This window comes from Halomonas sp. MES3-P3E (assembly GCF_002836035.1).
In the GTDB taxonomy this organism is placed as follows: domain Bacteria; phylum Pseudomonadota; class Gammaproteobacteria; order Pseudomonadales; family Halomonadaceae; genus Vreelandella; species Vreelandella arctica.
On the sequence record NZ_PJBT01000016.1, the window covers coordinates 1 to 57,671 of the forward strand.

A 57,671-nucleotide genomic window follows, 5' to 3' on the forward strand; every position below is an offset into this window, starting at 1 on the left:
GCCGTTGAACTGGCTTGCCGCAGCGAGGAAGGCGTATTCTACGCACTTCCTGGTGGTTGTCAACCGCTGTGTTTAGCGACTGAAGCGAGCGATAAAAAATGCGCTAACTTCCTGACAAACCAAGGCTTTTACACCTCATTCACCGCTGGCAACGCTAGGCGTCCCCGGCAGCGGATGCGTACTATACGATCTCACTGACGGGTTGGCAATGGGGTTGTTGAAAAATAAGCACAGAAAGTTCAAATAAGTGTCACACGTGCGTAACGTTTCTTACCCGCCTGAATCACATAGCTCTTACCTGTTGCCAGCATGGTGTCTTTGGCAACGACGTCGCCGTCGACTTTAACCCGGCCATTACCCAGCATATCTTTGGCTTGGGCGCTGTTGTTCGCAAGCTCTGCTCTATTAAGCACTGCCGCAATGGGCGCTTGCTCACTGCCTTCGAAATCGACCGTGACTTCCGGCAGATCTTCTGGGAGTTCGCCATCAGCCAGCTGATTACCCGCAGACTTGTGCGCATTGGCTGCTGCTTCATCGCCGTGGTAACGGACAATCAGCTCTCGCGCCAGCTCCATTTTGATATCCCGCGGGTTCGCGCCCTGCTCAACGCTCTGCTTAAGCGCGTCGATCTCTTCGTTCGATTTCAAAGAGAGCAACTCAAAGTAGCGCCACATTAAGCTATCCGGCATGGAGACCAGTTTGTTGAACATCGAACCCGGCGCTTCATCGACACCAATGTAGTTGCCCAAGGACTTCGACATCTTCTGTACGCCGTCTAACCCTTCCAGCAGCGGCATGGTAATGACCACCTGGGGTTCCTGGCCGAAGTGCTTTTGAATTTCGCGCCCCATTAGCAGGTTGAACTTCTGGTCGGTGCCGCCCAGCTCCACGTCCGCCTCAAGTGCTACCGAGTCGTAGCCTTGTACCAGCGGGTAGAGAAATTCGTGAATAGCAATGGACTGATTGGCTTTATAGCGCTTTTCAAAGTCGTCCCGTTCCAGCATACGGGCAACGGTGCTTTGGGCGGCTAACTCGATCATTTTGGCGGCGGTGAGCTCGCTAAACCACTCGGCGTTAAAACGTACCTCGGTCTTTTCAGGATCGAGGATTTTAAACACCTGCTCTTTGTAAGTTTCGGCGTTGGCTTTCACGTCCTCTTCGGTGAGCGGTTTGCGCGTCACGTTCTTACCGGTGGGGTCACCAATACGACCGGTGAAATCGCCGATCAAAAAGATAACCGTGTGGCCTAAGTCTTGAAACTGGCGCATTTTGGTTAATAACACGCTGTGTCCCAGGTGCAGGTCAGGGGCCGTGGGATCAAAACCCGCTTTAATACGCAGTTTGCGGCCGGAGGCCAGCTTCTTTTTTAACTCATCCTCTACCAGGATTTCATGCGTACCGCGCGATAACAGCGCTAAAGCCTGATCCACCTCACTCATTGCCTCTCTCCACTATAACGAACCGCCCATACCGGGCTCAGGTGATAAATAACCGACGATGTTACCATGCTCGCTCGCCTTGGTTGAGCCTTGGTTTAGCGCTGACCCTGGTTTAGCCTCAGCCCCGCTTTGTACGAGTTTGCTTATGAAAACGCCTAACGCTTCGCCGCTTTACTATATTGGCCTGATGTCCGGCACTAGTCTGGACGGTATTGATGCGGCACTTATCGCTATTGAAAATGAATCGCCGCCGCGCCTATTGGCCACCCATGCCGAACCCATGCCAGATGAGCTACATCGCCGGCTGCTCACGCTGTGCCATGCAGAACAGGTGAGCTTTGCCCAGCTCGCAGCAGCGGAGCACGCGTTTTGCCAATGCCAAGCCCGCGCCGTACAACGCCTATTAGCCCCCCTTTCAGTGAGCGTAGAACAAATCAGCGCCATCGGTAGCCACGGCCAAACCATTGAACACGCCCCCACAGGCCACGACGGCGGCCCGAGCTATACCTTACAGCTGGACAACCCCAGCCTGTTGGCGGAACTCACAAGCTGCACGGTAGTAGCCGACTTCCGACGCCGCGACCTTGCTGCAGGGGGCCAGGCCGCCCCACTGGCACCGGCCTTTCATCAGGCGCTGTTTGGACGAGCAGATGCGCATCAATTAGTGCTTAACCTGGGCGGCTTTGCCAACCTCACCTGGCTTTCTAGCCAGCCGACCGATCCAGTGATCGGTTTTGATACCGGGCCCGCAAATGTGTTGCTGGATGGCTGGTTTGCCCTGCACCAGGGGGGCCGCTTTGATCAGAACGGAGATTGGGCCGCGAGCGGAGAAGTAGATCAGGCGCTGTTAGCTCGATTGTTATCCGAGCCGTTTTTCCAGCAGCCGCCGCCCAGAAGTACGGGACGAGAGCTATTTCATATGGATTGGCTACAAAAATATCTTAGCGGTCAGGAAGCCGCCGCCGACGTGCAGGCGACGTTAGCTGAACTTACGGCGGTCAGTGTCGCCCAGGGGATTGAACAACTGCGGACCGACGACGGCCCGCTCACGCTGATCACCGCTGGCGGCGGTGCTCACAACGGCTACTTAATGCAGCGCCTTGCCCATCACCTGCCTCGCGCCACGCTGACTTCGCCATCAGCGTATGGCTGGCCTGAAGACTGGATAGAAGCCGGCGCCTTTGCCTGGCTGGCTCATCAGCGATTGAATCATCTGCCTGGCAACTTGCCTTCGGTCACCGGTGCGCAGGGCCTGCGGGTGCTGGGTGGTATTTATGCTGCATAGTTTTTGCTGCGTTGCTAACACTTAGTAATCATCGCCATCGCGTAGGCTTAAATGACTCGGCACCTGCTCATCCAGCGAGAGGTTACGCGCTCTGGCGTCACTGACGTTGAGCAGCATGCGCAGGTCGTTAGCCGAGTCGGCATGGGCCATGGCCACCTCTCTGCTGATATGCCCCGCCTGATGCAGGTCATGCAGCGCCTGATCAAAGGTTTGCATGCCAGCATCGCGGGACTTGGCCATCGCTGCTTTAATCTCGGCGACTTCCCCTTTACGGATCAAGTCGGCAATGCGCGGCGACTGCAGCATGATCTCAATGGCTGCACGGCGCCCACCCGCAAGCGTGGGCAGCAGTTGCTGAGCAACGACCGCACGCAGATTCAACGAAAGATCCATCCATATCTGCTCATGGCGTTCATGAGGGAAGAAGTGAATGATGCGCTCTAGCGCCTGATTGGCGTTATTGGCATGTAGGGTGGCTAAACAGAGGTGGCCGGTTTCGGCGAAGGTGAGCGCGTGCTCCATGGTTTCCAGGGTGCGGATTTCACCAATCAGAATCACATCCGGCGCCTGACGCAGGGTATTTTTAAGCGCCACCTCAAACGACTCGGTATCAATCCCCACTTCCCGCTGATTCACAATCGCACGCTTGTGCGGGTGCAGGTACTCAATGGGGTCTTCGATGCTGATGATATGACCGCCGACGGTTTCGTTGCGCTGCTGAATCATCGCCGCCAGAGTCGTTGATTTGCCGGTTCCCGTACCGCCTACCACCAGTACCAGCCCGCGTTTGGCCTGAGCTAATTCAGCCAACTGCTCCGGCACGCCTAGCGCCTCCAGGCGAGGAATTTCAATCGCGATGCTGCGTACCACCATCGCCATCTGGTTGCGCTGCTGAAACGCGCTGACCCGAAAACGCCCTTTGCCCTCGCGACTCAGCGCGAAGTTCGCTTCATGCTCACTGGCAAACCGTTCGCGCAACCCTTCCGGCAGCGTGTGGGTGACCAGTTCGTTGACCTGATGGGCAGTTAAACGCTGCTGACCCAACGGCACCAGCCCATCAGGCATTTTCAGGCTTGGCGGCGCACCCACGGAGATGAGTAAATCGGAAGCGTTCTGCTCGACCATAATATCGAGTAGTTGATGCAGCCACTGGGTGGGCGAAAGTTGGGCATCTGGCACTCTATGCTCCTTATTCATCCTTCATCGACAGCGTTCCCTTCGCACTCAGCTGCGCCTCTTCCAAACTTACCACGCCCTCTTTCACTAACCGAGAAAGCGCGGCATCCAGGGTTTGCATGCCCAGGCTGCCGCCGGTTTGAATGGACGAATACATCTGCGCCACTTTGTCTTCGCGAATCAAGTTGCGTACTGCCGAAGTGGCGATGAGGATTTCATGCGCCGCCACACGTCCGCCTCCCTGGCGTTTAAGCAGTGATTGCGACACCACCGCCTGGAGCGATTCGGACAGCATCGAACGCACCATGGCTTTCTCTTCGCCGGGAAAGACATCAATGATGCGGTCAACGGTTTTAGCTGCCGACGTGGTGTGTAGCGTGCCCAGTACCAAGTGCCCCGTCTCGGCAGCGGTCAGTGCCAGGCGGATAGTTTCAAGATCACGCAGCTCACCGACTAGAATGACATCCGGGTCTTCACGCAGCGCGCTACGCAGCGCATCGGCAAAGCTATGGGTATCGCGGTGCACTTCGCGTTGATTAATCAAACAGCGCTTGCTGGCGTGAACAAACTCAACGGGATCTTCAATGGTGAGAATGTGCTCGTAACGATGATCGTTAATGTAATCGATCATCGCGGCCAGGGTGGTGCTTTTGCCCGAGCCCGTTGGCCCCGTCACCAGCACCAAGCCCCGCGGCAACATCGCCAAACGCTCAAATACTTCACCTAGCCCCAGGGTTTGCATGGAGAGTACTTGGTTGGGAATGGTGCGAAACACCGCTCCCGCCCCGCGCGCTTGAGTGAAAGCATTCACGCGAAAGCGCGCAACCCCCGGCACTTCAAAGGAAAAATCAATTTCCAGATGCTCTTCGTAGTCGCGCCGCTGTCGATCATTCATGATGTCGTAGATCAATTTGCGCACATCGTTATTATCGATAGCGGGCACATTGAGCCGACGAATGTCGCCATCAACACGTATCATGGGCGGCAAACCGGCCGAAAGGTGCAAGTCAGAGGCATTCTGCTTTGCCGAGAATGCTAGCAGTTCGGTAATATCCATCTCTCTTCCCAGCTGCGGTAAGGTGCTTGAGTATGACAGACATCGCGCTTAACGAGTCACTCGGCTCTTCATACGATCAGGCGCGTGAACGCCTGCGTAACGCATTAGTAGCCGCGGGACGCGCTCAAGATGCGGCCAGGTTGCTAGCGGTCAGCAAGACCAAGCCTGCGGCAATGATTCGCCAAGTTTGGCAGTTAGGCCAGCGTGAATTTGGTGAAAACTATTTGCAAGAAGCGCTAGAGAAGCAGGCTGAGCTTGCTGATCTTGACGACATTGTATGGCATTTCATTGGGCCGCTGCAGTCCAACAAGTCCCGCGCGGTCGCCGAGCACTTTGATTGGGTGCACAGCGTTGATCGTCTAAAAATTGCTAAGCGCCTCAGCGAACAGCGACCCACGCACCTAGCGCCACTGAATATCTGCCTGCAGGTTAATATCAGCCGCGAAGAGAGCAAAGCCGGTGTGCTGCCGGAAGAGCTAGAGGAGTTGGCCAAAGAAGTCGCCACACTGCCCAACCTGCACTTGCGCGGCTTAATGGCGATTCCCGCCCCGGCGCAAGGCGTAGATGCTCAGCGCCAGCCATTGGCAGCGCTGCGCGAGGCGTTAGCCTCCCTACAGAGCAGCTTGCCGAATGCCCCTCTTGATACACTTTCAATGGGCATGAGCGACGATTTAGAAGCGGCGGTACTGGAAGGTGCCACGCTGGTAAGGTTAGGCACCGCGATTTTCGGCGCTCGCCAATCGGCCTAGGCGTTCAGTCGCCTACCTTTACACTGAACATATTTTTACTTAAGGACACCTGGTATGGCGAATAAAATTACCTTCATTGGGGCTGGCAATATGGCCAGCGCCATTATCGGCGGCCTCATCGACAGCGGCGTCGCGCCTTCTACTATTACCGCCACCGCGCCGAATGACAGTGAACTGGCATCGATTAAACAACGCTTGGGCATCAATACCGACACCGACAACAATGCGGCGGTGGCTGAGGCCGATGTGGTGGTACTGGCGGTGAAGCCGCAAATCATGCGCACCGTATGCGAAGCGCTGCGCGACAGCGTTCAGCGCCAGCGGCCATTGGTTATCTCGATTGCTGCTGGCCTGGATGCCAGCACTATCGACCAGTGGCTAGGCGGCCAAAATGCCATGGTACGCTGCATGCCCAATACGCCTTCGCTGGTTGGCTACGGCGCCAGCGGCCTCTACGCCAATCCGAAAGTAAGCGATGAGCAGCGCGATGTGGCCACCCAGCTAATGGAAGCGGTCGGCATTGTCGAATGGGTGGAAGAGGAAGCCCTGTTAGATGCGGTGACCGCCGTTTCCGGCAGTGCCCCGGCCTATTTCTTTCTGATGTTTGAAGCCATGGAAGAAGCCGCGGTTAAACTCGGCCTGCCTGCCGCCACCGCGCGTCGCCTCGCTATTCAAACCGCACTGGGTGCCGCTACGATGGCGCAACAGAGTGATAAAGACCCGGCCACGCTGAAACAGAATGTAATGTCGCCGGGCGGCACCACTGAACGTGCCATTCAACACATGGAAGAGGCACAATTGCGCACCACGATTGCCGACGCCATGCAGGCATGTGCTGATCGCGCCCAGGCAATGGCCAAAGAATTGAGCGGCAAATAATACAGCCATTCGGCTAGCGCAGCCGTTAAGCTACGAATCATCAAGGAGACACACTAATGGGCAATGCAGGGTTAATGCTGATCAATACGCTGATAAATATTTATCTATTTTTACTCATGCTGCGCTTCCTGCTGCAGGCCTCGCGGGCGGATTACTACAACCCGTTAAGTCAGTCGGTGGTCAAAATCACCCAGCCGGTAGTAGGGCTATTTCAAGGCTTTTTAGGCCCCGTTGCGGGACGTTTTGATCTTGCTACCTTAGCGGCAGGCTTTGTATTGAAAGTGGCAAGCATCATCGCTATCAGTATGGTGGCTTATTCTGTCATGCCGCCCATTGCCGGGCTGCTGATTGCCGGTGTAGCGGCGTTGGCGAATGCTATTTTAAAAATCTACTTCTTCGCCCTAATTGTGATGATTATTTTGAGCTGGGTGGCGCCGAATGCCAGCCACCCTGGTGCGCTGCTCGTTATGCAGTTGGTGGAGCCGATTATGGCCCCGGTGCGCAAAGTGATCCCGTCGCTGGGCATGATCGACCTCTCGCCAATCGTGGTGTTTATCGCCATTAACCTGATTGATGGCTTGGTGGTCGGAGCTTTGATTCGCGCGTCAGGCTTTCCCAAGGCATTAATCGGATTTTAATGGCGATTGCCAACCCCGTATTCCAAGATCTAATTCAGTCGCACTCTTTCAGCAGGACTAGCGCCTTCAATGCCTGATTCAGACACTCTTGCCTTTGCAGACCGGCCGACGACATCCGTCGGCCTCGTCACTCCGCACGTAGCACGCTTCGACACGCCCCTCGCACTTGCGTGTGGCAAAGTACTGCCTGCCTATGAGCTGATTTACGAAACTTACGGCACGCTGAACGCTGAGCGTAGCAACGCCGTGCTGATTTGCCACGCACTTTCCGGCCACCACCACGCGGCGGGCTACCATAGCGAGGACGATCGCAAGCCCGGCTGGTGGGATGCCCATATTGGCCCCGGCAAAGCGATCGATACCAATCGCTTTTTTGTGGTCTCGCTGAATAACCTGGGCGGCTGCCACGGCAGCACCGGGCCGGTCAGTCACAACCCCGAGACCGGTCGCCAGTGGGGGCCGGAATTCCCCATGGTGACAGTGAGCGATTGGGTAGCCAGCCAAGCGCGGCTTGCCGACCAACTGGGCATTGAGCGCTGGGCTGCAGCCGTCGGTGGCAGCCTTGGTGGCATGCAAGTCATGCAGTGGACCATGACTTATCCAGAGCGGGTCGCCAATGCAGTGGTGATTGCCGCAACGCCACGGCTCTCGGCACAGAATATTGCCTTTAACGAAGTGGCTCGCCAAGCGATTCGCTCAGATCCAGAGTTTTTTGATGGCTGGTACGCTGAGCACGACACCGTCCCCAAACGAGGGCTTAAGCTGGCGCGCATGGTAGGCCATATCACCTATCTGTCAGAAGACGCCATGGGTAGCAAGTTTGGCCGCGACCTGCGCAGCGACGACCTTAATTTTGGCTTCGATGTGGAGTTTCAAGTGGAGTCCTATCTGCGTTATCAGGGCGACACATTTTCCACCGCTTTTGATGCCAACACCTACCTGCTGATGACCAAAGCACTGGACTACTTTGACCCAGCGGCCACTCAGGGCGGCGACCTTGCCCAGGCGCTGGCGCCAGCCCAGTGTCCATTTTTGATTGTTAGCTTTACCACCGACTGGCGCTTTCCACCCTCACGCTCGCGAGAGCTGGTCGATGCCCTCACCCGTGCAGGCAAGTCGGTGAGCTACGCCAACATTGAGTCGCCCCACGGGCACGATGCTTTCTTACTCTCAGAGCCACGCTACGACGCTATCGTCAGCGCCTTTATGAACCGCGCAGCCCGCGAGCTCAATCTACCTGAAACGGGCCCAGAGGAGACGCCATGATGCGCGCCGATCTTGAACTGATTTATGACTGGGTGCCTAAAGGGGCGCACGTGCTCGATCTTGCCTGCGGCGATGGGGAACTGTTGGAGTCCCTGGCACGCAATAAAGGCGTGACAGGCTATGGCCTGGAGATCGACCATGACGGTATTAATGCCTGCGTGGAACGTGGTGTGAGTGTGATTGAGCATAACCTGGACGACGGCTTAAGCAGCTTTTGCGACAACAGCTATGATCAAGTGATCATGACTCAGGCACTACAGGCGCTGCGCCGCCCCGATAAGATGCTGGATGAAATGCTACGGGTCGCCGAAGAGGGCATTATCACCTTCCCCAACTTCGCCTACTGGCGCCACCGTGTTCATTTAGGTCTGCGCGGCTATATGCCGGTCTCCAAGTCGCTGCCTCACGCCTGGTACGACACGCCCAACATCCACCTGTCGACATTCAATGACTTTGAGCATCTATGCCGTGAGAAGGGTCTGATGATTGTTGATCGCGCGGTGGGCGTCGGGGATCATCAAGGCCACTGGAAATCACGCTTATGGCCCAATCTGTTTGGTGAAATTGCCATTTTCCGCGTTCGCCGACGTTAGATTCTCATGGCGTTTAAACGTAACCCAAGGAGCCACGACATGTTCCGCAGATTAATGATCAGTGCCGCGCTTGTCGGCACGCTCTTCGCCACTCTTTTTGCCACGACGGCTGCCTACGCGGAACAGTTCGCCCGGGTGGGCGACTACGAGATTCACTACAGCGCGGTGAACAGCAGCTTTTTGACGCCTGAAGTAGCGCAAGCGAACAACCTCCAGCGCAGCGTCAACCGCGGTTTGGTCAATGTTAGCGTGCGTGAGCGCCAGGAGGATGGCAGTACTCGCGCCGTCAATGCCAGCGTTCAGGGTCACGTGAGCGGCTTAACCGGGGTTCAGGAATCCCTCAGCTTTCGCACCGTTCATGACGGCGATGCCACCTACCATCTGGCGCCTTTCACAATGCGTGAAGATGAAAGCATGCGCTTCGAGTTAAGCGTGCGCTACGACCGCAACGCCGCCCCCGAACCGGTGAACTTTATTCAGCGTTTTTATATTGATCGCTAAACCGCACCAGTAGTTGGCGGGTTAACCCTACGCCAGTGGGGCGCCCCTGCTCTCGCTCCACGACAATTCCATAGGCCAGCACTTCCACACCGCTGGCCGCGGCCTCCGACAGAGCCGCTGCGTACGTCGCATCAATATGCGCAGCGGCGGCGACGTCAGCAATGCCTTCGTGGGCAACACAAAACAGTAGCACTGCCCGTTCACCCTGCTCCGCCAGTAACCGCAGCGAATGCAGATGCTTGGTGCCGCGCACGCTTACCGAGTCCGGAAAGTAGCCGTGGCCATCCTCCTCTTTCAGGGTGACCTGCTTCACCTCAATATACGCCCGCCCCCGTTCTGGATCATCCAGTCTAAAATCGAGGCGGGCACCGGCTACTTTCACTTCCCGGCGCAAGGTGGCATAGCCTGCTAACGGCGCCAAAGCCCCCGCCTCCAGCGCCGCTTCAACAATGCGATTGGCCCGGCCGGTATGCACCGAGGCGAACGCCACCTGCCCATCAGCTTGCGGGAGTTCGATAAACTCCCAGGTCCAGGCCAACTTGCGCTTAGGGTTATCGCTAGGTGACAGCCACACTCGGCATCCTGGCACGTTCACTGCTTTCATCGAACCGGTATTGGGGCAGTGCGCAACCACCTCGCGGCCATCATCTAACAAAACATCGGCAAGAAATCGTTTATAGCGCTTGAGCAGTATGCCCGATACAAGCGCTGGATAGCCCAGCATCACAACCTGCCCACAAAGCGGGCAATCCGCGCCACTGCCTCTTCCAGGCGGGCCACATCATTGGTGAAGGCAATGCGCACATGGTGTTCGCCACCACGCACGGCAAAATCAATACCGGGGGTAATCGCCACGTTCTCTTCCAGCAGCAGGCGCTCACAGAAGGATTGGCTATCGCGGCTGTAGCGGGAGATATCCAGCCATAAATAGAACGCCCCTTGGGGCGGTAGATCCGGCGCCAGCCCTAAGCTCGCCAAGCCTCTCAATAGCACCTGACGGCGCTCTTTCAGAGTTTCACGGCGCTGTTCGAGAATCCCACGGCATTCCGGCGTAAAGGCTGCCAGCGCGGCATGCTGCGACGGCGTTGGCGCGGCAAGGAACATATTCTGCGCCAGTCGAGTTAATGGCTCTACCGCATGCTTGGGCGCCACCAGCCAGCCCAGGCGCCAGCCGGTCATGCCGAAATACTTTGAGAAGCTATTCACCACAAAAGCACTGTCTGAGAGCGACGTCGCCGAGAGCGGCGCATCGTCGTAGTTAAGGCCCTGATAAATCTCATCGACGATCACCTCGCCTTCGCGCTCGGCGACGGCCGCCAGAACTGCCGAAAGCTGTGGCGCGCTCAACGTATGGCCGGTGGGATTAGAGGGCGATGCCAGCATCGCCAGGCTCGTCTTCTCACGCCAATGCTGCGCCACCAAGGCTGCATCCAATTGCCAGCCACTATCACGCCCCACGGATACCGCATCGATTTCAGCGCCAGCTAACGCCATAAAGTGACGGTTGCAGGGGTAGTTAGGGTCGGCCATCAGCACCCGCGAGCCCGTTTCAACCAATAGCTGGCTCGCCAGCAGCAGTGCGCCTGATGCACCTGGCGTTACCAAAATACGCGCTGGATCTACCGTGGCGTTAAAGTGCTCAGCATAGTGCCCAGCAATTGCTTCACGCAGTGCGGGTAACCCTGCCGCGGGGGTATAACGAGTATGACCACTGGCCAGCGCCTGCTGCCCGGCGGCTATAATCGGCTCTGGGGTAGCAAAATCCGGCTCACCGACTTCTAAATGAATCACATCGTGGCCGACGGCTTCCCGCGCCTGGGCCATTTCCAGCAAATGCATGACCCGAAAAGGGGCAACGTGATCGACACGTGAATTCCAGGCCATAACGGCTCCTTCATCTAATCATTTTTGAAACTGAACAAATATTGAAAAGCTAACTAAAACATGGCGCTAGTCATATTCAAGATCAAACAATCGTAGAAAGCTCACCATTATGCTTGCAAACCAGCAATTTTTCAGCTAAACAAGCATCCCTTTGGCGTGAGATCGTGACATACGCTCATGGTCGATCAGTAGTCACATATGTAAGGGGCAGTCCCATGCCAGTAGCAGAAAAGAAAACGGAAGCGTCCAAGTCCTTCACCCCGTATGAGCCAGCGCCGGGTGAAGAGTATATGAACGAGCAGCAGCTAGCGCACTTCCGTCAGCTGCTGCTGGATTGGAAACAGGATCTCATGGAAGAGGTGGATCGTACCGTACGCCACCTGCAGGAAGATGCGAATAACTACGCCGACCCCGCCGACCGCGCTACCCAGGAAGAGGGCTTTAGCCTGGAACTGCGCACCCGGGATCGCGAGCGTAAGCTGCTCAAGAAAATTAACGAGACGTTGGATAACATCGATGATGACGATTACGGTTTCTGCGAAGCCTGCGGCGTTGAAATCGGCATCCGTCGTTTAGAAGCTCGCCCCACCGCTACGCTCTGTGTGGATTGCAAAACCTTGGCAGAACTGAAAGAAAAACAGCTTGGCGGCTGAGCACTAAAAGAACGTTCTATTCGAACGCGGGCACCTTAGGGTGCCCGTTTTTGTTAATGACTTTTTTGCATGACGAAAGCTTCCTACAACGACGCTACTATGAAAAATTCTGCTCGCTATCGTGGTCGCTTTGCGCCTACGCCCTCTGGCCCGCTGCACTTTGGCTCACTGGTCGCCGCCCTAGGCAGCTATCTAGATGCCCGCGCGTCCGATGGGCAGTGGCTGGTGCGTATTGAAGATATTGACCCACCCCGATGCCCTGAAGGTGCGGCGAGCACCATTTTGCGCCAGCTGGAAACCTTTGGTCTGGAGTGGGACGAGGAGGTCATGTGGCAGCACACCCGTGGCGATGCTTATCAACACGCTTTAGATCGACTGATACAGCTAGATCTTGCCTACCCTTGCAGTTGTTCGCGTAAGCAGTGGCAGGCGTTTGATATCTACCCTGGCTGGTGCCGCAATGGCGTTTGCGATGCGAAGAAACCGGTGGCCTGGCGGCTGCGCAGCGACCTTGGCGAGCGCCCTATCCTTTGGCAAGACCGGCTGTTCGGCGAACAGCAGTTTGACCCCGCTGAACTGGGCGATGTGGTATTAAAGCGTAAAGATGGCCTATGGGCATATCAGCTCGCCGTCGTAGTGGATGACGCCGAGCAGCAGATTACCGATGTGGTACGCGGGCTCGATTTGCTCGACAACACCCCTTGGCAGCGCCAACTACAGAACGCGCTTCAACTGCCGCAGCCGCGCTACCTACACTTACCGCTCATCGTCACTGCTGAAGGACAAAAGCTCTCAAAGCAAAACCTGGCCCCGGCCCTGGCAGAAGACGAGCAGGAAGTGCGCCAGCAGCTCTTTCAAGCGTTGGAAGCGCTTGATCAAACACCACCCCAGGAACTTGCCTCCGAGCCCCCGGCGACTCAGTTACACTGGGCGGTAGCAAACTGGTCATTGGCACGGCTACGGCCTACGGCACACCGCCTAACTCCCTCTTTACGTTCAGCAGGAGATTGATATGTATGTCTATCGCATCATGCTGTTTTTGGTGTTTGGCGGCTACCTGCTCTCGCCACTGCTGATGAATGGCTGGAGTGACCCTGACTCTGCCTGGTACCGGCCATTTGCGATATGGGGCGGCTTGATTGCGTTAACGCTCTGGCTGGAGCAGAAGAGGAAGCTTGATGAACGTTGAGATGCACGTTGAGATAGTCGGCGTCTTATTGCTTGGGCTGGGCTATCTGGCGCTGCTGTTTGGCTGCGGTTTTGCGGTAGAGCGTGGCTGGGTGCCAGTGCATATTACTCGCCACCCCATTGTTTACACCCTTGCCCTGGGCGTTTATGCCAGTGCCTGGGCAATCTACGGCAGCGTGGAGATGGCTGCCAACGCGGGTTTTGGCTACCTTGCCTACTACCTGGGCGCGGCGGGTGCTTTTTTGCTGGCGCCCGTACTGCTGGTGCCGATCCAGCGCATCACCCGTACCTATCAATTAACGTCGCTGGCAGACCTGTTTGCCTTTCGCTTTCGCTCGCGGTGGGCGGGCACGCTGGTCACTCTTGTTAGTCTACTGGCGGTGCTGCCGCTACTGGGTATTCAAGTAAAAACCCTGAGCGAAGCCGTCAATATCATTACCGCTAGCCAAGCGGGCAGCAGCGTGGCCCTGCTTTTTTGCGCGGTTATTGCTGCCTTTGCGGTCATTTTCGGTGCCCGCCGTAGCCAGTCTCATGGGCGCCACGACACGCTGCTTAGCGCCATTGCGTTTGAATCTATCGTCAAGCTGCTGACCATGCTAGGACTCGGAGCGGTGGCACTATGGGTGGTGTTTGACGGCCCGGGTGATCTTCAGCTGTGGTTGGAAGGCCCCGGCGCAGCACTGCAACAGCAGACCCCTAAGTTTGACCCCGCCCAATGGCGTACCCTGCTGCTGCTGTTCTTCGCCGCTGCGTTTATGATGCCGCACCTGTTTCATATCAGCTTTGCGGAAAGCCTGTCGCGGCATACTTTGCTCCAAGCAAGTTGGGCGCTGCCGCTTTTTTTACTGCTAATGGCGCTGCCTGTGCCAGTGATCTGGTGGGCCGCTCAGTCAGTTAATCCTGACATACCCATCGCTGCCTATGCCGCTTACCTGATGACCGAACACTGGTGGGTGGGCGCGCTGGCATTTATCGGCGGACTAGCCGCTGCCAGTGGCACCATGATTATGATTGCGCTGGCGCTCTCCGGCATGGTGTTGAATCACATTGTGCTGGTGGCAAGACCGCCTGAAGCACGTAGTGACCTCTATGGTTGGCTACTATGGCTGCGACGTGGCTTAGTCGTTGCGGTGATTATCGGTGGCTGGCTGTTTTATCAGTGGGTAGGCCGCTACCACGGCTTAATTGGCCTGGGACTGGCGGCCTTTGTAGGCATGGCCCAGTGTCTGCCCGGCATGCTAGCGCTACTTTATTGGCCTGGCGCTAACCGTAAAGGCATGATTGTTGGCTTGGTCGCAGGCGTCAGTATCTGGCTGTGGGGGTTATGGCTGCCGCTTATACTTTCACTGCCTCCGCCAGTGCTGCTCTTCACGCCGTTCACGGCTGCCGATGCGCCACTGTGGTACAACGTCACGCTGGTATCGCTCGCCGTCAATATTTTGCTGCTGATTGTGATCTCGCTATTTACGCGTATCTCCGAAGGAGAACAATCCGCCGCGGAGGCGTGCTCGGTTGACGCGGTGATCCGCTCCAAACGCTTCCCATTAGAAGCCGCCACCGCTAGCGACTTTTCCACCCACTTAGCCCAAGCACTTGGCGATGAAGCCGCCAGCCGTGAAGTCGCCCGCGCCTTGAAAGCGCTCAACTTAACCCCTCAAGAGCGCCGCCCCTACGCGCTGCGTCGTTTACGCGACCGCATTCAGGCCAACCTCTCGGGCCTAATGGGGCCCTCGGTAGCGCGAGACATCGTCGACCGTTATCTGCCCTACCGTCACGACGACACTCCGGAAACCGATGACATTCACTTTGTCGAAAGCCGCCTGGAAGCCTACCGCTCGCGGCTGACAGGGTTAGCCCGCGAACTCGACGGCTTGCGCCGCCATCACCGCCAAACCCTGGCCTATTTACCGGTGGGGCTGTGCGTATTGGGCGATGATGATGAGCTGTTGATGTGGAACCAGGCGCTCTCGCAACTTTCAGGTATTAGCGGTGAAAGCGTGATCGGCTCACGCCGCGACAGCCTACCCGCACCGTGGCCAAGTTTGCTGGGCAGCGTGCTTGAGACAACATCAACGCCACTCTACAAACAGGCTGTCACGCTACACGGCAAGGACTACTTTCTGACCCTGCACAAAGCCATTCTCAGCGGCCACGACAGCCGTGGCGGTAGTGTGATTCTGATTGAAGACCATACCGAGATGAAGTGGCTGGAAGATGAGCTGGTGCATGCGGCGCGGCTCGCCTCAATCGGCCAATTGGCCGCCGGGGTCGCCCATGAAATCGGTAACCCCATTACCGGCATCTCGTCCTTGGCTCAGAACCTACGCTACGACACCGATGACCCCGCCCTGCTGGAAACAGCCGATCAGATCCAACAACTGACCCAACGTGTGACCAAAATCGTCAACTCACTGGTCGGCTTTGCACACGGCGGGCGCCAGGCGGTCCCGCTTCCTGCCTCGCCTGTGGCGCTTTCATCGATTAGTGAAGATGCGTTGCACTTGATCCACCTCGCCCGCTCGGGAGAGGATGTTACTTTAACCAATGATACGCCCGACGACTTGGTGGTTCGCGGCGATGCTCAGCGATTAACCCAGGTCATGGTCAATCTACTCAGCAACGCCCGGGATGCCTGTGGCCAAGGCGGGCAAGTGCACATTGACGCCGGGTGCGATGACCAGCTCGCCTGGTGGCGGATTACGGACAACGGCCAGGGGATTGATCCTCGGGTGCGCGATCACTTATTTGAGCCCTTTACTACCACTAAGCCAGCTGGCGAAGGCACCGGCCTGGGTCTTTCGTTGGCTTATCAAATTATCAATGAGCATCAGGGTAAAATAGACGTGGCCTCGCCACCGCCCGGACAGCCTCGCGGCACTGCCATTACGTTATGGCTGCCGCTTTACCAACAGGATAATCAGCCAGCTCATGCCAAGGATTCTGATTGTTGAAGATGAAGCGATTATTCGCAGCGCGCTAAAGCGACTACTGGAACGCCACGACTATACGGTCAGCGAAGCAGGCAGTGCTGAGGAGGCCTGCCAGCTTGAACTCACAGGGTTTGATCTCATCATCAGCGACTTGCGCTTACCGGGCGAGCCAGGCACTTCCTTGATTGCTGCTGCGGCGCCCGTGCCAGTACTGATCATGACCAGCTACGCCAGCATGCGCTCTGCAGTGGAGGCGCTCAAACTGGGCGCCGTGGACTACGTTGCTAAGCCGTTTGACCACGCCGAGCTACTGGAAACCGTTGAGCGGATCCTGCACAAGCAGTCAAACCAGCAGAGTCCGCCGCCGGATATCACTGACGCAGGTGGTGGACGACAAACCATGATCGGCAACTGCGTTGCCATGCAGCAGGTTTACACCCGCATTCGTAAAACCGCACCAGCGGATGTCACCGTCTTGATCCTAGGCGAGTCGGGCACCGGCAAAGAGCTCGTGGCACGTGCTATTCACCAACAAAGCAAGCGGGCCAAAGCGCCGCTCATCAGCGTGAACTGTGCGGCGATTCCCGAAACGCTGATTGAATCCGAACTGTTTGGGCACGAAAAAGGCGCCTTTACCGGCGCCAGCGCGGCGCGCACCGGCTTGGTGGAAGCCGCCGATGGCGGCACACTGTTCCTTGATGAGATTGGCGAGCTACCGCTGGATGCTCAGGCGCGTCTGTTACGCGTGCTGCAAGAGGGTGAAATCCGTAAAATTGGCTCGGTAGAAACCCGCCACGTTAACGTCCGCTTGATTGCCGCTACCCACCGGGACCTGCGCGCACTGTCAAAAACCGGCGAGTTCCGCCTCGACCTTTACTACCGCTTGAACGTGATGCAAATCGAGCTGCCGCCGCTACGTGAGCGTGAAGATGACGTGCTGGAGATCGCCGATATTCTGCTCGATAAGGCGTGTAAGCGTCACGAACGCACAGGGCTGCGCCTATCCCGTGCAGCCCGCCAAGACCTGCGTGATTACCCATGGCCGGGCAATGTACGAGAGCTGGAGAACGCCCTGGAACGTGGGGTGATTCTTGCGGAAGGACACTTGATACACCCGGATGACTTGGGCCTGGCGCCCATTACGGCTCGCCCTCATGCGCCATCCACTAACGCCTCGGCTACCGGTGGCAGCCCAGACAAAATTACTGAAGAGAATGAAGATGACCTCTCCTTAGAGGATTATTTTCAGCATTTTGTGCTCGAACATCAGGATCAAATGAGTGAAACCGAGCTGGCCCAAAAACTTGGTATCAGCCGGAAAAACCTTTGGGAACGGCGCCAGCGGCTTGGTATACCGCGTAAAAAAACCGCTCGTCGCCCAGGCTAAAGGCTTAGGTAACGGCTTCAATCATCCACCTAAGACTATCGTCTAATACACTGATTTAAATAAGAAATTATCCATTCGCGGCGACGCCGGTACTGTTACCTTCCCACACAACAACATGCACAAACGACCGCAAAAGGGGTAACACTTCTCGAGCTGCAAAGTTCCTCTTTATTATAAAAAACGCCAACCTTTTGAAATTTATAATTTATCCATTAGATGGCACACCGCCTGCAGTATTACTGGGTAAGAAAAACAAACTGGGCATAGCGGTAGGTCACCAACAAAAACAACACGACCTCGCCCTAACCTGAGCCAAAACAAAAACAACAGGGCCAGGTAGAGATAAAGGTACTAACAAGAACAATAGGCTTGAATCTCATTACTTGCTGGCGCAAGCAACACAGGCGCTGACAACAACAATAATGTAGTAAGTATCCCGAAAGGACGCGACGTACACAACAATTTGCATCCTAACAACAACAAAAGCAGTCAGTGTGTACACCCCGGCGCCAATAATAATTCCCCGGGGGGAGAATAGTTCGCGGTTGGATTATTGTTTTGAATACGAGGCGGTCGGAACTATCGTGATCCTTACGCCTACCGACTGCGGTGCGTATTCAGGGCGATGTGCCATCATGAAGAAAAACAGCAGCATGGACGCTGATTAATTGCTTAATAGGGGAGGCTCTCTTAGCCTCCCTTTTCCGTGTCTGAGTCTTGAGTTTACACACGTTAGCGTCAAGTGCTTTGCAAGCCACTCTTTGCAAGCCATCAAGGGTCGGCTACACTCAGCCACTAATTATTTATGTTCAGTACTCGCTTGAAGTACTTACTAATGGCTATCTTTTCGTACCCTGCGAGTTGAAATTATCGCATGTTTAAAGGATTTACCCGTTTACTACACAGCCCGGGGGAGCAATTGAAAACCTTGCTCGATCCCCAAGAGAGTGCCACCACCGTCCTCTCTCCACGTAATATCCCACGCTCCGAGCACCCTGTTTCTCGCCAGCATATTAGTGATGCCGCGTTAAAAGTGCTCTACCGCCTTAGCGGCGCAGGGTTCGATGCCTATTTGGTGGGCGGCTGCATTCGTGACGCGCTGCTGGGCAAGATGCCCAAGGATTTCGACGTTGCGACAAATGCCACTCCCGAGCAGGTTCGCGATTTATTTCGCAACTCGCGTCTGATCGGCCGCCGTTTTCGGATTGTCCACGTGCGCTTTGGCCGTGAGGTTATTGAGGTCACCACCTTTCGTGGCAAACCCCAAGACGAGCATGGCGATCATATTGCCCACCAGTCCGATGAAGGGTTACTGCTGCGCGACAACGTATGGGGCAACATCGAAGAGGACGCACTGCGGCGCGACTTCACCGTTAACGCGCTCTACTACAATATCGCTGACTTCAGCATTACCGATTTTGCCAATGGTGCCCGGGATATCGAAACCCGCACCCTGCGCTTGATTGGCGACCCGGCGACGCGTTACCGCGAAGACCCGGTACGGATGCTACGCGCGGTGCGCTTTGCGGCTAAGCTCGATTTCACGCTAGACCCCGCCACCGAAGCGCCAATGTACGATCAGGCGCCGCTGCTGCTGCAAATTCCCCCGGCGCGGTTATTCGATGAAGTGCTCAAGCTGTTTATGTCGGGTCATGGCTTAGTCACGTTTCGTCTACTCAGCCACTACGGCCTGTTTGGCATGCTGTTCCCCGAAGCCGAAGAAGCCATGGCTGATGCCGCCTGGGCTGAAGAATTGATTGAGCAAGCGCTGACCAACACCGATAAGCGCATTGCCGAAGAGCGCCCCGTCACCCCGGCCTTCCTGCTGGCAGCATTCTTGTGGGCACCGGTCAAACAGCGCCAGGAAGTGCTGGAGCAAGAGGGCATGCCGCCGATACCCGCGCTTCAAGCAGCCTCTCAACAGGTGGTGTCCCGCCAGTTAGAGTTCACGTCGATACCTAAGCGCTTTGGTATTCCCATGCGGGAAATCTGGGAGTTACAGCAGCGACTGCCCCAGCGACGCGGTAAAAAAGCCTTTCAAACCCGTGAGCACCCACGCTTCCGAGCGGGCTACGACCTGCTCCTGTTGCGCGAACAGGCGGGTGAAATTCCGCGCGGTTTAGGCGACTGGTGGACCGCGTTTCAGCGTGGTGATGAACACGAACAGCGTCGCTTGCTGCAAAAAGTCGGCGGCGATCCGGCGAGTCAAGGTGATGGCCGGCGCAAACGGCGGCGTAAACCGCGGGCATCTGAGTAGCGAGATTGCGCGTGGGCACCTCTCCTCAACTCGCCTATATTGGCCTCGGCAGCAATCTTGAGTCGCCTGTAGAGCAGCTTCGCGCAGCGCTTAAAGAGCTTGACACGCTGCCGCTGAGCCGTCTGGTGGCGGCGTCATCACTGTATGCCAGCCGCCCCGTGGGGCCACAAGACCAGCCGGACTTTGTCAATGCCGTGACAGCGCTGGAAACACACCTTTCGCCACTGGCCTTGCTTGACCAGCTGCAGGCGCTGGAACAACAGCATCGCCGCCGCCGCCAGCGGCATTGGGGGCCCCGCACGCTTGACCTTGACCTGCTGCTCTACGCCAACAACGCTATCAACATGCCACGCCTACAAGTACCCCACCCGCAAATGACCGCCCGCGCCTTTGTACTGCTACCGCTCGCAGAGATCGCGCCCTCACTCAACCTTCTCCAACAGCCGTTATCAGCATGGCTTAAAGGCGTTGAAGACCAAAGCTTGGAACGACTCTCCGACGCCTAGCGTGCACTCAATGCTACCATCTGACACATATCTCGACACCGACACCCCATTCAGGTAACAATTGCCGGTTACGCCACTTCGCGCATGCAGGGATGCAGCGTCAATAATGGCCGCTGCCTATGTCGCAGTGGCCTTGTATAAAGAGAGCACGCCATGAAAACCGTCACTCTAAGCACGCTGCAGGCCTACAAGCAGGCTGGCGAGACGTTCAGTTGCCTGACCGCTTACGATGCTTCCTTTGCCCACGCGGCAAGCCAGGCAGGCATTGATGTACTGCTGGTCGGTGATTCGCTAGGCATGGTATTACAAGGCCATAACAGCACCTTACCTGTCACTATTGAGGACATCGTTTACCACACTCGCTGTGCAGCGCGCGGTAAAGGCCACAGCCTGTTGATGGTTGATTTGCCGTTTATGAGCAACGCCACTACTGAGCGTCTGCTGGAAGATGCAGCCGCCGTCATGCGTGCGGGTGCGGAATTGGTCAAACTGGAAGGCGAAGCCTGGATGGCCGATGGCATTCGTAAACTGACTCGCCGCGGCGTACCGGTCTGCGCCCATCTTGGCTTAACCCCACAAACCGTGCACCAGCTAGGTGGCTATAAAGTGCAGGGCCGCGATGCCGCTCATGCCGAGCGGATCATTAATGATGCCAAAGTCCTCGTTGAGGCGGGTGCCTCCGTTATTCTGCTTGAGTGCGTTCCCGCCAGCCTGGGCAAAGCGGTCACCGAAGCGCTGGATGTTCCTGTCATCGGTATTGGTGCAGGGCCCGATACCGACGGTCAGATCCTGGTGATGCACGATGTACTCGGTGTTACCCATGGCCGCACACCGCGCTTCGTGAAAAACTTTATGGTTGACGCTGACAGTATTCAAACAGCCTTCCAGCATTACCACGAAGCGGTCAAATCGCGCACGTTCCCGGCCCCAGAGCACTGTTTTTAAATACTGTTTTTAAATACCGTTCTTGAAGATCGCTTTTAGAAGAAGACATCTTGACTATGCGCACTTTGCGAGACATTGATCAGCTACGCAGTACGTTGCAGGAATACCGTCAGCGCGGCCAGCGCATTGCCCTGGTGCCTACGATGGGCAACCTGCATGCGGGGCATTTAGCGCTGGTGGCCTGCGCGCGCCAGCACGCCGATATCGTGGTCTCAAGCCTGTTTGTCAACCCGATGCAGTTCGGCCCAGGGGAAGATTTAGACGGCTATCCGCGGACCTTTAACGCCGACCAGGCGCAGTTGGTTGAGGCTGGCTGTGACGTGCTGTTTGCACCTGCGGTGAGCTCACTTTATCCAAACGGCTTGGATGCTCAAACCCGTGTTCATGTACCCGTCGTCGGCGAGGGGTTGTGCGGTGGCTCGCGTCCCGGCCACTTCGACGGGGTTTCTACCGTCGTCAGCATGCTGTTCAACCTCGTCCAGCCAGACATTGCCTGCTTCGGCGAAAAGGATTACCAACAGCTTGCCGTCATTCGCAAGCTGGTGCGGGATCTGCACATGCCCATCGAGATTATCGGTGTGCCGATCGTGCGTGCCGAGGATGGCTTGGCGCTGTCATCGCGAAATGGTTATTTAAGCAGCGAGGAGCGTGCGAAAGCGCCCGCGCTATATCGCACGCTGTGTACGCTACGCGATAGCCTTGAACACGGCGCGGCTATCGAAACAGCCCTTAAGCAAGGCAAAACCGCGCTCTATGAAGCGGGCTTTACGCCGGACTATCTGGAACTACGTGAGACCACGCTCGCGCCAGTGAGTCCCACCACTCGCCAAGCGATACTGCTGGCCGCCGCCAAGCTAGGCCCAGCGCGATTGATCGACAACGTGACGGTACAACTCCCAGGCAGCACTACCAGCTCTGCCAGCCAATAAACTAACAACCGGTCATAGAGGAACTCCCATGCATACCATTATGCTCAAAGCCAAACTGCACATGGCACGCGTTACTCATGCAGTGCTCAATTACGAAGGCTCCTGTGCCATCGATGGCGATCTGCTGGATATGGCGGGTATTCGCGAAAACGAGCAGATTCAGATTTATAACGTCGAAAACGGCGAGCGTTTTACCACATATGCTATCCGCGGTGAGGAAGGCTCTCGGCTGATCTCGATCAATGGCGCCGCTGCTCACCTCGCCGCCCCTGGCCATCGCATTATTATCTGCAGCTACGCCCACTACACTGAAGCCGAATTGGAAAAGCATCAGCCCGCGCTGGTGTATCTCCAGGAAGGCAACCACGTCAGCCACACCAGTAATATTATTCCGGTGCAGTTAGCGTAGAGGTAGAACACTTCACACTTTTCTAAAACGGGCCATTTTGTGGCCCGTTTTAATTTGCTTATAAAAGCGTATTGCCGCAATGCACACCCTTCCCCTATGCTGAAGAGACGGCTGACAGAGCACGTCTAAAAGAGTACGGCTGACAGAGTACGCCAACTGGGCATCTGGAATCAGACTGCCTGCTTTTAACTCCAGGAGTCATCTTATGAAAGAAGTAGTCATTGTTGCGGCACGCCGCACCGCTGTTGGTGCCTTTGGTGGTTCACTGGCTGGCATCCCGGCAAGTGACCTTGGCGCTTTAGTCATTAAAGATATCCTCTCATCAACCGGTGTAGCCCCCGACCAAGTTGATGAAGTACTGCTAGGCCAGGTGTTGACCGCAGGCGTCGGCCAAAACCCAGCTCGCCAAGCATCGATCAAAGGCGGCCTACCGGCCTCGGTACCCGCCATGACCATCAACAAAGTATGTGGCTCGGGTCTGAAAGCGATTCACCTCGCCACGCAGGCAATTCGCTGCGGCGATGCCGACCTGATTCTGGCTGGCGGCCAGGAAAATATGTCAGCGTCTCCCCACGTCCTACCCAATTCCCGCAATGGTCAGCGTATGGGCGATTGGAAAGCCATCGATACCATGGTGCATGACGGCCTGTGGGACGCGTTCAACGACTACCACATGGGCATTACCGCTGAGAACTTAGCCGAGAAGTACGGTATTACCCGCGAAGAGATGGATAAATTTGCTGCTCAATCTCAGCAGAACGCTGCGAACGCTATTAAAGAGGGCAAATTCAAAAGCCAAATCGTGCCGGTAGAAATTCCTCAGCGTAAAGGCGACCCAATCGTCTTTGATACCGACGAAAACCCGCGCGAAGTCACCGTCGAAAAACTGGCGGGCATGAAGCCAGCGTTTAAAAAAGATGGCACCGTTACGGCAGGTAACGCCTCTTCATTAAACGATGGTGCGGCCGTGGTGATGATTTGCTCCGCTGAAAAAGCTAAAGAACTTGGCCTGGAGCCGCTAGCGCGTATTGCCGCTTACGCCAACGCCGCTGTTGACCCGGCTATTATGGGGATCGGTCCTGCGCCTGCTACTCGCCGCTGTCTAGAGAAAGCTGGCTGGAGCTTGGATGATCTAGATTTAGCAGAAGCCAACGAAGCGTTTGCAGCACAAGCGTTATCCGTCAATAAAGAGCTTGGCTGGGATGTCAGCAAGGTGAACGTTAATGGCGGCGCCATCGCCCTTGGCCACCCGATTGGCGCTTCCGGTTGCCGCGTACTGGTATCACTGCTGCACGAAATGATTGCTCGTGATGCTAAAAAAGGCCTCGCGACGCTGTGTATCGGCGGCGGCCAGGGTGTCGCACTGGCCATTGAGCGTTCTTAATAAACGTCTTCGGTTAACCAATCACCTATGCCCCCGTTACGGCGGGGGCATTTTTTTGGCTTGTAGTTGATCAGCGTGACTTTTCACCGACCACTCTGGCAGGTGTGCTCAGCACCAATAGTGCCCCCAGCAGGAATAGCCCCGAAGCCGCCCACATGGCAATGGGTAAGCTAGTACCATCGACAATACGCCCACCCAGCATGGCCCCGAGACCAATAGACATATTGAAAGTGAAGGCCATCAAAGCCGTGGCGGCCTCGGTATTCGGCGCGGTGCGTAAAATCCAGGTCTGGATGCTGACCGAGACGCTGCCAAATACCGCCCCCCACGCCATCAACAACATAACGCCGCTGCTCGGCTGCACACCCAGCACGGGGAACACAGCCACAACAAGCAGCAACAGGCTGGGAATCGCCAGCACGGCGCGGTAAGGGTGACGACCGGCAAACATGCCTGCCGCAATATTGCCCACAATGCCTGCCGCCCCATAAAGCAATAGCAAGCTCCCCACATGCCGTTGGGAAATACCGCTGATCTCTTGCAGAATGGGGCTAATAAAGGTGTAGGCGGCAAAGTGGCCAACCACCACAAAGCCCGTGGTTAACACCGCTATCCGCACACCGCGATTGCTGAATTGCTGCGCCAATACCCGCAGGCGCACCGGTTCCCTTGGTGGTAATGGCGGCAGCCAGCACCACAGCGCAATCGCCGTTAGTAGGCTAAAAACGCCCAACGTGCCAAAGGCGACGCGCCAGTTACTAAGGTCCCCCAGCAGCGTGCCTAGTGGCACCCCCAGCACGGAGGCTGCCGCCACGCCACCAAAGATCATCGTCATTGCTTTTGGCACCTGCGCTTCAGGCACTAGGCGCGGGGCAATACTGCCGGCAACGGCCCAAAACCCACCAATACTAAGCCCCACCAACACCCGAGCGGCAAGCAGCAGTATGAAACTGCTCGCCAGGGCCGACAACACACTCCCGGCGACCATGACGATCATCAATACCGTGAGCATGATGCGCCTATCCAAGCGCCCCACCGCGACCGGTAACAGCGGGGCTGAAAAGGCAGCGACGACGCCAGGTACGGTGACCATCAAGCCCGCCATACCTGGCGTAACACCCATTGAAGCGGCCACTTGAGAGAGCAGCCCAATCGGCAACTGTTCAGCGGTCACCAATAAAAAAATGCCGATCATTACGGCCACCACCGCCCACCAGTGTGGCGCTTGTTCCTGCTCCATTTACTGCTCCCTAACGCTCTCTAAGTACCCGCTTAAAAACCTTTACCGAACAATTCTTTATCGAACAAAACAAATCCTAATAAAACAAACTCTAATAAAACTAATCCTAACCAAAAAATAACGCCCCCGCAGCCAGAGGCTACGAGGGCGATAACAAAAACCTAACTAGCGATTTAAATCGAACTGATTAAATCGTGGCTTCGGCTTCCGTTGCTTCTGCGGCAAAAGCAGCTTTCTCTTCTTCGGTGATCTCTTTCATCGACAGCTTCACGCGGTTGCGGTTGTCGATATCGAGCACCTTAACGATCACGTCGTCGCCTTCGTTCAAGAAGTCGCGCACGTTATTAACGCGCTCAGCAACGATCTGCGAGATGTGTACCAGGCCATCGGTTCCCGGCATGATGTTAACAAACGCACCGAAGTCGGCAATACGTACGACCTTGCCGTTATACAGCTTGCCAATTTCCGCTTCGGCGGTAATCGCCAGTACGGTATCGATGGCACGTTTCGCAGCGGCTTTATCTTCCGCATAGATACGGACGGTGCCATCGTCGTCGAGATCGATGGAGGCGCCGGTGTCTTCGCAAATTTTGCGAATCGTCGCGCCGCCTTTACCGATAACGTCACGAATCTTATCAGGATCGATTTTAATGGTTGCCATGGACGGCGCGTTGTCGGAGACATCGCTACGGCTCTGGCTGATCACGACATTCATCTGCTCGAGAATACTCAAACGCGCGGTCAGTGCTTGTTGCAGCGCGAGCTCCATAATCTCTTCGTTGATGCCTTCGATCTTGATGTCCATCTGCAGGGCGGTGATGCCCTCTTCCGAACCGGCCACTTTAAAGTCCATATCACCAAGGTGATCTTCGTCACCCAGGATATCGGTCAAGACGGCAAAGCCATCGGCGTCTTTCACCAAGCCCATGGCAATACCAGCGACCGGTGCTTTCAACGGCACACCCGCGTCCATCAAGGCTAGCGAAGAGCCACATACAGAAGCCATCGAGCTTGAACCGTTAGACTCGGTGATTTCGGACACTACACGAATGGTATACGGGAAAGCATCTTCGGCGGGCAGCATGGCCTGCACGCCACGACGCGCCAAGCGGCCGTGACCGATTTCACGACGTTTCGGGCCACCCATAAAGCCAGCTTCGCCCACTGAGTAGGGAGGGAAGTTGTAGTGCAGCATAAAGCGGTCTTTACGCTCACCTTCCAACGATTCGATGAGCTGAGAATCACGCAGCGTGCCCAACGTTGCCACGGCAATCGCCTGGGTCTCACCGCGAGTGAACACAGCAGAACCGTGCGCTTTGGGCAGCACACCGACTTCGATGGCCAAGGGGCGCACGGTTTGGTTATCACGACCGTCAATGCGCGGCTCGCCTTTTACCACGCGTGAACGGACAACGCGTTTTTCCAATCCAGCAAAGGCACCTTTCACGTCATCTTTACTGAACTTGTCATTAACCGGTTCGCCTTCATCGGCTGCCAGCTGCTCAATGGCTTGAGCTTTCAGCTCAGCTAGCGCATCTTGGCGCTGCATCTTGTCAGTGATGCGATAGGCATCGCCCACTTTCGCTTCAAAGGCATCGGCCATGGCGGCTTTAAGCGCCACGTTTTCTTCAGCTGCCTGCCATTCCCAGCGCGGCTTGCCCGCCTCAGCGACCAGCTCGTTGATCGCACTGATGGCGACCTGCATCTCCTGATGACCGAACAGTACGGCACCCAGCATCTCGTCTTCAAGCAGCTCTTTGGCTTCGGACTCAACCATCAGCACGGCCTTTTCAGTACCGGCAACGACCATGTCGAGCTCAGAGGTGGCCAGTTCTTCAACCGTCGGGTTGAGGAAGTAGCCTTTCTCTTCGTTAAAGCCAACGCGAGCCGCGCCAATCGGGCCACTAAACGGTACGCCAGAGATACTCAGCGCCGCGGAGGTGCCAAGCAAAGCGGCAATATCCGGATCGTGGTTACGATCGGTAGAGAGAACGGTACAGACAACCTGCACTTCGTTCATAAAGCCTTTGGGGAACAGCGGGCGGATAGGGCGATCAATCAGGCGCGAGGTTAGCGTCTCTTTTTCAGTGGGGCGCCCTTCGCGCTTGAAGAAGCCGCCAGGAATTTTGCCCACCGCGTAGGTTTTCTCTTGGTAGTGTACCGAGAGGGGGAAAAAGGGCTGGCTCGGGTTAGCTTCTTTTCGAGCAACCACGGTACACAGTACGACGGTGTCATCCATTGTTACCATGACAGCGCCGGTAGCTTGGCGAGCAATACGCCCGGTTTCGAGCGTGACGGTGCTACGACCGTACTGGAACGTTTTCTTTACCGGATTCACAGCGACTTCCTTCAGCATTATCAATATCTACTTGTCTATTCGTTTAGGTCGTTTTGACTCGTTACCATTCTAGGCGCTGGAGCGCGTTAGGGCTACCTGTTCCCTCTCGTCGTCAACTCGAAACATAAAAAAACGGGCAGCTCCTTGGGAGCTGCCCGTTTCGAATCGTAGCCGTAAAAACTTAGCGGCGCAGACTCAAGCGCTGAATCAGAGACTGATAGCGTTCGAAATCTTTACGCTTTAGGTAGTCCAGCAGCTTACGACGCTGGTTAACCATGCGGATCAGACCACGACGAGAGTGGTGATCCTGCTTGTTGGTCTTGAAGTGGTCCTGCAGGCCATTGATGTTGGCGCTCAGCAGTGCAACCTGCACTTCAGGGGAACCGGTATCGTTATCGCCGCGGCCGTATTCAGTGACGATCTCGGCCTTCTTCTCAGCGGTTAAAGCCATCTGTATCTCCAGTAAGCAATATGCCTAAAAATGAATGGGTGAGACCACGCATATTTGCAGTCTCAAGCTACTATGTGCGTCTTGCATCTTACTATTTTCACGTAGTCTGCGGCGTCCTTGCAACAGGCCTTACGAGATAGCGACGGTACTTAACAGCCGCTTAGGCGACACTTCCTGGGCACCTTTCACTACACCAAGGCCGATAAACGTCTCGGCATAATAAAGTCGGGCTACGTCGTCCGCGGCTAATGCGCCGGTTTCGAGAGTAGCGGGCTGGCCATGGGCCAAACGGGCGTGTGCGGTGTCATCGACTGTTAGTAACGGTAAATGATTCACCAGCACATCCACAGGCATTAGCTCAGCTTCCAAGGCGGCTTGGTCGGCCAATGCTTCCAGTGCCTCTAGCGTCCACATCGCGTCGGCTAAAAAAGGCCCCGTTTTGAGCCTTCTTAGCTGACTGATGTGCGCTCCACAGCCAAGCGCTTGACCTATATCTTCGGCTAACGTGCGGATGTAAGTGCCTTTACTGCAGCTTACTTCCAGCTCGAAAGCAGTGCCTTCAAACGATAGCAGGCGCGCATCATACACGCTTATCCGCCGTGCTGCACGCTCTACGTGTTTGCCTTCACGGGCCAGCTCGTAGAGTTTTTTGCCCTGATGCTTTAGCGCCGAATACATGGGCGGCACTTGGTCAATCTCACCGCGAAAACGGGTGAGCACAGCTTCCACATCATCGACGCTTAGGCTGGGAACTTCATGCTGCTCCATCACCGAGCCTTCCGCATCGCCGGTATCGGTGATTACCCCCAGTTCTACCCGGGTGCGATACACCTTGTCGGCTTCAAGCAAGTGCGACGAGAACTTAGTGGCTTCCCCAAGGCAAATCGGCAATAAGCCGGTTGCCATCGGGTCTAGCGTGCCGGTATGCCCAGCTTTTTGAGCCTGGAACAGCCGACGAACACGCTGCAGCGCATGGTTGCTGGAAACGCCCTTAGGCTTATCCAGCAGCAGCACGCCATTAACCGGTAAACCTCGACGTTGACGCGCCACTAGCGAGTTTCCTCACTTTGCTCGGCGTCATCCTCGTCATTTTGATAGCGTGCACGATCCGTGGTCACCGCTTCATCAATCAATGAAGAGAGCTGCTGACCACGCACGACGCTCTCATCGAAATGAAAGCGTAGTTCTGGCACGTGACGAAGCTTGATACGCTTAGCAATCTGACTTCTTAGAAAACCAGCCGCGCGCTTCAGCACCTGCAGGTTTTCCTTAATACGCTCGGGCTCTTGCTCACCCAGCAGAGTGACATAGACATCGGAATAGCCAAGGTCACGGCTAACGGTGACACCGCTGACCGTGACCATGCCTAGACGCGGATCTTTCACTTCACGCTGGATCAGTACCGCCAGCTCCTTCTGGAGCTGGTCGGCTACCCGGTCGGTACGCTTAAATTCGCGCATGGTTAGCTCCTCGCAGCCTTACAGGCTACGCTCGACCTTCACTTGGTCGAAGACTTCGATCTTATCGCCGACTTGGACATCGTTGTAGTTCTTCACGCCGATGCCACACTCCATGCCGTTGCGCACTTCCTGCACATCGTCTTTGAAGCGGCGCAGCGATTCGAGCTCGCCTTCGTAGATCACCACGTCATCACGCAATACGCGGATCTTCTTATTACGATGCACGTTGCCTTCAATCACCATACAACCGGCGATCGCACCAATCTTCGGCGCACGGAATACATCGCGCACTTCAGCAATACCAACGATCTCTTCTTTCCACTCAGGTGCGAGCATACCGCTCATCGCCTGCTTGACCTCGTCGATCAATTGGTAAATAACGCTGTAGTAACGCAGATCCAGGCCTTCGCGCTCAACGATCTCACGGGCAGCGGCATCGGCACGAACGTTAAAGCCGACCACGATGGCTTCTGACGCGAGCGCCAAGTTGGCATCGGTACCGGTGATACCACCCACACCCGAGGAGACCACAGCCACTTCGACTTCATCAGTGGAGAGCTCTTCCAAGGCGCCTTTGATCGCTTCCAGCGAGCCTTGTACGTCGGCTTTGAGGACGATGTTGACCTTGGCCACTTCGTCTTGGCCCATCTGGCTGAACATGTTCTCCAGCTTGGCCTTCTGCTGACGCGCCAGGCGCACTTCGCGGTATTTTCCTTGACGGAAGTTAGCCACTTCGCGGGCTTTCTTCTCGTCGGCCACGACCATGAAGTCGTCACCGGCATCCGGCGTGCCGCCCAAGCCTTGAATCTCGACCGGCATGGCCGGGCCAACTTCATCGACTTGCTGGGCAAGTTCGTTGGTCAGCGCACGTACGCGGCCGTAGTGCAGGCCAGCGAGGACGATATCGCCCTTTCTCAGCGTGCCGTTCTGAACCAGTACGGTAGCGACCGGACCACGACCTTTATCAAGGCGCGATTCAACCACAACCCCTTTACCTGGTGCGGAAGGCACAGCTTTCAGCTCAAGCACTTCGGAGGCCAGCTGGATCGCTTCCAGCAGCTCTTCCATACCTTCACCGGTCTTAGCAGACACGTGAACGAACTGAGTATCACCGCCCCACTCTTCCGAAATAACGCCGTGCTGCGAAAGCTCGTTTTTGATGCGATCCAGATCGATGCCCTGCTTATCGATCTTGTTCACCGCCACCACCATGGGTACTTCGGCGGCTTTGGAGTGCTCAATTGCCTCGATCGTCTGCGGCATCACGCCGTCATCCGCTGCGACAACGAGAATGACCACGTCCGTTGCCTTGGCACCACGGGCACGCATGGCGGTAAACGCCGCGTGACCTGGCGTATCCAGGAAGGTCACGCCACCGTGGTTATCTTCCACGTGGTACGCGCCAATGTGCTGGGTGATACCACCCGCTTCACCGGTGGCCACTTTCGCTTTACGGATATAATCCAGCAGCGATGTTTTACCGTGGTCGACGTGACCCATCACGGTCACGACCGGTGAACGAGTGATCTCTTCGCCTTCGTAGGAGATGCCTTCGAGCATTTCCGTTTCCAGCGCGTCATCTTTCACCAGCTTCGGCGTGTGGCCCATCTCTTCCACCACGATCGCAGCCGTATCCTGATCGATGGTTTGGTTGATGGTGACCGCTGCGCCCATGTTAAACATGGCCTTGATCACTTCGTTGGCTTTGATCGACATTTTGTCGGCCAATTCCGCCACGCTGATAGACTCAGGGATCGACACTTCACGCACGATCGGCTGGGTCGGTTTCTGGAAAGCATGCTTGCCATTGCCGGTCTGGTTGCCACCACGGCGACCGCCGCGACGTTGCTCGGCACGTTTTACCTTCTTGCCACCGCCGCCACGCTTACGCTCTTCACGCTCACCACGATCTTCATCGTCACGACGACCTTTGGCTTTCGCTGCGGTCTTCTTAGGCGGGGCCGTACGGCGGTCAGAACGGCCTTCTTTCGGCGGCGCTGGCGGCATGTCGTCGCCAGATGGGGTATCGTCGATTTGCAGATTAGGCACGTCGAGAGCAGGCGTTACAGGCGCCTTTTCAGCTTTCGGCTTGGCGTCAGCTGGCTTCTTAGCAGCGGCTTCTTTCTTGCTCGCAGCTTCTTCAGCCGCTTTAGCTGCCTGGGCCTTCTGCGCAGCTGCTTTTTCTTCAGCGACACGCGCATCGTTTACTTTGCGCTCAGCTTCCGCTTCCGCCATATCACCCACTAACTGGCGTGGGCCGGTGTAGCTAGGCTCTGGCGCTTTCGGCTTCTCATCTTCAGCGCTTTTGACGTAAGTCTTTTTCTTACGTACCTGCACTTCGATAGTTTTGCCGCGCTCGCCGGTATTAATACGGCTACGGGTTTTGCGCGTCAGCGTGATGCGGTTTTTGCCCGCTTCAGCGGTGTCGCTACCACCGTGGCTTTTCTTCAAGAAACTCAGCAGTTTTTGCTTATCTTCTTCAGACACAGCATCGCTTTCTCGAGCGTGCTTTAAACCTGCTTCTTTCATTTGCTCTAGTAGGCGGGGCACATCACGGCCCACCTTTCCTGCGAAATCTTTAACTGTCATATCTGACATATTGACCCTCCTCAGCCCGTGACCTGTTTACTGTGTGTTCGAATCCGATGCGTCATCGACTTCAAACCAGGGCGCACGGGCAGTCATGATCAGTGCCGCTGCGCGCGCTTCGTCCAACTCCTCGATATCGACCAGATCGTCGACAGACTGCTCGGCGAGATCTTCCATAGTGACAATGCCGCGACTGGCCAAAATGAAGGCCAGGTGGCGTTCCATGCCATCCATCTCCAGCAGATCAGCTGCTGGCTGGGCACCGTCTAGCGCTTCTTCCGAGGCAATTGCCATCGTCAGCAGCTCGTCTTTCGCACGTGCGCGTAGCTGCTCTACTAATTCTTCATCGAACTCTTCGATTTCGAGCATCTCTTCCATCGGCACGTAGGCGACTTCTTCCAGGGTAGTGAACCCCTCTTCCACCAACAGGCGAGCGACATCTTCATCCACTTCAAGGTGCTGGATGAAAGAGTCCACCAGGCTATCAATCTCTTGGTCGCGCTTAGACTCTGCTTCTTCTTCGGTCATGACGTTAATCCGCCAGCCGGTAAGCTCAGAGGCTAAACGCACGTTCTGGCCGCTACGGCCAATGGCCTGAGCCAGATTATCTTGCGCCACGGCCACGTCCATCGCGTGGGCATCTTCGTCAACAAGGATAGACCCAACATCGGCGGGCGCCATGGCATTAATTACCAACTGGGCGGGATTGTCGTCCCACAACACAATATCGACACGCTCGTTTTGCAGCTCGGACGAAACTGCTTGAACTCGCGAACCGCGCATACCCACACAGGCACCCACGGGGTCGATACGGCGATCATTGGTTTTAACCGCAATTTTGGCGCGCGAACCGGGATCCCGCGCAGCCCCTTTAATCTCAATCAGCTGCTCAGCGATTTCAGGCACTTCAATTTTGAACAGCTCAATAATCAGCTCGGGACATGTCCGCGACAGCTGGAGCTGGGCGCCACGAGCGTCCGGGTCTACTTTGACCAACAGGGCACGCACCCGCTCATTCATGCGGTAACGCTCACCGTGGATCATTTCATTGCGGGGTAAAAACGCTTCAGCGTTTTCGCCCAAATCAATGATCAGGCCGTCGCGGGTGGTTTTCTTAACAATGCCAGCAACCAGTTCGCCTTCACGATCTGCGTATTGGCGTACGACTTCAGCCCGCTCAGCTTCACGTACTTTCTGTACGATAACCTGCTTAGCGGTTTGCGCTGCAATACGACCAAACGATGCGTTTTCGATGGTTTTTTCGACCACATCGCCCAATTTTAGCGGCGGATCACGCTGCTCGGCGATGGTCTCTTTAATTTCGTAATCTGGCGTTTCAAACTCGTCGTCTTCTACGACAGTCCAAAAGCGGAAGGTTTCGTATTCACCGGTGCGACGGTCAATATGGACGCGCACATTGGCTTCTTCTTTGTCAAAACGCTTACGTGACGCGCTCGCAAGAGCGGCTTCTACCGCTTCGAAGATGACGTCACGTGGGACGCCCTTCTCATTGGAGATCGCGTCAACGACCATTAAAATTTCTTTACTCATGCGTATGCCTCGCCAGAAAACCTATCCTTATGTGCATCACCCCGGCAGCCTGCCGGCAGCGCCGCCACTCGGTTAATCGTCGAACTGCGGTACAATGTGAGCAGAATCAATACTCTCAATAGGAAAGCAATACTCTTCGCCATCCAGTTGAATGAGTACTTCATCTCCCTCAACACCGACCAGAAGCCCTTGATACTTGCGCCGCCCGTCAAAGGCAGTGCGCAGCTTGAGCGCGACGTGATGACCTTGAAAGCGGGTAAACTGATCCAGGGAATACAAGGGACGTGCCATGCCTGGCGAGGAGACTTCCAACCGATACTCACCGGCAATGGGGTCTTCCACATCCATAACAGCACTGACTTGGCGGCTAATATCTGCGCAGTCTTCCACGCTAACGCCACTCTCGCGCTCGATGTAGATCACCAGCCGCGAATTTTTGCCCTGGGAAAGATGGTCGATGCCCCATAGTTCAAAGCCCATGGCAGCAACAACAGGTTCGATCAGCGCGTGAAGCGCAGCGTGTTTAGTGGCCACAGACAAAGCTCCTATAGCCGTTGCATCAGGCACCTGGCCAGGAGTTATTAGAAAAGCTAGGTGGCTGATTGGCGTTACTCGGGAATGTGTCTCCGAAAATCCGGACGACATCCGTTCTTAAGGCGCTCCTGTTTACAAAAGCGCTCGCTATCCAAAAGCTGCTAACAAAAAGCCCCTTCACTGGAAGGGGCTTTTTGAAAGAAACCTTAAGTACCATCTTAGAAACATGTAACAGGGCTAGCCTGGTAAGATTGATTGTTTTCCAAAAAAGTACAAAGGAAACAAACTATCTACATGTTACTAGGATATGGTAGCGGGGACCGGATTTGAACCGATGACCTTCGGGTTATGAGCCCGACGAGCTACCAGACTGCTCCACCCCGCATCAATCTAGGTCGACGATAATAGACACTAAAGCCACCTACGTCAAGAACTACTTGCTTCAAGAACATCTTACTTAAAGCTGCTTTTCATTTAGCTGCTAAATGCAACAGTGCCATTTTGACAGTAAAGAAAAACATTCTGGGAAGCTGGCGAACCAGCAAAACAGATGGTGCCGAAGGCGGGACTTGAACCCGCACGACCATACGGTCACTACCCCCTCAAGATAGCGTGTCTACCAATTCCACCACTTCGGCATCAGGGGAGGCTAAAGAAACGTTATCTAACTAAACAACGAGGATTAATTACTCGCTGCTTTCCTCTAGCACTGGCGCGGTATTATCCACGTCTGCAGGCCTGTCGTCAAGCGTCGGGACGCTTTGCTGCTGCTCGATCAAACGCGAATCTGGAATACCTGCTTCCGGTGCCTGACCAGCCTGGGTGGCGAAGTAAGCCAGCGCCATCGAGGTAACGAAGAAACCCGCTGCCAAAATAGCTGTCGTGCGCGATAAAAAGTTACCGCTGCCCCGCGAACCAAACACAGTTTGTGAAGCACCGCCCCCGAAAGCCGCACCGGCTTCGGCACCTTTACCCTGCTGAAGCAGAATGAGTACCACCAGGGCGACCGCAATCACCACATGGATCATAAGAATTGCAACTTGCATGGCGTTATCCTGCTGACTGACAAATGGCATAAAAATCATCGGTCTTGAGTGAGGCTCCGCCCACTAGACCGCCGTCGATATCTGGCTGAGCAAGCAGCTCAGCCGCATTACTTGCGTTCATACTGCCGCCGTATAGCAAACGCAGCTGTTCAGCTAACCCCTTATCAAAGCCCGCCTGGTAAGCACGAATGCCTGCCATGACTTCCTGGGCTTGTTCAGGAGATGCCGTACGCCCCGTGCCAATTGCCCAAACGGGCTCGTAGGCAATAACCACTTGCTTGCGCTGGTCTGGCTCCAGGCGAGACATTACATGCCCTACTTGGCGCAGCACCACGTCCATCGTACGGCCTGCGTCGCGCTCCTCTAAAGACTCTCCCACACAGAGAATCGGCGTGATATCCACGCTCAATGCCGCTAGCAAACGCGCAAATATCTGTTCGTCGCTCTCTTTATAAAGCTGACGCCGCTCTGAGTGCCCTACCAAGACGTAAGAGACCGCAAACTCTTTGAGCATACGACCACTCACTTCACCGGTATGGGCACCAGAGTGAATGGGATTCAACGTTTGCGCACCCAATGACAGCCCCGTGCCCTCAAACGCAAGGCGCGCCGCATCCAAATAAGGGAACGGCGGAATGATAACGACATCCACGCCCTTTGGCGATACGGCGGCAGAGAAGGCCTGTCCGAATTCGTTGATCAACGCCACGGAACCGTTCATTTTCCAGTTACCGGCAATTAAAGGCGTACGCATCGACTCTCCTCACTCAAGGTGGAGCGAAATGGTATAGGAGCGGCCTTGTCAAGACAACCGCTGTTGCAAGCACAGGTTTGCTTTCCTGGGCCAGCTAGCTATATCGACCGCTAGTTAAATCGACCAGCTAGTTATATCAAATAGTGGGGCACATTTATTTAAGCAATGCCTGAACTTGTTCAGCCAAGCTGTGCGCCAATTGTTCGACATCCAAATGGGCACGCCCCTCCACCATCACACGAATTAGCGGTTCAGTGCCTGACGGGCGCAACAATACGCGTCCTTCATCACCCAACTCATGCTCTAATGCAGCAACCGCCTGCTGGAGCGGCGCCGACTCCATCACTTCTTTAGCACTTGTATGGGCGGGTAAACGCACATTAACCAGCGCCTGCGGCACTTTTTCCAGCTCTTTTAGCAGCGTCGGCAGGCTCTTCTGCTCGCGCATCATCAGCGCCAATACCTGCAGCGCCGAGACGATACCATCACCGGTAGTCTGCACATGACCGCAGACAATGTGCCCTGACGACTCACCACCCAACTCCCAACCGTTAGCGGCCATTCGCTCCATGACAAAACGGTCGCCCACTTTTGCACGTTCAAAAGGAATACCCAGATTATCCAGCGCCATGGATAAGCCAAAATTAGACATCAAGGTGCCCACCACGCCGCCCTGCAGCAAACCACGCTCATGACGATCACGGGCAATTAAATAGAGGATATCGTCGCCATCCACTTCGCGGCCATCGCCGTCAACCAACATTACGCGATCACCATCACCGTCAAAGGCAATCCCCAAGTCTGCATTTTGCTGAATGACGGCAGCACGCAATGCGGCGGGATGCGTTGAACCTACCTGCTGGTTAATATTTAACCCGTCGGGCGCAGCGCCGATGGTGGTAACGTAAGCCCCCAGCTCGCGAAACACATTAGGCGCGATATGGTAAGTGGCACCGTGGGCGCAATCTAGGACTACCTTAAGGCCATGCAAACTAAGCCGATCAGGCAGGGTTGATTTACAAAATTCAATGTAACGACCTGCGGCGTCGTCGATACGGGTAGCTTTACCCAACTGAGCGGCTTCTGCCGTGGTCAGCGGCGCTTCAAGCATGGCCTCAATACGATCTTCCGTTTCATCAGGGAGCTTCTTGCCCTCTGCGGAGAAGAACTTGATGCCATTGTCATCGAAGGGGTTGTGAGATGCCGAGATGACAATACCCGCGTCAGCACGGAACGTACGCGTCAAGTAGGCGATGCCTGGTGTAGGCATTGGCCCCAACAGCGACACATCCACACCGGCGGCAGAAAGCCCCGCCTCTAATGCGGATTCAAACATGTAGCCAGAGATACGCGTATCTTTGCCAATTAACACCCGCGTTCGACCTTTATCACGGCGCAAGACCTGCCCTGCCGCCCAGCCTAGCTTGAGCATAAAATCAGCCGTAATGGGCGATTTACCCACTGTGCCGCGAATACCATCGGTACCAAAATAGCGCCTTGTCATGCGTCAGACTCCTTGTTAAGCGGCGGCTCGCAGCCCTCTTGTAGTACCGCCCACGCCATATTGACTGCATCTACCGCTGCAGCGACATCATGTACACGCAGAATATTCGCCCCACGCTCTACCGCCATGGCTGCCAGTGCCAAACCACCGGAAAGACGCTCCTCTACCGGGCGGCCTAACACTTTTCCAATCATACTCTTGCGTGACATACCTACCAGTAATGGAAGCTCCAACGATTGTAGAGTCTCCATATATTTGAGTAAGCGTAGATTGTGTTCGACGGTTTTGCCGAAGCCAAAACCAGGGTCAACTAAAAGCCGATTACGGCGCAGCCCGGCCGCCTCACACTCGGCCACTCGGCGGGCCAAATAGTCTGCTACCTCTTCCTCGATTGGGCGCGAATAAGCAGGTGCTTGCTGCATATCTTGCGGCTCGCCCTGGCGATGCATTAAGCAAACGGGCAGGCCACTGCCTACCGCAGCCAACAGCGCCCCTTCGCGCTCTAACGCGCGCACGTCGTTAAGCATACCGGCGCCCAGCTCACTCGCCTCGCGGATAACGGCAGGACAACTGGTATCCACCGATACCAGCGCATCCAGTTCGCGCACCAGGATTTCTACCACGGGGGCAACCCGGTCAAGCTCTTCCTGGGGGCTGACAGGCGTAGCGCCAGGGCGAGTCGACTCGCCTCCCACATCAATGATCGCCGCCCCTTCCGCCAACATCCGCTCGGCATGGCGCAACGCATCATCTAACGCCACGTGCTGACCGCCATCAGAAAAAGAGTCGGGTGTGACATTAAGGATGCCCATAACGCGGGGAAAGGAGAGATCCAGCAGGTGGCGTCCACAACGCAGCTGGAAAGCATTTTCAGCTGTTTGCGTAGAGGACGTATCCATAAGTGATTTCATGCTGCAGCCTGGTCAATAAAAGAAACTTTGCAGTGTTATAGGTACAGCATAACAAAAAAGGCGCCCCTTGACGGGGCGCCTTCGGCTTATACGCAGGGTTAACTATCTAATCATCTAAGGACCCGCAGGGCCGCCGAGAGGGTCTGAAGGCCGACGGCGCGGCTCGTCATCATCCTCTTCACCGTCGCTGCCAGAAGCGTTGGTAGACGTATCATCATCGGCTTCTTGCGCTTTTGGCTTATTACCGCCGCCAACAGGCGTACCGCCACCGGATGAATCACCGTCGTCCCAGCCTTCGGGCGGACGGGGATCGCGCCCCTCCATGATGTCTTTCAACTGCGTGGCGTCAATAGTCTCATACTTCATCAACGCTTCGGCCATGGCATCAAGCTTGTCGCGATTATCCGTTAGGATTTGGCGGGCCTGCTCATAACAATCGTCGATGATTTTGCGGACTTCTTTATCAAGGCGCGTCGTGGTATCACCCGACTTCATCTTACTGCCGCCCTGACCCGGGCCACCGAGGAACTGATGCGACTCGTCCTCGTCGTACATGATCGGACCCATCTCGTCCGACAAGCCCCACTTCGCCACCATGTTGTGGGCAAGCTCAGTGGCGCGCTTGATATCGTTAGAGGCGCCGGTGGTGACACCGTTCGGACCCAACGTCATCTCTTCAGCAATACGACCACCAAACAGCGAGCAGATCTGCCCCAGAATTTGCTGACGCGACAGGCTGTAGCGATCCTCTTCCGGCAAGAACATCGTCACGCCGAGGGCACGCCCACGGGGGATAATGGTTACCTTGTAGACCGGATCATGCGAAGGCACAACCAAACCGATGATGGCGTGACCTGATTCATGATAAGCGGTGTTGAGCTTCTCTTTATCGGTCATGACCATCGACTTGCGCTCAGCGCCCATCATGATCTTGTCTTTAGCCAGCTCCAACTCTTCCATGCTGACTAGGCGCTTATTGCGGCGCGCAGCAAACAGTGCGGCTTCGTTGACCAGGTTGGCCAAATCCGCGCCAGAGAAGCCAGGCGTGCCGCGGGCAATCAGCTGCGGTTTTACGTCATCACCCAGCGGCACTTTACGCAGGTGAACGCCAAGAATGTGCTCACGACCACGAATATCCGGCAAGCCAACGGTAACCTGACGGTCAAAGCGGCCTGGACGCATAAGCGCAGGATCAAGCACGTCAGGACGGTTAGTCGCAGCGATAACGATGACGCCTTCGTTGGCCTCAAAACCATCCATCTCGACCAGCAGCTGGTTCAACGTCTGCTCGCGCTCGTCGTTACCGCCACCCATGCCAGCACCGCGAGAGCGACCCACAGCATCAATCTCATCGATAAAGATGATGCAGGGCGCCTGCTTCTTAGCCTGTTCGAACATGTCGCGCACACGTGATGCGCCGACACCGACAAACATTTCAACGAAGTCAGAGCCCGAGATAGAGAAGAACGGCACTTTCGCTTCGCCAGCAATGGATTTTGCCAGCAGCGTTTTACCGGTACCTGGGGGCCCTACCATTAACACGCCGCGGGGAATCGTACCGCCCAAACGCTGGAATTTGGTGGGGTCACGTAGGAAGTCGACCAACTCTTCGACTTCTTCTTTGGCTTCATCACAGCCAGCCACGTCGGCAAAGGTCGTTTTGATCTGATCTTGAGAGAGCAGCTTGGCCTTCGATTTACCAAAGCTCATCGGGCCGCCTTTACCACCGCCGGCACCACCCTGCATCTGGCGCATAAAGAACATAAAGATGCCCAAAATCAGCAGAATCGGGAAGCTGGCAATAAGCAGCCGCGTCCAGATACTTTGCTGTTCTGGCTCTTTACCCACGACCGTCACATTATTGCTCAACAGGTCGTCCATCAGCTTCGGATCTTCTGCCGATGGGCGGATCGTCTGAAATTGAGAGCCATCCGTGCGCTCACCACTGATGGTGTAACCATCAATCGTGACGCTACGTACCTGCTGATTTTGCACCTGCTGCACAAACTGAGAATAGTTGGTGTTTTGCGGTGCGCTTTCGGTGCTGAAATTATTGAACACTGTCAGTAGGACGGCCGCGATGACCAACCACAGAATCAGGTTCTTCGCCATATCATTCAAGGGGCTACCCTCATTACAAGAATCCGTCAGTTAAACCCTGATGCTTAATAAAGCCTGCTACTAATAATCTTAGCACTATGACATTACATCAGCATCAAGTGTTCAACCATTGCCAAAGCGTCTTATGCCTCGGGCCATCTGTGTCACGCGCGTATTGCGGCTAATGTGACACACGTTGCGCTTGCCTGTCTGGCAATCGCGCTGATAAATCTTGGCTATGAACCACATACACCGTTATCCCATCACAGGTAACGTCATCGAACCATATGATGTGTTAACCGCGAAACCCTTCGGCCAGGAAATACACCTCACGGGAGCGTGCCCGCGATGCATCCGGCTTGCGAGTCACTACCTTGCTAAAGCTGCCGCGCAACTCTTTCAGGTAAGCGTCAAACCCTTCCCCCTGGAATACTTTAGCTAAAAATCGACCACCGGGTGACAGCGTTTCGCGAGCGAGTTCTAACGCTAACTCCACTAAGTACATCGCCTGAGGCTGATCAATTGCCGCCATACCACTCATATTGGGGGCCATATCCGACATCACAAGGTCTACGCGACGATTATCTAAACGTTTTAATATCGCCTCCAACACCGCCTCTTCCGTAAAATCCCCCTGGATAAAGTCCACGCCTGCGAGCGCATCCATCTCCAAAATATCAGAAGCGATAACCACACCTTCAGGCCCTACCCGCTCAGCAGCGATTTGGCTCCATCCGCCGGGCGCTGCCCCTAAATCAATGACCGTCATACCGGGTCGCAGCAGTTTATCCTTTTCATCCAGCTCAATCAGCTTATAGCTGGCACGGGAGCGATAGCCATCTTGCCAACTCTGCTTCACGTACTGGTCGTCAAAATGCTCCTTCTTCCAGTTATTGCTGGTTTTACTAACGGAATGTTTACGGCTTGGGGGCTTTTGCTGCATGTGGGAATCTAACACTGGAATAAGAGATGGGCGCATTCACGCGATCGCTTTCACTCGGTGACGTTTCACCGTAAGATGGAGCGTTAAGCGCTAACCGGGATACCGCAAGATACCATGAGCTTGTCACAGGCACAAAAGAAAGCATTTCGTAGCATTGGCCACCATCTTAACCCAGTGGTCACCGTTTCTGAGAACGGCGTCTCCGAAAATTTGCTCGCAGAACTTAACCGCGCACTCACTGATCACGAACTGATCAAAGTGAAACTCGCCATTCCTGAGCGTGATGATCGGGCTGCCATGATAGCCGAACTGATCGCCAACAGCCGTGCAGACCTTGTGCAAACCATTGGCAAAATGGCGCTGCTCTACCGTAGGAACCCGCAGGTAAATCCAAAGCTTTCTAATGTTACCCGCTTTGAGAACCACCACGGTCGGCATTAACCGTTAGATTGCACTCGCTCTAAAATAGATGCTGCTGCACTAAAACGCCCCTTCAACCGACCTAACCGAGGTCAATTGAAGGGGCGTTTTTTTATTACACGTGCTCGACACTACCTACTTCGTACTCCACATCACCGCCGGGTGTTTTGACCACCACGACATCACCTTCCTCTTTACCGATTAGAGCACGAGCGATGGGCGATGTCACCGAAATACGGCCGGATTTAATATCCGCTTCATCTTCACCGACGATGCGATATGTGACTTCTGCATCGGTATCCAGATTCATTAGCGACACGGTAACACCAAAAATCACTTTGCCGGTTTTCGGCAGTTTCGTGACATCAATTACCTGGCAGACGGAGAGCTTACTTTCGATCTCCTGAATACGCCCTTCGATAAACCCCTGCTGCTCACGAGCGGCGTGATACTCGGCGTTCTCTTTCAGATCACCGTGTTCACGCGCTTCCGCGATGGCCGCGATCACCTGCGGACGCGCTTCGCTTTTAAGGTGGTCGAGCTCTTCACGAAGGCTTCTTTCTCCCGCCACTGTCATCGGGACCTTGTTCATTGACTTGCTCCTGCATGCAGATCCTGAAGGCGCCGCACCGTAATCTCCCTACCGTACTCAAGCGCCATACAAACAGCATTAGCGCCCGCCAAGGTGGTCGCATAGGGCACCTTGCGCGAGAGAGCAGTACGGCGAATGACCGAAGAGTCGTTGATAGCCTGACGACCTTCAGTAGTGTTCACAATGTAGGCGATTTCGTCGTTCTTAAGCAGATCGACGATATGGGGGCGACCTTCGTAAACTTTATTGACGTGCTCCACGGCAAGCCCGGCAGCTTCCAAAGCAGCCGCTGTTCCCCGTGTTGCACATAGCGTAAAGCCTAATGCTAACAGAGAACGGCCCACTTCGATAATCCCTGCCTTGTCCGGTTCACGAACGGAAAGGAACGCTTTACGCTCGCCGGTCAGCGCCGGTATTGCTTCGCCTGCCCCAAGCTGCGCCTTGAAGAAGGCCTCTGCAAAGGTATCGCCAGAGCCCATTACTTCGCCGGTGGACTTCATTTCCGGCGAGAGAATCGGGTCGACACCGGGGAATTTGTTGAACGGGAAAACGGCCTCTTTAACACTATAGAAGTGTGGCACGATCTCCCTCTCAAAGCCCTGTTCAGCCAGGGTTTTACCCGCCATGCAGCGCGCCGCGATCTGGGCAAGCGAGGTACCGATGCACTTGGACACAAAGGGCACAGTACGCGAAGCGCGAGGGTTAACCTCAATTACATAGATCTCGCCATCCTGCCAGGCGAGCTGCACGTTCATTAAGCCTTTAACGCCCAACTCAACGGCCATCTGCTTCACCTGATGGCGCATCTCATCCTGCACATCGGCAGGCAGGGAGTATGGCGGCAGCGCGCAGGCGGAGTCACCGGAGTGAACGCCCGCTTGCTCTACGTGCTGCATGATGCCGCCAATCACCACCTGCTGACCATCCGACACGGCATCGATATCAATCTCGATTGCGGCGCTCAGGAAGTGATCCAGCAGCACCGGTGAGTCGTTGGAAACTTTCACCGCGTGGGTCATGTAGTTTTCAAGCTCGGAGGCGTCGTAGACGATCTCCATGGCCCGACCACCCAGCACGTAGCTGGGGCGCACCACCAACGGGTAGCCAATCGCTGCGGCTTTATCGAAGGCTTCGGCAAAGCTGCGAGCGGTCGCGTTGGGCGGCTGCTTCAGGCCCAGCTTGTCGATCATCACCTGGAAACGCTCGCGGTCTTCGGCGCGGTCGATGGCGTCCGGCGTGGTACCGATAATCGGCACACCGGCAGCCTCTAGCTCACGAGCCAGTTTCAGCGGCGTTTGGCCACCGAACTGAACGATCACGCCCACCGGCTTCTCTTTGTCGGCGATTTCGAGCACGTCTTCCAACGTTACCGGCTCAAAGTAGAGACGATCAGAGGTGTCGTAATCGGTAGAGACGGTTTCCGGGTTGCAGTTGACCATGATGGTTTCATAGCCGTCGTCGCGCATGGCAAAGGCGGCGTGAACGCAACAGTAGTCAAACTCGATACCCTGGCCGATACGGTTCGGGCCACCGCCCAACACCATAATTTTCTGACGATCAGACACATCCGCTTCGCACTCTTCTTCATAAGTGGAGTACATATAGGCGGTATCTGATACAAACTCCGCGGCACAGGTATCCACGCGCTTATAAACCGGGCGAATACCTGCTGCCTGGCGGGTTTGGCGGAACTCTTTTTCACTAATGCTGAGCAGCTTGGCCAGGCGCGCATCACCAAAGCCTTTGCGCTTGAGCTGATAGATCTCACGGGCAGAAAAGCCAGCCAGCGAGCGCTTAGCGACGGCGTTTTCAGTCAGCACTAGATCTTCAAGCTGCACCAGGAACCAAGGGTCGATATTGGTCAGGGCAAAGACCTCATCGACACTCATGCCTGAGCGCATGGCGTCCGCGATATAGAAAATACGCTCGGCACCGGCGGCCTGGAGCTCGCCCTGGATAATCGCCATGTTGTCCGGCGTAAAATCGGTAATGATCGGATCGAGGCCATCGTTACCGGTTTCCAGGCCGCGCAGCGCTTTCTGCAGCGACTCCTGGAAGGTGCGGCCAATCGCCATCACCTCGCCCACCGACTTCATCTGCGTCGTTAGGCGATCGTTAGCCTGGGGGAATTTCTCGAAGGTGAAGCGTGGGATCTTGGTAACCACGTAATCGATAGACGGCTCAAACGATGCCGGTGTACGACCGCCGGTAATATCGTTTTGCAGCTCATCCAGGGTGTAGCCGACCGCCAGTTTGGCGGCGATTTTAGCAATCGGGAAACCGGTTGCCTTGGAGGCCAGCGCCGAGGAGCGCGACACCCGTGGGTTCATCTCAATCACTACCAAACGGCCGGTCTTGGGATCCATACCGAATTGGACGTTGGAGCCACCGGTCTCGACACCAATCTCGCGCAGGACCGCGAGGCTGGCGTCACGCATGATCTGATACTCTTTATCGGTCAGCGTTTGTGCCGGGGCCACGGTGATCGAATCACCAGTGTGTACACCCATGGGGTCGAAGTTCTCAATCGCGCAGACGATGATGCAGTTGTCGTTTTTATCACGCACAACTTCCATCTCGTACTCTTTCCAACCCAGCAGCGACTCATCAATCAGCAGCTCGTGGTTGTTGGAGAGTTCAAAACCGCGCGTACAGATCTCTTCGAACTCTTCCTTGTTATACGCCACGCCGCCGCCGGAGCCGCCCATGGTGTAGGAAGGACGAATAATCGTAGGGAAACCAAGCTCCGCCTGAATCTCCCACGCCTCATCCATGCTGTGCGCGACTTTCGCTTTCGGGCATTCCAAGCCAATGCGCTTCATGGCTTGATCAAACAGATCGCGGTCTTCGGCCATGTTAATCGCATCGGCGTTAGCACCGATCATCTCGACGCCGAATTTCTCCAGCACGCCATGCTTTTCAAGCTCGAGGGCGCAGTTCAGCGCCGTCTGGCCGCCCATGGTCGGTAGAATCGCGTCGGGGCGCTCCGCCTCGATGATTTTCTCAACCGTCTGCCAGGTAATCGGCTCGATGTAAGTAGCATCGGCCATGGCCGGATCGGTCATGATAGTGGCGGGGTTGGAGTTGACCAAAACAACCCGGTAACCCTCTTCGCGCAGCGCTTTACACGCCTGGGCGCCAGAGTAGTCGAATTCGCAGGCCTGGCCGATCACAATCGGGCCAGCGCCAATGATCAAAATAGTGTTGATGTCGGTACGCTTAGGCATAACGGTTCCCGCAAAAAATGGTGACGATGAGCGACAAAAGACGGCGATACGGTGATGTGAAGGACGCGTTAACGGCGTGCCTGCATCATCGCAACGAAGCGATCAAACAACGGCGCCACATCGCGAGGGCCGGGGCTCGCTTCCGGGTGGCCTTGAAAGCTAAACGCCGGTCGGTCGGTAAGCTCAATTCCCTGCAAGGTGCCATCGAACAGCGAACGATGCGTGGCACGCACATTGGCAGGCAGGGTCGCTTCATCCGCCGCAAAGCCGTGGTTTTGGCTGGTAATCATCACCGTGCCGGCATCCAAATCCTGCACTGGATGGTTGGCACCGTGGTGGCCGAGGCTCATTTTGACGGTTTTCGCACCGGCCGCGAGCGCCAGTAGCTGGTGACCCAGGCAAATACCAAATACCGGAATATCGGTTTCCAGCACATCCTGAATCGCTTTAATAGCGTAGTCACAGGGCTCTGGGTCGCCTGGGCCGTTAGCCAGAAAAACGCCATCAGGCTTCATCGCCAGCACGTCAGCGGCAGGCGTTTGCGCAGGCACCACCGTCAGGCGGCAGCCACGGGCGGCCAGCATGCGCAGGATGTTGAATTTCACGCCGTAATCATATGCCACCACATGGTAAGGGCGCTCACTTTGCGAAGCGTCGGCGTAGCCTTCCCCCAGCGTCCACTCGCCTTCCGACCATTCGTAAGCCTCTTTGCAGGAGACTTCTTTAGCCAAATCCATGCCCTTTAGCCCTGGAAACGCCTTGGCAGCTTCCAGCGCCCGCGCCACAGCCTCTTCGCCCTCAGCATCCGCACCGGCCAAAATCGCCCCGTTCTGGGCGCCTTTATCGCGCAAAATGCGCGTTAGGCGGCGGGTATCGATATCGGCAATGCCCAGCACGTTTTGGCTTTTCAGGTAATCCGACAGCGACTGCTCAGAGCGGAAGCTGCTAGCCATTAATGGTAGATCACGAATCACCAACCCTGCCGCGGCAATAGAAGCGGACTCAATGTCTTCTGCGTTGATGCCGGTATTGCCGATATGGGGATAGGTGAGGGTGACGATTTGGCGGGTGTAGGAGGGGTCGGTAAGGATCTCTTGATAGCCGGTCATGGCCGTATTGAACACCACCTCACCGCTGGTTACTCCATCCGCGCCAATGGCGATACCGTGGAACACACTGCCATCTTCCAGGGCCAATATTGCGGGTTTGCTCAATGCGGGGTTATTCAAAACAAGATCCTCCCATGCTGGTGGGAGCCTGTAGGGCGCAGGCTCAGCAAATTCTTCATGAATCCACGACCTCATTATCAATAATGAGGTCGTAAAAAAGCGGGACGAAGCCGATAAAAAGAATCGGTTTCATCCCGCTTGTTGTTCTATGCCTTTTAGAGCCACGTCACTATCAATGCAATAGCCGTAAACTCAAGGGCAGGCTTTGGGCTGGCCAACGCAACAAGCGCGCCGTCTAAGGTCTGTAAGTCAGAGCTTCTAAGCCACCCGGCCAAAATTTTTGAAATGTTACAGGAATTCTTGGTCTAAAACTACCCCTGAGTGACAGGCAGCTCTAGCATTAGTCATTCCTTAATCTAAACCCAGCACATCCTGCATATCGTAACGGCCGACCTCTTTACCAGCGACCCAGCGTGCCGCGCGAACTGCGCCTTTGGCAAAAGTCATTCGGCTGGAGGCTTTATGGGTGATTTCGATACGCTCGCCTTCGGTGGCAAACATCACCGTGTGCTCGCCGACGATATCGCCCGCCCGCACCGTGGCAAAGCCAATCTCTTTATCGGTGCGTGGGCCGCACTGCCCTACCCGCTCGAACACGCCATGCTCTCTCAGGTTCCGCCCCAGGCTGTCGGCGATCACTTCACCCATTTTAATCGCAGTACCGGATGGTGCATCGACCTTATGGCGATGGTGAGACTCGATTATTTCAATATCGTAGCCTTCATCGCCGAGCGCTTTGGCAGCCGTTTCGAGCAGCTTCAGAGTCAGATTAACACCGACGCTCATATTCGGCGCGAATACCATGGCCACCTTGTCACGATAGCTATCGAGCTGGGCCAGCTCATCATCGCTCATGCCGGTAGTGCCAATCACAATACGCTTACCGTGCTCGGCGCAGAATGCTAGGTTACCCAGGGTGACCTGCGGAGCCGTAAAGTCGATCAACACATCGAAATCATCAACTATCGACACGAGCGAATCTACCGCGACGACACCGCGCTTCCCTAACCCTGCGAGCTCGCCAATATCAGCGCCCGCTAAGGAGCTGCCCGGCTCCACAATGCCGCCAGCCAGCGTTGCCTCAGCATCTTGCTCTACAGCATTTACCAACGTACGGCCCATGCGGCCAGCCACGCCTACAATGGCAATTCGGGTCATGCGAACTCCTGCGCTCTGCGTTCCGGTATATAAAAAGTGTCGCAATTATAGCAGACGCACCAGCGCATTAGACGCTCTCCTTTGCTGCCATGAAGATTGCTGCCATGAAGACTCAGCTTAGTTCTCCCAAACAATCGCCAGCTCTTCATCCCCTGCCATACGAATTAAGTGACGTTCGACCACGCCTTCCAGCTCATCCAAATGCTCCTCTTCCAGGGTTTCGATGGCAACCACCAATTTATCGTGCTCAGCGAGCATTAAGCAGGTACCTGTGGCAAAAGTGATCTTGCCTTGCTGATCACTCTGTTCAACCTCCAACTTATGCGACCAGTGCTTACAAAGGCGGTTGATCAAACGCTCAGCAGAAGGCGTGGCAATTTCAACGCGAGATAAAGGCATAGCGGCCTCCCCATAAGAGTAAGTACTTGCTAATTAAGATAGTTTTAACAACATTATCAGTTAGCTGTAAACACAAAAAGCGCAGCATGCTAATAACCAGATGCCGATTAAAGCATTACCACCCAAACGATAATAAGTTACAATATCAGTTGCATCACTATGCTATCTTTGCCTAAAACGGTGTTAGCGACACCCGTTCTATTAACCAATATCGACCAATGAGTAAAAAAATGCTCAGTTCTCCGCACTTAAAAACCCTGTTGGCTACTCTTATCAGTTTTGCTGGCTGCGTCACTGCTCAGGCTGACGATATCACCATTACAGATATCGCTGGCCGACAAGTCACCCTAAATGCGCCCGCAGAAGGGGTTATTTTAGGCGAAGGGCGACAGATTTATCTGTTAGGGCTGCTCGAACCCGAAGCCCCTTTCGCTCACGTGGTGGGTTGGCGCGAAGACTTCTCTCAAGCGGATCCCGATAATTATTCCCGCTACCTGAAACGCTTCCCAGAGATCGAAGCGATCCCCACCTTTGGCGGTTTTAAAGACGGCACTTTCGACGTCGAGCAGGCCGCCTCGCTTAATCCTGACGTAGTGCTGATGAACATCGAGGCGAAAGCCGCCACAGAAGACGCCGCCTACGACGACAAGCTGGCACAACTCGGCATTCCCATCATCTATGTGGATTTTCGCGAAGACCCGCTTGAGCACACCATCCCCTCCATGCGCATCATCGGCCAGATCATGGACGACGAAGAAGCGGCCGAAGCGTTCATCGAGTTTGCCGAGACGCAGTTGGCACGGGTAACCAATGTCATCGCCGAGGCCAACCCAGAACGCCCCAGCGTGTTTATTGACCGGGCTGGCGGCTACTCCGACGAGTGCTGCATGAGCTTTGGCCCCGCCAACTTTGGCGACTATGTCACCCTAGCTGGCGGTAGCAATATCGCTGAAGGCATCATTCCTAACAGTTTCGGCAACCTGAACCCTGAACAGATTATTGCTGCCAACCCTGATCATGTCGTCGTCACCGGCGGCAACTGGGATGCCTACGTGCCGGGCGGCAACTGGGTCGGCGTAGGCCCCGGGGCTGATATGCAAAACGCTCGCGCCAAGCTTGAAGCACTGACCGAGCGCACCGCAATGACCGGCATCAAGGCGGTAGAATCCGGTAACTTCCACGCCATTTGGCACCAGTTTTACAATAGCCCCTACTACTTTGTAGCCGTGCAGCAGCTAGCCAAATGGCTACACCCAGAGCTGTTTGAAGACCTGGATCCCAACGCCACGATGAAAGAGCTGCACGAGCGCTTCTTACCCATCGACTATGAAACCGGCTACTGGATATCGCTCCATGGCGACTGATACGAGGATGACGGAAACGGCGGTAACAGAGCGCCTTTCACAGGGACGCACCTTCTACCATAGCCAGGTTTTCCGCCGCCAAATGATACTGGCGGCACTGGTGTTAGCGCTGTTTTTTAGTCTCTGCGTTGACCTGGCACTGGGGCCCGCCCGCTATAGCCTGGGTGAAGTGATCGCGGCGCTGTTTACCCCGGACAGCGTTAGCCAGCAAGCGCGAGTGATTCTCTGGGAAATCCGCATGCCGGTAGCGCTGATGGCCCTAGTGGTAGGCGCCAGCTTGTCGGTGGCCGGGGCACAGATGCAAACCATTCTGAGCAACCCGCTAGCCAGCCCGTTTACCCTAGGGATTTCCGCCGGGGCCAGCTTTGGTGCCGCTCTGGGTCTCGCCTTCGGGGTGGCACTGGTGCCTGCCGCCATTGAATTTGTGGTGCCCATCAACGCCTTCGTGATGGCCATGTTCACCGCATTTTTAATTCATGCCTTAAGCCTTAAGCGCGGTGTGACGGTAGAGACCATTGTGCTGCTCGGCATCGCCATGGTGTTTATCTTCAACTCGCTGATGGCGCTGATTCAGTTCTTTGCCAGCCAGGAGGCGGTCTCTGCAGTGGTCTTTTGGACAATGGGCAGCTTAACCAAAGCCACCTGGCCCAAGTTCTGGATCGCCCTTAGCATTCTTGCTTTATCCATGCCGCTGCTTGCCCGACATGGCTGGGCGCTAACCGCCATGCGCCTGGGCGACGCCAAAGCCGAAAGTATGGGTGTCAATCCCCGCGCGCTGCGTTTGGAAGTGCTGGTGCTGGTATCGCTGCTCGCTGCCATCGCGGTGGCGTTCGTGGGCACCATTGGGTTTATCGGCTTGGTGGGCCCGCATATTGCACGCATTTTACTGGGTGAGGATCAGCGCTTCTTCCTACCCGGCTCGGCCCTGTGCGGCGCGCTTATCCTCTCCGTTGGCTCGGTTATCTCCAAGATCATTATTCCTGGCACCATTATTCCCATTGGCATTATTACTTCGCTGGTGGGCATTCCCTTCTTCCTATTTCTGGTGCTTAGCCACAAGAAGGCCTCATGGTAACCCTACAACTGAACCGTGTATCCGCCCGCTACGGGCGTCGCCCTATTCTGGAAGAGATCACCACACCCTGCTTTCAAGGGGGGCAAGTCGTCGCCCTGCTAGGACCCAATGCGGCGGGTAAATCAACGCTTTTTCGCCGCGTATTAGGGTTATTGAAAGGCGAAGGCAAAGTGATTATCAGCGGCACTAGCGCCGAGCACCCAGTGGGCTATATGCCCCAGGACACCGGCGCCAAGGCCGTGCTGACGGTCTATGAATCGGTGCTTTTGGCGCGTATGCAGGGGCGTGGATTAAAAGTGCAGCCTGAGGATTTAACGCAGGTTGATCGCGCGCTGGAGGAACTCAGCATTACGACCCTTGGCGAGCGTGATATTGGCGACCTTAGCGGCGGGCAGCGCCAGTTGGTCAGCGCTGCCCAGGCTCTGGTGCAAGAGCCCGAGATTTTGATGCTGGACGAGCCCACTTCGGCACTCGATTTGAACCGCCAGATCAGCCTTTTGACGGTGCTGCGCCGGCTAGCCGATGAACGCCAGATGCTGATTTTGGTGGCGCTCCATGACCTGGGGCATGCGCTACGCTTCGCTGACGCGGCCATGATGCTCGAAAATGGCCGCTTGATTGCCTGCGGCCCCACCGCCGAAGTGATAACCCCTGCGCTGCTACGTCAGGTTTATCGGGTATCTGCGCGTATTGAGCCCTGCTCGAAAGGCCAACCACAGCTTATCGTCGAAGCAGCCATTTAAGCCGCCGCCCTTCCATTGCCGCTAGCGCCACCCCGGATAACATGAGCGGTAGCGCTAGCAGGAAGCCGCTGGAGACCGATATTCCAAACAGCACCCAATCGGCGAGCACGGGCCACACCAGGGCAATATATTCAAAAGGTGCCAAGCGCGACGCCTCGGCATAGCGCAGCGCTAATGTCATCGCAATGTGCGCTGCGCCGCCAAATAGGCCCGATAACACCAGCAGCGAAAACTCCACCCGGTTAAGCGCTGCCCAGCCCAATGGCATCGTTGCCAGCCCAGCCAGCGCTGCTACCACAATAAAGTAGAATGCAATTGATGCTGCCGTTTCAGTTCGCGAAATACGTCTGACGGTCAGTAGCGCCCCAGCAGTTAATAGCGCACCCAGCGCCCCAAGCGCGTACCCGGTTATGTGGCCATTGCTTGAACTAGCGCCCAGCCCAGGCAAAATCAGCACAGCGACACCAGCAAGCGCCAATACTATGCCGCCCGCACGATAAAGTGAGCAACGCTCTCTTAAGAGCAGCACACCCCCTATCGCCATAAAAACCGGCGTTAGCTGTGCAAGCAGCGTCGCCTCGGCAACCGGCAACAGTGCCACCGCCGCAAAAGAGGCAAACATGGCCGCCGCCCCCAGCCCGGAACGGAGCGCATGCCCCAACGGGCGCCGCGTCGCCAACCCCCGAGGAAACTCCCGACGCACCAGAAGAAACACGACGATAGGCAGCAGCGCAAACAGCGAACGGTAAAACACCGACTGCCCCACCGGCACTTCGTCACTGACTGCCTTAATACACACCAGCATGCCGGTAAAAAGCAGGCCAGACAGTACCCGCAGCAAAATGCCCATGGTGGGCTTTTCTTCAAGGTGATCCATTGTGCGCAGCATTTCCTAAACAGCAAAAACCCCCGGGCGAACCGAGGGTCTTTGAATCAAACATCTAACTTACTACCATCATCTCAGCTTTACGACTTCATATCTTCAAAGAAACTTTTCACACTGTCGAAGAAACCGGTTTTCTTCGGCGAGTGGCTGTGGCTGTTGCTGCCGTCGAAGCTCTCTTGCAGCTTGCGCAATAGGTCGCGCTGCTCGTCGTTAAGCTTGACCGGTGTTTCCACTACCACCTTACACAGCAGGTCGCCTGGCATGCCACCGCGTACTGGCTTTACGCCTTTACCACGTAGGCGGAACAACTTGCCAGTTTGCGTTTCCGGCGGAATCTTCAGCTTCACGCGGCCATCTAGCGTAGGCACTTCAAGCTCGCCGCCTAACGCTGCATCAACAAAGTTAATCGGCACGTCACACTGCAGGTGTTTACCGTCACGCTGGAAGATATGGTGCGGCTTGATGGCCACCTGCACGTACAGATCCCCAGGCGGGCCACCGTTAATACCGCTTTCGCCTTCGCCATTCAAACGAATACGATCACCGGTATCCACGCCCGGCGGAATCTTCACGGAAAGCGTGCGTGTCTCACGTACGCGCCCTTCGCCATTACACTTGTGGCACGGCACTTTAATGTGCTGACCAGAGCCATGACAGGTGGGGCACGTTTGCTGCACGGCGAAGAAGCCCTGCTGCATACGCACTTGACCGTGACCATGACAGGTAGGGCACGTTTCTTTAGAAGAGCCGGGCTCCGCGCCACCACCATCGCAGCGATCACACTCGATATGACGTGGCACACGAATATCGACCGTGATACCTGAAACGGCGTTCTCTAAATCCAGCTCTAGGTTATAGCGCAGGTCGGAACCGCGTGCCGGGGCATTGGGCCCACGACGCCGGCCACCGCCTCCGCCAAAAATATCGCCAAACACATCGCCGAAAATGTCGCTGAAATCACCAGCGCCTGCGCCGCCGAAACCACCGCCGCCTTGGCCATCAACGCCCGCATGGCCGAACTGGTCATAAGCTGCGCGTTTCTCGCCGTCGTTAAGCACTTCATACGCTTCGGACACTTCACGGAATTTTTCCGCTGAGGTGTTATCGTCCGGGTTTCGATCAGGGTGGAATTTTTGCGCCAGACGGCGATAGGCCTTCTTGATCTCTTTCTGATCGGCCCCTTTTTCGACACCCAGGACTTCGTAATAATCGCGTTTGGACATAGGCCCTACGCCTCCTGGTTAGCTACGCACTCAACTGCACTTTTAGCTAGGTAATGATCTATTCCGTTAGCTAGGTGCGTCTTGGCCGCGGAAACAGCAACGCGGGAGTAAGCTCCCGCGTCACCGCTTTCTTTGGCAGAAAGAGGTTGTTACTGCTTTTTCTGATCGTCGTTGACTTCTTCGTACTCGGCGTCAACCACGTCATCTTCCGGCTTGGAACCTGTGCTTTCGGTACCTTCGCCGCCCTCTTGCTGAGCCGCTTCTGCCTGCTCGGCGTACATCTTCTGGGCTAGCTGGCCAGAGGCTTCGGTTAATGCATCCAGTTTCTTCTGAATGTTATCGACGTCGTCACCTTTAACCGCTTCTTCCAGCTCGCTGATGGCGGTCTGAATCGCCTGCTTCTCGTCGTCAGTCGCTTTGTCGCCTGCTTCTTCCAACGTTTTGCGTGTGGCGTGAATCATGCCGTCAGCTTGGTTACGCAGCTGCACCAACTCTTCGAACTTCTTATCTTCTTCGGCGTGAGCTTCGGCATCACGCACCATCTGCTCGACTTCTTCCTCGGACAGACCGCTAGACGCCTTGATGACAATCGACTGCTCTTTGCCAGTGGCCTTGTCTTTCGCCGATACGTTCAGAATACCGTTGGCATCCAAGTCAAAGGCGACTTCGATCTGCGGAACGCCGCGCGGTGCCGGCGGAATGTCAGCGAGGTCAAAACGACCCAGCGACTTATTCTGTGACACTTGCTTACGCTCACCCTGTACGGCGTGAATGGTCACGGCCGTCTGGTTGTCATCCGCCGTTGAGAAGGTTTGTGTCTTCTTGGTCGGGATGGTGGTGTTCTTTTCGATCAGCGGCGTCATCACGCCACCCAGGGTTTCGATACCCAGAGTTAGCGGAGTAACGTCGAGCAGTAGCACGTCTTTCACGTCGCCACCAAGTACGCCGCCCTGAATCGCTGCACCCACGGCAACCGCTTCGTCCGGGTTAACGTCTTTGCGTGCTTCTTTACCGAAGAAGTCAGCGGCTTTCTTCTGCACCATCGGCATACGTGTCTGGCCACCGACCAGGATCACTTCGTCGATTTCAGACGCGGACAAGCCAGCATCTTTCAGTGCCATTTTGCACGGCTCGAGTGAACGCTGAACCAGATTTTCTACCAGCGACTCCAGCTTGGCGCGTGTCACCTTAACGTTAAGGTGTTTCGGGCCAGTGTTGTCGGCGGTGATGTAAGGCAGGTTCACATCGGTCTGTTGAGCGCTGGAAAGCTCAATTTTGGCTTTCTCAGCGGCTTCTTTCAGACGCTGCATGGCCAAATTGTCGCCAGACAGATCAATGCCGCTGTCAGCCTTGAACTGGTCAACCAGGTAGTTGATCAGCGCCAAGTCGAAATCTTCGCCGCCCAGGAAGGTGTCACCGTTGGTGGCCAACACTTCAAACTGGGTTTCGCCGTCGACATCGGCAATTTCGATGATTGAGATATCGAAAGTACCGCCACCCAGGTCGTAGACCGCGATGGTTTTGTCGCCGCGCGATTTGTCCATACCGTAGGCCAGTGCGGCAGCGGTCGGCTCGTTAATAATGCGCTTAACGTCTAGACCGGCGATGCGGCCAGCATCTTTTGTCGCCTGACGCTGGCTGTCATTGAAGTAGGCCGGTACGGTAATAACCGCTTCAGTGACCGTTTCGCCCAAGTAGTCTTCGGCGGTCTTTTTCATTTTCTTCAGCACTTCCGCGCTAACCTGCGGCGGTGCCATTTTTTTGCCTTTTACTTCAACCCAGGCATCACCGTTATCTGCTTCGGTGATTTTGTACGGCACCATTTTGATATCTTTTTGGACAACGTCGTCTTTAAAGCGACGGCCAATAAGGCGCTTGATGGCGTACAGCGTGTTTTCTGGGTTAGTCACCGCTTGGCGTTTTGCCGCCTGACCGACCAGCGTTTCGCCATCATCGGTATAAGCGATGATAGAAGGCGTTGTACGGCCGCCTTCGGCATTTTCAATTACTTTAGCGCTGTCACCATCAAGCACGGCCACACAAGAGTTAGTGGTGCCCAGGTCGATACCAATTATACGTCCCATAGCAATACCTCGAATTCGGTTGTTACAAAACTGAAAATTTAGCTTTTAAAGCTTGTCTGCGGGTTTCCCCGCGGGGTTGCCCTTTATTTGGGGGCCGCCGCTGACTTTTCAAGGGCTTTTTTTCACCCCCTGCTTTCTTACCCTATGCAGCCATTTGCTTAATTGGCTTTTTGGCTCACTACCACCATCGCCGGGCGCACCAAGCGTCCATTGAGTAAATAGCCTTTTTGCATAACGTCCATCACAGTATTGGGATCAAGATCCGGGTTGGGCACCATGGTCATGGCTTCATGCACTTGGGGGTCGAAAGGCTCGCCGTGGGGCTCAATGCTTTCCACTCCGAACTTGTTGAGTACATCCAACTGCATTTTCAAGGTCATGGAAACGCCTTCGCGGTGAATCTCCGAGGCTCCCTCTTCCATGGTCTCAAGCGCTTTTTCCAAGCTATCAACGACCGGCAGCAGTTCTTTAACGAACTTCTCTAGGGCGAACTTGCGCGCTTTTTCGGCTTCTTGCTCAGCACGGCGACGCACGTTTTGCGCTTCCGCAGCGGCGCGCAGGGCTTGATCCTTGGCTTCGGCTAAGCTTTGCTCGAGCTCGCCTACCTGAGCGGCCAGCATTTCTGCTTCAGGGTTATCGACACTGCCTTCAAATGACTCTTCGTCATTGATCAACCCTTCCAGCTCGCCCTCCATCAAGCGCTCTTCGGCGGCCTGCTCTTCCGCTTGCTCGGCGCCATCCGCTTCTTGCTCGTGGCGGGCCAGCTCGTCATCCATCGGTGTTTGCGGTTCTTTCGCCATGTTGTGCTCCTATTAAGTAGGGCGCTGCCACGCGGGCGGCGCGCAAAGAAGTAAGCCGTTAGTTACTAGCCTTAACTGATCATGCACGCTATATGGGGGCCATAAATTCCATCTCAAGAGGTGCATTGAAGTGAGTTATTAACTACTGTATAAATTAACAACTATTGGTTAAGTATCCAGCTTCAATGCTGTACCGCCTCGGGAGGCGTCATGCTTACTCAGCTAGCTATTCAAGATTTCGCTATTGTTGATCATTTAGAGCTCGACCTCACCGGTGGCATGACGGCCATTACCGGGGAAACCGGGGCGGGCAAATCGATTCTTTTGGGCGCTTTAGGGTTATGCCTGGGCGAACGCGCTGATGCCGGGAGCGTGCGCCACGGCCGCGAACGTACCGACCTTTCCGCCCGTTTCGACATTCAGCACCTGCCCGCTGCCGTTGAGTGGCTGTCAGCCCGCGAGCTCCCTGCTGAAGAGTGCCTGTTGCGCCGTGTCGTCACTGCCAACGGACGCTCCAAAGCCTGGATCAACGGCCAACCCGCGACTATTTCAGATCTAAAATCCCTCGGCGAGCAACTGATCCAGATTCATGGTCAGCACGCCCATCACGCCTTAATGCGAGAAGAGACCCACCTTGCTTTACTGGATGACTACGCGAATCTAAACGACGCAACCGCTCAACTGGCCGTTACGTTTCGCGAGTGGCGCAATTCGCGTCGGCAGCTGAAAAAGCTAAGCGAAGAAGGCAGCGAAGTAGAAGCCAAACGGCAGCTACTGCGTTATCAGGTAGAAGAGCTAGATCAGCTTGGTTTAGCAGAAGGTGAACTGGCCACCCTGGAAGAAGAACAGCACACGCTCGCGCATGCTGAGGAGACGCTGCGTGAAACACAGTTTGCCGCTGACTGTTGCGCCAGCGATGAAGGTGGCGCGCTCTCGCTACTCAACCAAGCTTTCGCCCATTTAAGCGCGCTGCCGGGTAGCGACAAAGGCACGCT

Annotated in this window: 51 protein-coding genes and 2 tRNA genes (1 of these 53 running past the window's edge); 23 read left to right on the forward strand and 30 right to left on the reverse strand. The window is 55.6% G+C overall.

The window, feature by feature from the left end:
* Positions 1-239: 239 nt before the first annotated feature.
* The gene (gene tyrS, locus CXF87_RS04605; protein WP_101145672.1) at positions 240-1,439 is read right to left on the reverse strand and encodes a tyrosine--tRNA ligase; all 1,200 of its coding nucleotides are present in this window, start codon (positions 1,437-1,439) and stop codon (positions 240-242) included.
* Between the two features lie 145 nt (positions 1,440-1,584).
* Here tyrS and CXF87_RS04610 point away from each other — a divergent pair, with 145 nt between their 5' ends.
* Positions 1,585-2,724, forward strand: coding sequence for an anhydro-N-acetylmuramic acid kinase (locus CXF87_RS04610; RefSeq protein WP_101145673.1), 1,140 nt, complete (start codon positions 1,585-1,587; stop codon positions 2,722-2,724).
* A 21-nt stretch (positions 2,725-2,745) separates the two neighbouring features.
* On the opposite strand, the gene CXF87_RS04615 is transcribed toward CXF87_RS04610, so the two are convergent.
* Positions 2,746-3,921 carry a PilT/PilU family type 4a pilus ATPase gene (locus CXF87_RS04615; RefSeq protein ID WP_101145674.1) on the reverse strand — a complete coding sequence of 392 codons (1,176 nt, stop codon included), beginning with the start codon at positions 3,919-3,921 and terminating at the stop codon, positions 2,746-2,748.
* The gene (locus CXF87_RS04620) at positions 3,914-4,957 is read right to left on the reverse strand and encodes a type IV pilus twitching motility protein PilT (RefSeq protein WP_101145675.1); all 1,044 of its coding nucleotides are present in this window, start codon (positions 4,955-4,957) and stop codon (positions 3,914-3,916) included. Before CXF87_RS04620 ends, CXF87_RS04615 begins: the two co-directional genes overlap by 8 nt.
* A 32-nt stretch (positions 4,958-4,989) precedes the next feature.
* Here CXF87_RS04620 and CXF87_RS04625 point away from each other — a divergent pair, with 32 nt between their 5' ends.
* The 6 genes from CXF87_RS04625 to CXF87_RS04650 all read left to right on the forward strand — a co-directional run bounded on the left by CXF87_RS04625 (position 4,990) and on the right by CXF87_RS04650 (position 9,583).
* Positions 4,990-5,706, forward strand: coding sequence for a YggS family pyridoxal phosphate-dependent enzyme (locus CXF87_RS04625; protein ID WP_101145676.1), 717 nt, complete (start codon positions 4,990-4,992; stop codon positions 5,704-5,706).
* A gap of 54 nt (positions 5,707-5,760) precedes the next feature.
* Positions 5,761-6,585 carry a pyrroline-5-carboxylate reductase gene (gene proC / locus CXF87_RS04630; RefSeq protein ID WP_101145677.1) on the forward strand — a complete coding sequence of 275 codons (825 nt, stop codon included), beginning with the start codon at positions 5,761-5,763 and terminating at the stop codon, positions 6,583-6,585.
* A gap of 56 nt (positions 6,586-6,641) precedes the next feature.
* A complete protein-coding gene (locus CXF87_RS04635; RefSeq protein ID WP_101145678.1) occupies positions 6,642-7,223 on the forward strand; it encodes a YggT family protein in 582 nt (193 codons plus the stop codon).
* Between the two features lie 69 nt (positions 7,224-7,292).
* Complete coding sequence (metX, locus tag CXF87_RS04640) at positions 7,293-8,489, forward strand: homoserine O-succinyltransferase MetX (RefSeq protein ID WP_101145679.1); 1,197 nt, start codon at positions 7,293-7,295, stop codon at positions 8,487-8,489.
* Positions 8,489-9,082, forward strand: coding sequence for a methionine biosynthesis protein MetW (gene metW, locus CXF87_RS04645; RefSeq protein ID WP_101145727.1), 594 nt, complete (start codon positions 8,489-8,491; stop codon positions 9,080-9,082). The genes metX and metW overlap by 1 nt, the downstream gene beginning before the upstream one ends.
* A gap of 39 nt (positions 9,083-9,121) precedes the next feature.
* Positions 9,122-9,583 (forward strand): DUF4426 domain-containing protein, encoded by a 462-nt coding sequence (locus tag CXF87_RS04650; protein WP_101145680.1) that lies wholly within the window; start codon positions 9,122-9,124, stop codon positions 9,581-9,583.
* Here the strand turns inward: CXF87_RS04650 and sfsA are convergent.
* Together sfsA and CXF87_RS04660 are read right to left on the reverse strand one after the other, a co-directional pair.
* Positions 9,555-10,307, reverse strand: coding sequence for a DNA/RNA nuclease SfsA (gene sfsA, locus CXF87_RS04655; protein ID WP_198556005.1), 753 nt, complete (start codon positions 10,305-10,307; stop codon positions 9,555-9,557). The genes CXF87_RS04650 and sfsA overlap by 29 nt on opposite strands.
* Positions 10,307-11,467 (reverse strand): aminotransferase class I/II-fold pyridoxal phosphate-dependent enzyme, encoded by a 1,161-nt coding sequence (locus CXF87_RS04660; protein WP_101145682.1) that lies wholly within the window; start codon positions 11,465-11,467, stop codon positions 10,307-10,309. The genes sfsA and CXF87_RS04660 overlap by 1 nt, the downstream gene beginning before the upstream one ends.
* A 215-nt stretch (positions 11,468-11,682) precedes the next feature.
* Between CXF87_RS04660 and dksA the strand changes: the two genes are divergently transcribed.
* From dksA to CXF87_RS04710, 11 genes are all read left to right on the forward strand, one after another.
* Positions 11,683-12,120, forward strand: coding sequence for an RNA polymerase-binding protein DksA (gene dksA, locus CXF87_RS04665; RefSeq protein ID WP_008958813.1), 438 nt, complete (start codon positions 11,683-11,685; stop codon positions 12,118-12,120).
* Between the two features lie 99 nt (positions 12,121-12,219).
* Entirely contained in the window at positions 12,220-13,131 is a 912-nt protein-coding gene (gene gluQRS, locus CXF87_RS04670) for a tRNA glutamyl-Q(34) synthetase GluQRS (protein WP_101145728.1), read from the forward strand.
* Between the two features lies 1 nt (position 13,132).
* A complete protein-coding gene (locus tag CXF87_RS21730) occupies positions 13,133-13,309 on the forward strand; it encodes a hypothetical protein (RefSeq protein WP_198556006.1) in 177 nt (58 codons plus the stop codon).
* Between the two features lies 1 nt (position 13,310).
* The gene (locus CXF87_RS04675; RefSeq protein ID WP_101145729.1) at positions 13,311-16,259 is read left to right on the forward strand and encodes an ATP-binding protein; all 2,949 of its coding nucleotides are present in this window, start codon (positions 13,311-13,313) and stop codon (positions 16,257-16,259) included.
* Positions 16,237-17,625: a sigma-54-dependent transcriptional regulator gene (locus CXF87_RS04680; protein WP_101145683.1), complete on the forward strand. Its 1,389-nt coding sequence runs from the start codon at positions 16,237-16,239 to the stop codon at positions 17,623-17,625. Before CXF87_RS04675 ends, CXF87_RS04680 begins: the two co-directional genes overlap by 23 nt.
* An 874-nt stretch (positions 17,626-18,499) precedes the next feature.
* Positions 18,500-19,882, forward strand: a complete 1,383-nt coding sequence (pcnB, locus tag CXF87_RS04685; protein WP_101145684.1) for a polynucleotide adenylyltransferase PcnB — start codon at positions 18,500-18,502, stop codon at positions 19,880-19,882.
* Positions 19,883-19,893: 11 nt separating this feature from the next.
* Positions 19,894-20,388 carry a 2-amino-4-hydroxy-6-hydroxymethyldihydropteridine diphosphokinase gene (folK, locus tag CXF87_RS04690; RefSeq protein WP_101145685.1) on the forward strand — a complete coding sequence of 165 codons (495 nt, stop codon included), beginning with the start codon at positions 19,894-19,896 and terminating at the stop codon, positions 20,386-20,388.
* Positions 20,389-20,541: 153 nt separating this feature from the next.
* A complete protein-coding gene (panB, locus tag CXF87_RS04695; protein ID WP_101145686.1) occupies positions 20,542-21,333 on the forward strand; it encodes a 3-methyl-2-oxobutanoate hydroxymethyltransferase in 792 nt (263 codons plus the stop codon).
* A 56-nt stretch (positions 21,334-21,389) separates the two neighbouring features.
* Complete coding sequence (gene panC, locus CXF87_RS04700) at positions 21,390-22,262, forward strand: pantoate--beta-alanine ligase (protein WP_101145687.1); 873 nt, start codon at positions 21,390-21,392, stop codon at positions 22,260-22,262.
* Between the two features lie 28 nt (positions 22,263-22,290).
* Positions 22,291-22,671 (forward strand): aspartate 1-decarboxylase, encoded by a 381-nt coding sequence (panD, locus tag CXF87_RS04705; RefSeq protein ID WP_101145688.1) that lies wholly within the window; start codon positions 22,291-22,293, stop codon positions 22,669-22,671.
* A 205-nt stretch (positions 22,672-22,876) separates the two neighbouring features.
* On the forward strand, positions 22,877-24,055 hold the full coding sequence (locus tag CXF87_RS04710) for an acetyl-CoA C-acetyltransferase (protein WP_101145689.1): 1,179 nt from the start codon (positions 22,877-22,879) through the stop codon (positions 24,053-24,055).
* Positions 24,056-24,125: 70 nt separating this feature from the next.
* Here the strand turns inward: CXF87_RS04710 and CXF87_RS04715 are convergent, their stop codons facing one another.
* From CXF87_RS04715 to rlmE, 16 genes are all read right to left on the reverse strand, one after another.
* Positions 24,126-25,295, reverse strand: a complete 1,170-nt coding sequence (locus CXF87_RS04715; protein ID WP_101145690.1) for an MFS transporter — start codon at positions 25,293-25,295, stop codon at positions 24,126-24,128.
* A 187-nt stretch (positions 25,296-25,482) separates the two neighbouring features.
* The gene (gene pnp / locus CXF87_RS04720; protein WP_101145691.1) at positions 25,483-27,651 is read right to left on the reverse strand and encodes a polyribonucleotide nucleotidyltransferase; all 2,169 of its coding nucleotides are present in this window, start codon (positions 27,649-27,651) and stop codon (positions 25,483-25,485) included.
* A 163-nt stretch (positions 27,652-27,814) separates the two neighbouring features.
* Entirely contained in the window at positions 27,815-28,084 is a 270-nt protein-coding gene (gene rpsO / locus CXF87_RS04725) for a 30S ribosomal protein S15 (RefSeq protein ID WP_101145692.1), read from the reverse strand.
* Between the two features lie 129 nt (positions 28,085-28,213).
* A complete protein-coding gene (gene truB / locus CXF87_RS04730) occupies positions 28,214-29,134 on the reverse strand; it encodes a tRNA pseudouridine(55) synthase TruB (RefSeq protein ID WP_101145693.1) in 921 nt (306 codons plus the stop codon).
* Complete coding sequence (rbfA, locus tag CXF87_RS04735; protein ID WP_101145694.1) at positions 29,134-29,544, reverse strand: 30S ribosome-binding factor RbfA; 411 nt, start codon at positions 29,542-29,544, stop codon at positions 29,134-29,136. The genes truB and rbfA overlap by 1 nt, the downstream gene beginning before the upstream one ends.
* 18 nt (positions 29,545-29,562) lie before the next feature.
* Entirely contained in the window at positions 29,563-32,142 is a 2,580-nt protein-coding gene (gene infB / locus CXF87_RS04740; RefSeq protein ID WP_101145695.1) for a translation initiation factor IF-2, read from the reverse strand.
* 27 nt (positions 32,143-32,169) lie between these two features.
* Positions 32,170-33,684, reverse strand: coding sequence for a transcription termination factor NusA (gene nusA / locus CXF87_RS04745; protein WP_008958797.1), 1,515 nt, complete (start codon positions 33,682-33,684; stop codon positions 32,170-32,172).
* 72 nt (positions 33,685-33,756) lie between these two features.
* Positions 33,757-34,218, reverse strand: coding sequence for a ribosome maturation factor RimP (rimP, locus tag CXF87_RS04750; protein WP_008958796.1), 462 nt, complete (start codon positions 34,216-34,218; stop codon positions 33,757-33,759).
* A gap of 308 nt (positions 34,219-34,526) precedes the next feature.
* Positions 34,527-34,603: transfer RNA gene (locus CXF87_RS04755), tRNA-Met, on the reverse strand.
* Between the two features lie 166 nt (positions 34,604-34,769).
* Positions 34,770-34,856: transfer RNA gene (locus tag CXF87_RS04760), tRNA-Leu, on the reverse strand.
* 48 nt (positions 34,857-34,904) lie between these two features.
* Entirely contained in the window at positions 34,905-35,264 is a 360-nt protein-coding gene (gene secG, locus CXF87_RS04765) for a preprotein translocase subunit SecG (protein ID WP_022520708.1), read from the reverse strand.
* Between the two features lie 4 nt (positions 35,265-35,268).
* The gene (gene tpiA / locus CXF87_RS04770) at positions 35,269-36,018 is read right to left on the reverse strand and encodes a triose-phosphate isomerase (RefSeq protein ID WP_101145696.1); all 750 of its coding nucleotides are present in this window, start codon (positions 36,016-36,018) and stop codon (positions 35,269-35,271) included.
* A gap of 154 nt (positions 36,019-36,172) precedes the next feature.
* Complete coding sequence (glmM, locus tag CXF87_RS04775) at positions 36,173-37,522, reverse strand: phosphoglucosamine mutase (protein ID WP_101145697.1); 1,350 nt, start codon at positions 37,520-37,522, stop codon at positions 36,173-36,175.
* Positions 37,519-38,433, reverse strand: coding sequence for a dihydropteroate synthase (folP, locus tag CXF87_RS04780; protein ID WP_101145698.1), 915 nt, complete (start codon positions 38,431-38,433; stop codon positions 37,519-37,521). Before folP ends, glmM begins: the two co-directional genes overlap by 4 nt.
* Before the next feature lie 114 nt (positions 38,434-38,547).
* On the reverse strand, positions 38,548-40,554 hold the full coding sequence (ftsH, locus tag CXF87_RS04785; RefSeq protein WP_101145699.1) for an ATP-dependent zinc metalloprotease FtsH: 2,007 nt from the start codon (positions 40,552-40,554) through the stop codon (positions 38,548-38,550).
* Positions 40,555-40,828: 274 nt separating this feature from the next.
* Positions 40,829-41,476, reverse strand: a complete 648-nt coding sequence (rlmE, locus tag CXF87_RS04790) for a 23S rRNA (uridine(2552)-2'-O)-methyltransferase RlmE (protein ID WP_101145700.1) — start codon at positions 41,474-41,476, stop codon at positions 40,829-40,831.
* Between the two features lie 114 nt (positions 41,477-41,590).
* Between rlmE and yhbY the strand changes: the two genes are divergently transcribed.
* A complete protein-coding gene (gene yhbY, locus CXF87_RS04795; RefSeq protein ID WP_008958789.1) occupies positions 41,591-41,917 on the forward strand; it encodes a ribosome assembly RNA-binding protein YhbY in 327 nt (108 codons plus the stop codon).
* A 94-nt stretch (positions 41,918-42,011) separates the two neighbouring features.
* Here yhbY and greA read toward each other — a convergent pair whose 3' ends face one another.
* From greA to CXF87_RS04820, 5 genes are all read right to left on the reverse strand, one after another.
* Positions 42,012-42,488: a transcription elongation factor GreA gene (gene greA / locus CXF87_RS04800; RefSeq protein ID WP_101145701.1), complete on the reverse strand. Its 477-nt coding sequence runs from the start codon at positions 42,486-42,488 to the stop codon at positions 42,012-42,014.
* Positions 42,485-45,715 (reverse strand): carbamoyl-phosphate synthase large subunit, encoded by a 3,231-nt coding sequence (gene carB / locus CXF87_RS04805; protein ID WP_101145702.1) that lies wholly within the window; start codon positions 45,713-45,715, stop codon positions 42,485-42,487. The genes greA and carB overlap by 4 nt, the downstream gene beginning before the upstream one ends.
* Before the next feature lie 68 nt (positions 45,716-45,783).
* Complete coding sequence (carA, locus tag CXF87_RS04810; RefSeq protein WP_008958786.1) at positions 45,784-46,929, reverse strand: glutamine-hydrolyzing carbamoyl-phosphate synthase small subunit; 1,146 nt, start codon at positions 46,927-46,929, stop codon at positions 45,784-45,786.
* Between the two features lie 366 nt (positions 46,930-47,295).
* Positions 47,296-48,102, reverse strand: a complete 807-nt coding sequence (gene dapB / locus CXF87_RS04815; RefSeq protein WP_101145703.1) for a 4-hydroxy-tetrahydrodipicolinate reductase — start codon at positions 48,100-48,102, stop codon at positions 47,296-47,298.
* A 117-nt stretch (positions 48,103-48,219) separates the two neighbouring features.
* Complete coding sequence (locus CXF87_RS04820; protein WP_101145704.1) at positions 48,220-48,501, reverse strand: DUF2218 domain-containing protein; 282 nt, start codon at positions 48,499-48,501, stop codon at positions 48,220-48,222.
* 230 nt (positions 48,502-48,731) lie between these two features.
* Here CXF87_RS04820 and CXF87_RS04825 point away from each other — a divergent pair, with 230 nt between their 5' ends.
* The 3 genes from CXF87_RS04825 to CXF87_RS04835 are packed head-to-tail and all read left to right on the forward strand — an operon-like array spanning position 48,732 to position 51,683.
* Positions 48,732-49,865 (forward strand): ABC transporter substrate-binding protein, encoded by a 1,134-nt coding sequence (locus CXF87_RS04825; RefSeq protein WP_101145705.1) that lies wholly within the window; start codon positions 48,732-48,734, stop codon positions 49,863-49,865.
* Positions 49,855-50,940, forward strand: a complete 1,086-nt coding sequence (locus tag CXF87_RS04830) for a FecCD family ABC transporter permease (RefSeq protein ID WP_198556007.1) — start codon at positions 49,855-49,857, stop codon at positions 50,938-50,940. The genes CXF87_RS04825 and CXF87_RS04830 overlap by 11 nt, the downstream gene beginning before the upstream one ends.
* On the forward strand, positions 50,934-51,683 hold the full coding sequence (locus tag CXF87_RS04835) for an ABC transporter ATP-binding protein (protein WP_101145707.1): 750 nt from the start codon (positions 50,934-50,936) through the stop codon (positions 51,681-51,683). Before CXF87_RS04830 ends, CXF87_RS04835 begins: the two co-directional genes overlap by 7 nt.
* Here the strand turns inward: CXF87_RS04835 and CXF87_RS04840 are convergent.
* The 4 genes from CXF87_RS04840 to grpE all read right to left on the reverse strand — a co-directional run bounded on the left by CXF87_RS04840 (position 51,661) and on the right by grpE (position 56,676).
* Positions 51,661-52,560 carry a DMT family transporter gene (locus CXF87_RS04840; protein ID WP_101145708.1) on the reverse strand — a complete coding sequence of 300 codons (900 nt, stop codon included), beginning with the start codon at positions 52,558-52,560 and terminating at the stop codon, positions 51,661-51,663. The genes CXF87_RS04835 and CXF87_RS04840 overlap by 23 nt on opposite strands.
* An 89-nt stretch (positions 52,561-52,649) precedes the next feature.
* Positions 52,650-53,792, reverse strand: coding sequence for a molecular chaperone DnaJ (gene dnaJ / locus CXF87_RS04845; protein WP_101145709.1), 1,143 nt, complete (start codon positions 53,790-53,792; stop codon positions 52,650-52,652).
* 149 nt (positions 53,793-53,941) lie between these two features.
* Positions 53,942-55,876 (reverse strand): molecular chaperone DnaK, encoded by a 1,935-nt coding sequence (dnaK, locus tag CXF87_RS04850; RefSeq protein WP_101145710.1) that lies wholly within the window; start codon positions 55,874-55,876, stop codon positions 53,942-53,944.
* 158 nt (positions 55,877-56,034) lie between these two features.
* The gene (grpE, locus tag CXF87_RS04855; RefSeq protein WP_101145711.1) at positions 56,035-56,676 is read right to left on the reverse strand and encodes a nucleotide exchange factor GrpE; all 642 of its coding nucleotides are present in this window, start codon (positions 56,674-56,676) and stop codon (positions 56,035-56,037) included.
* A 210-nt stretch (positions 56,677-56,886) separates the two neighbouring features.
* Here grpE and recN point away from each other — a divergent pair, with 210 nt between their 5' ends.
* On the forward strand, positions 56,887-57,671 hold the start of the coding sequence (recN, locus tag CXF87_RS04860; RefSeq protein ID WP_101145712.1) for a DNA repair protein RecN. The gene runs 889 nt beyond the window's last position; 785 of the gene's 1,674 nt are visible here — the first part of the coding sequence; it begins with the start codon at positions 56,887-56,889; its stop codon lies beyond the right edge, outside the window.

Excerpts from the sequence above, each read along its gene's own strand:
- CXF87_RS04625 (WP_101145676.1), top strand. The coding sequence starts at position 4,990 with ATGACAGACATCGCGCTTAACGAGTCACTCGGCTCTTCATACGATCAG.
- metX (WP_101145679.1), top strand. The coding sequence starts at position 7,293 with ATGCCTGATTCAGACACTCTTGCCTTTGCAGACCGGCCGACGACATCC.
- CXF87_RS04710 (WP_101145689.1), top strand. The coding sequence starts at position 22,877 with ATGAAAGAAGTAGTCATTGTTGCGGCACGCCGCACCGCTGTTGGTGCC.
- dapB (WP_101145703.1), bottom strand. The coding sequence starts at position 48,102 with ATGACCCGAATTGCCATTGTAGGCGTGGCTGGCCGCATGGGCCGTACG.
- CXF87_RS04615 (WP_101145674.1), bottom strand. The coding sequence starts at position 3,921 with ATGAATAAGGAGCATAGAGTGCCAGATGCCCAACTTTCGCCCACCCAG.
- yhbY (WP_008958789.1), top strand. The coding sequence starts at position 41,591 with ATGAGCTTGTCACAGGCACAAAAGAAAGCATTTCGTAGCATTGGCCAC.
- dnaK (WP_101145710.1), bottom strand. The coding sequence starts at position 55,876 with ATGGGACGTATAATTGGTATCGACCTGGGCACCACTAACTCTTGTGTG.
- metW (WP_101145727.1), top strand. The coding sequence starts at position 8,489 with ATGCGCGCCGATCTTGAACTGATTTATGACTGGGTGCCTAAAGGGGCG.
- grpE (WP_101145711.1), bottom strand. The coding sequence starts at position 56,676 with ATGGCGAAAGAACCGCAAACACCGATGGATGACGAGCTGGCCCGCCAC.
- CXF87_RS04715 (WP_101145690.1), bottom strand. The coding sequence starts at position 25,295 with ATGGAGCAGGAACAAGCGCCACACTGGTGGGCGGTGGTGGCCGTAATG.
- CXF87_RS04620 (WP_101145675.1), bottom strand. The coding sequence starts at position 4,957 with ATGGATATTACCGAACTGCTAGCATTCTCGGCAAAGCAGAATGCCTCT.
- CXF87_RS04610 (WP_101145673.1), top strand. The coding sequence starts at position 1,585 with ATGAAAACGCCTAACGCTTCGCCGCTTTACTATATTGGCCTGATGTCC.
- CXF87_RS04825 (WP_101145705.1), top strand. The coding sequence starts at position 48,732 with ATGCTCAGTTCTCCGCACTTAAAAACCCTGTTGGCTACTCTTATCAGT.
- dksA (WP_008958813.1), top strand. The coding sequence starts at position 11,683 with ATGCCAGTAGCAGAAAAGAAAACGGAAGCGTCCAAGTCCTTCACCCCG.
- secG (WP_022520708.1), bottom strand. The coding sequence starts at position 35,264 with ATGCAAGTTGCAATTCTTATGATCCATGTGGTGATTGCGGTCGCCCTG.
- rbfA (WP_101145694.1), bottom strand. The coding sequence starts at position 29,544 with ATGCGCGAATTTAAGCGTACCGACCGGGTAGCCGACCAGCTCCAGAAG.
- panD (WP_101145688.1), top strand. The coding sequence starts at position 22,291 with ATGCATACCATTATGCTCAAAGCCAAACTGCACATGGCACGCGTTACT.
- rpsO (WP_101145692.1), bottom strand. The coding sequence starts at position 28,084 with ATGGCTTTAACCGCTGAGAAGAAGGCCGAGATCGTCACTGAATACGGC.
- sfsA (WP_198556005.1), bottom strand. The coding sequence starts at position 10,307 with ATGCTGGGCTATCCAGCGCTTGTATCGGGCATACTGCTCAAGCGCTAT.
- gluQRS (WP_101145728.1), top strand. The coding sequence starts at position 12,220 with ATGAAAAATTCTGCTCGCTATCGTGGTCGCTTTGCGCCTACGCCCTCT.
- proC (WP_101145677.1), top strand. The coding sequence starts at position 5,761 with ATGGCGAATAAAATTACCTTCATTGGGGCTGGCAATATGGCCAGCGCC.
- rlmE (WP_101145700.1), bottom strand. The coding sequence starts at position 41,476 with ATGCAGCAAAAGCCCCCAAGCCGTAAACATTCCGTTAGTAAAACCAGC.
- carB (WP_101145702.1), bottom strand. The coding sequence starts at position 45,715 with ATGCCTAAGCGTACCGACATCAACACTATTTTGATCATTGGCGCTGGC.
- dnaJ (WP_101145709.1), bottom strand. The coding sequence starts at position 53,792 with ATGTCCAAACGCGATTATTACGAAGTCCTGGGTGTCGAAAAAGGGGCC.
- CXF87_RS04680 (WP_101145683.1), top strand. The coding sequence starts at position 16,237 with ATGCCAAGGATTCTGATTGTTGAAGATGAAGCGATTATTCGCAGCGCG.
- pcnB (WP_101145684.1), top strand. The coding sequence starts at position 18,500 with ATGTTTAAAGGATTTACCCGTTTACTACACAGCCCGGGGGAGCAATTG.
- CXF87_RS04675 (WP_101145729.1), top strand. The coding sequence starts at position 13,311 with ATGCACGTTGAGATAGTCGGCGTCTTATTGCTTGGGCTGGGCTATCTG.
- greA (WP_101145701.1), bottom strand. The coding sequence starts at position 42,488 with ATGAACAAGGTCCCGATGACAGTGGCGGGAGAAAGAAGCCTTCGTGAA.
- glmM (WP_101145697.1), bottom strand. The coding sequence starts at position 37,522 with ATGACAAGGCGCTATTTTGGTACCGATGGTATTCGCGGCACAGTGGGT.
- CXF87_RS04835 (WP_101145707.1), top strand. The coding sequence starts at position 50,934 with ATGGTAACCCTACAACTGAACCGTGTATCCGCCCGCTACGGGCGTCGC.
- pnp (WP_101145691.1), bottom strand. The coding sequence starts at position 27,651 with ATGCTGAAGGAAGTCGCTGTGAATCCGGTAAAGAAAACGTTCCAGTAC.
- CXF87_RS04840 (WP_101145708.1), bottom strand. The coding sequence starts at position 52,560 with ATGGATCACCTTGAAGAAAAGCCCACCATGGGCATTTTGCTGCGGGTA.
- infB (WP_101145695.1), bottom strand. The coding sequence starts at position 32,142 with ATGTCAGATATGACAGTTAAAGATTTCGCAGGAAAGGTGGGCCGTGAT.
- CXF87_RS04650 (WP_101145680.1), top strand. The coding sequence starts at position 9,122 with ATGTTCCGCAGATTAATGATCAGTGCCGCGCTTGTCGGCACGCTCTTC.
- nusA (WP_008958797.1), bottom strand. The coding sequence starts at position 33,684 with ATGAGTAAAGAAATTTTAATGGTCGTTGACGCGATCTCCAATGAGAAG.
- CXF87_RS04635 (WP_101145678.1), top strand. The coding sequence starts at position 6,642 with ATGGGCAATGCAGGGTTAATGCTGATCAATACGCTGATAAATATTTAT.
- CXF87_RS21730 (WP_198556006.1), top strand. The coding sequence starts at position 13,133 with ATGTATGTCTATCGCATCATGCTGTTTTTGGTGTTTGGCGGCTACCTG.
- panC (WP_101145687.1), top strand. The coding sequence starts at position 21,390 with ATGCGCACTTTGCGAGACATTGATCAGCTACGCAGTACGTTGCAGGAA.
- tyrS (WP_101145672.1), bottom strand. The coding sequence starts at position 1,439 with ATGAGTGAGGTGGATCAGGCTTTAGCGCTGTTATCGCGCGGTACGCAT.
- panB (WP_101145686.1), top strand. The coding sequence starts at position 20,542 with ATGAAAACCGTCACTCTAAGCACGCTGCAGGCCTACAAGCAGGCTGGC.
- folP (WP_101145698.1), bottom strand. The coding sequence starts at position 38,433 with ATGAAATCACTTATGGATACGTCCTCTACGCAAACAGCTGAAAATGCT.
- CXF87_RS04830 (WP_198556007.1), top strand. The coding sequence starts at position 49,855 with ATGGCGACTGATACGAGGATGACGGAAACGGCGGTAACAGAGCGCCTT.
- CXF87_RS04820 (WP_101145704.1), bottom strand. The coding sequence starts at position 48,501 with ATGCCTTTATCTCGCGTTGAAATTGCCACGCCTTCTGCTGAGCGTTTG.
- tpiA (WP_101145696.1), bottom strand. The coding sequence starts at position 36,018 with ATGCGTACGCCTTTAATTGCCGGTAACTGGAAAATGAACGGTTCCGTG.
- CXF87_RS04660 (WP_101145682.1), bottom strand. The coding sequence starts at position 11,467 with ATGGCCTGGAATTCACGTGTCGATCACGTTGCCCCTTTTCGGGTCATG.